The following is a 57,671-nucleotide window of genomic DNA, read 5'->3' as shown; positions in this document are numbered from 1 at the left end:
TCCGAAGCTGCGCCGCTTTCTCGAATCGGTGACACCCGAACTGGTACCCCTCTTCACCACCGACTTCACGCGCAACTTCTGGGTCGTGGTTCCGCAGGCGGGAACGCGCATCGAGGTCGCACTCGACCGTGGCAAGATCGTCGCGGGTGAGCGCCAGGAGCCGATCTGCGAGGTCGAACTCGAATTGCTCGAGGGAAAGGTCGCCGCATTGTTTACTGCCGCATTGTCCCTGCAGAGCGATCTGCCGCTGCATCCTGAAGGCGCCAGCAAGGCCGAGCGCGGCTACCGTCTGGCCAGCGCCGAGGCCCTGGTACCGAACAAGGCCACCGACGTGCGTTTGGAAATGGGCATGACCAGCATCGCGGTGTTCCGCAGCACCGCCTTCTCGTGCCTGTCGCAACTGCAGGGTAACGAGCGCGGTCTGCGCGAGAGCAACGCCCCGGAATTCATCCACCAGGCGCGCGTCGCCATGCGCCGGCTGCGCTCGGCGATCCGTCTCTGGAGGCCGCTTTTGCCCGAGGAATACGTCAACAACTTCGACCCCCGCTGGCGAACGCTGGCCAATCAACTTGGCGACACGCGCAACTGGGACGTCTTCATTACCGAGATCCTGCCTCCGATCAGCAAGGCGTTCCCGGATCACAGCGACCTGCAGCGCCTGGTCGGTCAGGCCATGAGCCACCTGGCGGGGTGCCGCAAGGCAGCGCAAGAGGTTATGACCTCGCCCACCTACTCGCAATTGTTGCTCGAGTTCACCGCCGCCACGGTCGCTCTGGAGGAAAGCAAGAAGCCACCGCTGACTGTATTCGCACCGCGTTCCCTGAACAAGCGCGCCAAGCGCGTCGCCGCGTTGGCGTTGGAGACCAGGGATTCCGACCCGGAAGCCCGACACGCGCTGCGCGTGGCCCTGAAGCGGCTGCGCTACGCACTCGAGTTCTTCGCACCGCTCTTCCCGGCACGCCGCCTGCAGCGCTATCACCAAAGCGCTGCAGGCTTGCTCGATCTGCTCGGCCGGATGAACGACAATGTCGTCGCCGAGCAGCTTGCCGTCGCGGCACAACCCGGCCACCACAGTGATCTGGTACGTGCCTGGCTGGCTGGGCGCAATGACATCATGCTTGGGCAACTCGCCGCGCTGCTGGGCGACTTTCTGAGTCACCAGCCACCTTGGGAGCATGGCTGAAACCCTGTACGTCGGGAACAGCACAACTAAACACCGGCTGCCGTAAGCCAGCCGGTGTCGTCTGGAACGTCGCGCGCCGGCAAACTGATAGACGGCTGCCGGCGCGGCAGCGAACAGGGTTCGCGATCAAGCCATGAATCAAACCACGACCCTTGCCGGAGCCAGGAGCATCCTGTTCCTGGCTCTGCTGGCCCTTCCATTGGACTGCCTGCCCGCCTCCACCGGTTTACCGCCGGCTGTCAGCCAGGCCCTGCAGGAGGCAGGCATCCCGGAGCGCTCGGTAGGCATCGTCGTGCAGGCGGCCGATGGCGGGCAGCCGCTGCTCAGTCATAACGCCCGCCAAGCCATGAACCCGGCATCGGCAATGAAACTGCTGACCACTTACGCCGGCCTGGAGATGCTCGGACCAGCGTACACCTGGCGCACCGAGGCACTTGTCGAGAGCATTCCGGGAAATGGCCGGCTCGAAGGAAACCTCTATCTGCGCGGCAGTGGCGATCCCAAGCTCGGTCTTGAACAGTTCTGGCTGCTGCTGCGCCAGTTGCGCGCGCGCGGCGTGAAGGACATCGGCGGCGACCTGGTGCTTGATCGCGGCGCTTTCTCAGTGCCGGTACACGATCCGGGAGAGTTTGACCACGAGCCGCTGCGACCCTACAACGCGGGACCAGACGCCCTGCTGCTGAACCTCAACAGCGTTCGCCTGACCTTGCAGCCAGACCCGCTACGCAAGGTCGTGAACGTCATTGCCGAAACCCCGAGTGACGGTCTGCGAATCAGCAATCACTTGAACCTGGGGCACGACGCCTGCGGCGACTGGCGAGAACGGATCAAGCCCTCCGTGTTCGGCCAGACCATCGAACTTGGCGGCAGCTTTCCGGCGGCTTGCGGCGAAAAAGCGCTGCACTTGGCACCCTGGACCCCTGATGTCCAGGTCGAAGGACTGTTTCGTGCACTGTGGGGTGAACTCGGCGGCAGCTTCGGCGGCCGCGTGCGCGCCGGGCGCGCACCGGCAAACGCGCAGACGCTGGTTGTCCACGAATCACCGACGTTGGGTGAAATCGTGCGCGACATCAACAAGTTCAGCAATAACGTCATGGCCCGGCAACTCTTCCTGACCCTGGACAGCGAGCGGCCGGCGACCGCCGCGGGCGCGCGCCGGCAGATCGGCGCCTGGCTACAGACCAAGGGGCTGAAGCTGGCCGCTCTGGCGCTGGACAACGGTTCGGGACTATCACGCAGCGAACGTATCTCGGCTGAGGATCTCGCGCAGTTGCTGCGTGCCGCCTGGCAAAGCGCGGTGATGCCCGAACTCGTCGCGTCGCTGCCCATCGCCGGTGTCGATGGCACCTTGCGCAAGCGGCTCAACGCCGGATCAGTGACCGGGCGGGCACACCTGAAAAGCGGTTACCTCGATGGGGTGCGGGCGATCGCTGGCTATCTGCTGGATCAGAATGGCAAGCGCTGGATCGTCGTCTGCCTGATCAACGACCCGAAAGCGCGAGCCGGCAAACCGGCCATCGACGCGCTTCTGCTCTGGGCGGCGACGCGCTGACCCCGCCCGGCCTGCAGCGCTCCGACCCACCGGCCTTTGCGAGTCACCTCAGAGCAGCAGGCTGCTGGCACGCGCAAAGGCCTCGAACTGCGCAGCCGGCAAGGGTTTGCTGAACAGATAGCCCTGTGCCTCATCACAACCCTTGCCGCGCAGGAAGGTCAACTGTGCCTCGCTTTCCACACCCTCGGCAACGGTCTGCAGGCCGAGGGCGTGCGCCAGGCTGATGGTCGCCGTTACGATCGCCTCGTCATCCGGGTCGGCAGCGAGGTCGGCGACAAACGAGCGATCGATTTTCAGCTTGTGCACCCGGAAGCGCTTGAGGTAGCTCATCGACGAATAGCCGGTACCGAAATCGTCGATCGACATGCGCACACCGCGCGTGCGCAGCTTGTCCATGGTCTCGATCGCAGCCAGTGGGTTGTCCATCGCCACGCTCTCGGTCAGCTCGAGTTCAAGAAACTGCGCCGGCATGCCCTCCTCGTCAAGGATCCGCGACACCACCTGGGTCAGGTTCGACTGCCTGAACTGCACCGCCGACAGGTTGACGGCCATGCTCTGCAGAGACAGACCAGCGTCCTGCCAGGCGCGCATCTGGCGAACGGCCAGTCGCAGAGCCCATTCGCCGATTGGCAGAATCAGCCCGGACTCTTCGGCGATCGGGATGAACTCGTTCGGCGACACCATCCCGAGTTCAGGATGTTGCCAACGCAACAGCGCCTCTGCCCCGATCAGGCGACGGTCATCAATGGCGAACTGCGGTTGAAAATGCAGACACAACTCGCCGTGTTCGAGTGCGCGCCGCAGGTCGTTCTCGAGTTGCAGCGTGCGCGCCGACCGTTCCTGCATCTCGGCAGTAAAGAAGCAATAGGTGTTGCGACCGCTTTGTTTCGCGCGATACATGGCCGTATCGGCACACATCGACAACGCCTCGAAGCTCTCGCCGTCGACCGGGTACATGGCAATACCCACCGATGCCGTACAACTCAACTCATGTTGCCCGATCCTGTACGGCGGCGCGGCGACTTCCAGCAATTTTGTTGCCACATGCGCCGCGCCAGCGGCATCGGCACTCGGCAGAAGAAGGATGAACTCGTCCCCCCCGAGACGCGACACCGTATCCTCTTCGCGAACCGCACCGGTCAGCCGTTCGGCAACCTGCACCAGCAATTCGTCGCCAATCCGGTGGCCCAGGGAATCATTGACGTTCTTGAAGCGATCGAGGTCCAGGAAGATCAACGCCAGCGGCTCACGCGCGCGGTGCGCGCGGCTCAGATCGTGTTTGACTCGCTCGTTGAGCAGGCTGCGGTTGGGCAAGCCGGTCAGCGGATCGAAATGCGCCAGCCGCTGGATGCTGGCTTCGGCCTCCTTGAGCTGCGAAATGTCGATGAAGGTTCCGATATAGTGCGTCGGTAATCCATTGCGCTCGACCCGGCTGATCGACAGCCATTCCGGGTAGATGCTTCCGTCCTTGCGGCGGTTCCAGATTTCGCCCTGCCAGTGGCCCAGCGATGCGATGGCCTCCCACATGCCGCGGTAGAAAGCCGCACCATGGCGCCCCGAAGCGAGCAGGCGCGGGTCCTGCCCGAGCGCTTCGGTTTCGCTGTAACCGGTGATCCGGGTAAACGCCTGGTTGACCATCACCATCTTGCCGCTGGCGTCGGTAATGGCAATGCCCTCGCCACCCTGCTCGAAGACCTTGGCGGCCAGATCAAGCTGCGCCGCTGCCTGCTTTTGTGCAGTGATGTCAACCAAAGTGCCAAGATAGCCGGTCAGCACACCCTGTGCGTCGCGCATGACGGTCACCGACAGGCGCACCGTGATATGACGCCCATCCTTGCGCACGCAGGCGCGTTCCCGCTCATCGGTAATGCCGCTGCAGCGCGCCCGCGCGACCAAGGCGTCGAAACCCGCTTCCACTCGGAAACCGAGCGCCTCGCTGAGGTTTCTGGCCACCGCTGCGACCTCGTCACCATCGTGAAACACGGTCGGTGTCACCTTGCCGACGACTTCCTCGGCGAGGTAGCCGAAGATCGCCTCCGCGCCAGGGTTGAACACCGTGATCAGGCCCTTGGGGTCGGTGGCGACGATACCGCAGGCTGCACTCGCGAGAACCGAGCCTTTCAGCGCCTCGCTCTCACGCAGCGCCTGCTCGACCTGCTTGCGCTCGCTGATGTTCATCGCCGTGCCGACGGCCAGCAACGCACGCCCGGCGGGGTCACGCTGCGCCACCCTGCCGTGCGTCTGTAGCCAGATACATTGACCTGCCTTGTTGATGATCGAATGCTCGAAACCAAACACCGGATCGCCCGGACGCATGGCCTCCTGAAAGCGCAGCAGCAACTCGGCACGATGATCTGGATGTACCAATTCCATCAGTGCGTCCGAAGTCGCCGGATCCTCACCCTGATCGAGCCCGAGCAACTGCAGCATGCTCGCATCGTAGCGAATGCTGCCGTTGCGGAGATCCAGTTCCCAGAACACAAGTTGGGTGGCTTCGATCGCCATGCGCAAGCGCATTTCTGCGCGCTTGCGCGCGCTGATGTCGCGCGAGAGGACGACAAAGCGCGGCTCTTCGCCAATCCCCGTCACTTTGCGGGCCACCGACAGTTCGAACCACGCGCTGCCCTGCGGTAGCAGCAGCTCGAACTGCTGGCCGAGGGAGTAGCCGGTTTCATGAGCCTCGCGCAAGGCCGACAGGCAACTGGCGGCCGCTGCCGCAGGCAATACATCGGATACCAGCTTGCCAATCAGAAGTTCTGGTTGAGCCACCAACAGTTCGGTACGCGGTGAATGGTAGTCATGGTAGCGACCGTCCAATCCCAACTCGAACAGCAGGTCCGGAATGGCCTGCAGGGTCGCTGCGAGCTTGGCCGTCCGCTGCCTGACGACGCGCCGCAAGGTCATCACCCACAGCAGCAGCAGAACACCGATCAGTGATCCCCCGACAAGCGCGTAGCCGAGATAGCGCGCATAGGGCGACAACGCCAGCGGCACGCCCATCCATTTTTCCCGCAATGCTTTTTCTTCGCCCGCAGTAATGCTCGCAAAGCCCCGCTGCAACAGATCCATCGTCGCGGCGTCGCCTTTGTGTACCGCCCGGTGGAACTCTCCGGTATGGAGCGTGAAGGCCTGATTGAACAGTTGCTCGGCGTTGTTCAGGTAGAGCAGGTAGCGCGCCGGCGGGTCGTCCAGACAGAACACCCGCACCTTTCCCTCAACCGCCGCGTGTACCAGCGCCTCATAACTGGCAAACTGCTGCAGGCTGCGGATCCCGGCGCTGGCGAGGCGGTCGATACAGGCGTCGCCAGCCTTCACGCCCACCAGAAAACCCCGCAAGGTGGTCAGGTCGATGATGCCGCCGATACCGGCATGCGCGTAGATCGAAACCGGGATCGCTTCATAGGCCGGCAGGAACTGCAGGCTGCGCTCGCGTTCCTCGGTTCGGAAGATGGTGTCGATCACTTCGGCCTGGCGTCGGCGCATGCGTTGCTGTGCGGTAGCCCAGTCGCTGCCCTGCAGGTCCACTCGCACACCGGTCTTGGTCTCCCACAATCGCCACATATCGACCAGATAACCAATGAGCGTGCCGTTGCTGTCGCGAAAGACGTAGGGCGGATAGTTGTCGTCGATGACCACATTCAGAGTGGCCAGCGCGCTGTGTTCGGCGGCGCTGCCGCGAGGCTGCACCAGTGTCGCCAGAATCCCGACAAGGAACACCAGACAGAGGCGGCGAAGGAAATCCATGACTACGATTGCACGTGCCGTCCAATCGACTGTAGCAGCCGACTGTCTGAGCGCAGCCTGGAAAGCCAGCCGAAGCTCCCGGCAGATCCTGCGTGCCGCGCAGTGCACCGCAGCTCAGGCGTCCCCGACCGGCCGGCGACCGGCCAGCGCGAGCCAGCCGCGAATGACCCGATAGGCAACCCACAGACCGAGCATCACGATCAGCAACCAGGCAAAGGGAATACCGATGATGGTGACGATCAGCAGGCCGTAGACCAGCAGCCACAGGAAGGTGAACCAGAAGGTGCGGATCTGCCAGCGGTAGTGACTGTCGAGCCAGGTTCCCCGCACCTCGCCGCGCTTGAGGTAATTGAGAACGACGGCCAGCAGCGAGGGCACGCCAAAAACAAAGGCCCCGGCAACCGTGGCGGCACCGGTAACCCCGACGATCACCGCCAGGGCATGCAAGCCGTAAATGACGTGGCACCAGGCGCGCGCGCCATCCAGTTCGACGCCGGAGTCTGACTCGTTGCTCACTTCAACCTCCCTGTTTGCAGACCATGCGAAAAAATATCGCCACGACCGATAGCGGCCATCCAGACACACTGCGGGCAAGGCTCGCCGCTCACCAGTCCAAATCCTTCCACAGATCGTCGACGCGTGCTTTCACCGCGGCGTCCATGACAATCGGCGTGCCCCACTCGCGACTGGTTTCGCCAGGCCACTTGTTGGTGGCGTCGAGACCCATCTTGCTGCCGAGACCGGCGACCGGGCTGGCAAAGTCGAGGTAGTCGATCGGCGTGTTTTCGGCGATCAACACGTCTCTTGCCGCATCGACGCGCGTGCTGATCGCCCAGATCACTTCCTTCCATTCGCGGATGTCGACGTCGTCGTCAACGACGATGATCAACTTGGTGTACATGAACTGGCGCAGGAAACTCCAGATCCCGAACATCACGCGCTTGGCGTGTCCCGGGTACTGCTTTCTGATGCTGACCGTCGCCAGACGGTACGAACAGCCTTCCGGGGGCAGGTAGAAGTCGACGATCTCGGGAAACTGTTTCTGGAGCAGCGGCACGAAGACTTCGTTGAGCGCCACGCCGAGCATCGCCGGCTCGTCCGGCGGCTTGCCGGTGTAGGTGCTGTGGTAGATCGGGTTGCGGCGCATGCTGATACGCTCGATAGTGAACACCGGGAAGCGCGCCTGCTCGTTATAGTAGCCGGTATGGTCGCCGTACGGTCCTTCGAGCGCACTCTCCTGCGGATCGATGAAACCCTCGAGAACGATCTCGGCTGAAGCCGGCACCTGCAGATCAGAGCCCAGACACTTCACGACCTCGGTCTTGCCGCCACGCAGCAACCCGGCAAACTGATATTCAGAAAGGCTGTCGGGCACCGGCGTCACCGCCGCGAGCATCGTCGCCGGGTCGGCCCCCAGCGCCACCGCCACCGGGAAGGCCTGGTCCGGCGTATGCAGACAGTGGTCACGAAAATCGAGTGCGCCACCGCGATGCGCGAGCCAGCGCATGATCACCTTGTTCGGGCCGATGACCTGCTGACGGTAGATACCGAGGTTCTGGCGATTCTTGTGCGGTCCGCGCGTCACCGTCAGTCCCCAGGTAATCAGCGGCGCCACATCGCCCGGCCAGCAAAGCTGGATCGGCAGGCGCGACAGATCGACCGCGTGCCCCTCCCAGACCACCTCCTGACACGGTGCCGACGAGCGCAGGCGGGGCGCCATGTTGAGCACCTGCCTGAGCACCGGCAGCTTGTCCCAGGCGTCCTTGAGTCCCTTCGGCGGCTCCGGCTCCTTGAGGTAGGCGAGCAGCTTGCCGACCTCGCGCAGCGCCACCACCGACTCCTGCCCCATACCCAGCGCCACCCTCCGCGGCGTGCCGAAGAGATTGGCCAGTACCGGCATGGTGTGGCCCTTGGGATTCTCGAACAGCAACGCCGGCCCACCGGCACGCAGCACGCGATCACAGATCTCGGTCATTTCGAGCTGCGGATCGACGCCAATGCCGATGCGCTTGAGTTCGCCGAGGCTTTCCAGTTGTACGATGAAATCGCGCAGATCGTGATATTTCATCGGCTAGCGCACACGATACGAAGGTGGCGTGCCCGTCAACAGCGCCGGCAAAACGAATAAGCACCTCTTCATCCGTTGATTCCTCGGGTGACCAGAAAGTCGGCGGCGATGCCGGCAAAAATGCTGGCCCCCAGCCAGTTGTTGTGCCGAAAAGCCTGGAAGCAGCGCTGCGGATCGCGGTCACGGATCAGCGTGTAATGGTAGCCGGCCATGCCGGCCGCAATCATCAGGCCGCCGTAGAAGCACGCGCCGAGGCCGAGCCCATGGCCAACAAAGCCAATCAGCACGAGGGTCAGCGCGTAGCACAGCATCACCGCCGCGACGTCGGCACTGCCGAAGGTGATCGCCGATGTCCTGATGCCGATCCGCAGGTCATCGCTGCGGTCGACCATTGCGTATTCGGTGTCGTAAGCGATCGCCCAGAAGACATTCGCCAGCAGCAGCCAGCCCGCGTCGGCAGGGACCCTGCCGAGTTGCGCAGCATAGGCCATGGGAATTCCGAAGCCGAAGGCCACGCCCAGATAAGCCTGCGGTATCGCCAGGAAGCGCTTGGTAAACGGATAACTGACAGCGAGAAACAGCGCTGCCGCACAAAGCGCCGCCAGCAACCAGCTACGCAAGGGCAGGACCAACAGAAAGGCGCTGGCCACCAGGACGGCGAAGAGCATCAGAGCCTCTCTTGCCGATACCTTGCCCGCAGCCAGCGGACGGTCACGCGTCCGTGATACGTGCAGATCGAAATCGCGGTCGGCAAGGTCGTTGATCACGCAACCGGCGGAGCGCATCAGCACCGTCCCCAGGACGAAGATCCACACCACCAGCCAGTCCGGCCGGCCCAGCGCCGACAGCCACAAACCCCACAGCGTCGGCCAGAGCAGCAGCAGGATGCCGATCGGCTTGTCGAGACGCATCAGCCTTTCGTACAGGCCAATCCTTTCGCGTAGTAGTTCACGTGTCATCCGCATGGCCGACATTCTAACGCCTCTCCTTCGGCTGGCGTCTGGTCGCTCCCGGGAGAGCCGCTGCGGTCGCTACTTCCACTCGCCCCGGAGACCGGCGACGACCTCCTGCAGATGTTCGGGGGTCGCCGCCGCGGGAACGATCGCCGTGCCGACCACCAGCGCAATCCTCGAGAACATGCCGCGACGCAATGGCTTGCTCATCGCCGGGCCATCCTTGCGACTGAAGAAGCTGCCCCACAGGCCCTGCAGTGCCATCGGAATCACCGGCACCGGTGTGCGCCCGACAATACGTTGCACTCCTGGCCGGAACGGATACAGCTCGCCGGTATCGGTAATCTTGCCTTCCGGAAAAATCGCCACCAGCTCGCCAGCCTCAAGCGCACTCGCCACGGCCTCGAAGGCCGCCTCCATCATCGCCGCGTCGTCCCTGGCCGGGGCGATCGGGATGGCGTGCATGTGCCGGAAGACAAAGTTTATCAGCGGTGTGCGATAGATACGGTAGTCCATCACGAAGCGGATCGGTCTCCGACTTGCGGCGGCGATGACGATCGGGTCGACGAAGCTGACGTGGTTGCAGACCAGCACCGCTGCCCCCTCTTCCGGGATGTTTGTCAGCCCCTTCTGCTGCAGACGATAGACGGAATGCACCAACAGCCAGGCTATGAAGCGCAGCATGAACTCCGGTACCAGGCTGTAGATGTAGATCGCCACCACGGCGTTGCACAGCGCGGCGATGCCGAACAGGACCGGAATTGAAATGCCGTTGCCGAGCATGCCGGCGGCGGCCAGCGAGCCGCAGACCATGAACAGTGCATTGAGAATGTTGTTCGCTGCAATGATGCGTGCCCGCTGCTCGGGCGCGCTGCGCAGCTGAATCAGGGCATACAGCGGAACGATGAAGAAGCCCCCGAACAGCCCGAGTGCAAACAGATCGAAAAGGACACGCCAGGTCGCGTGCAGCGCAAGCAGGCCAGCCAGGGGCAGTGGTGCGCCGGCGGGCAGCAGCGCGGGCGAAGCGAACGCCAGATCGATGCCGAACAGTGTCAAGCCGATCGAACCGAATGGCACCAGACCGATTTCCACGTGCCCGGCCGACAAGCGCTCGCAGAGCAGCGAACCGAGACCGATGCCGATGGTGAACACGGCCAGCAACAGCGTCACCGAGGTCTCGCTGCCACCCAGCACATTCTTCGCATAAGCCGGGAATTGCGCCAGGAACAATGCGCCGTAGAGCCAGAACCAGGAGATCCCGAGAATCGACAGAAACACCGTCCGGTTCTCGCGCGCGAAGCCGATGTTGCGCCACGTCTCGGAGAGTGGGTTGAGGCTGACCACCAGTCCAGGAACCGGTGCCGGTGCTGCCGGGATACCGCGGCTGCACAGATAGCCGAGGGCTGCAATCACCAGCCCGGCATACGCCACCCAGCTCGGATGCCCGGCAGCACCGGCCAGCAGACCGCCTGCCAGTGTACCGATCAGGATCGCGACGAAGGTGCCGGCTTCGACCAGCGCGTTGCCGCCAACCAGTTCGTTTTCGCGTAACTGCTGCGGCAGGATCGCGTACTTGACCGGCCCGAACAGGGTTGAATGCAGACCAAGCAAAAACAGCGCTGCGAGCAGCACCTCGAGACTGTGCATCGAGAAGCCGAGCCAGGCCACGCCCATGATCACGATTTCCAGCAGTTTCACCAGCCGCGCCAGCTTCGCCTTGTCGTACTTGTCGGCCAACTGGCCGGCGGTAGCCGAAAACAGAAAGAAGGGCAGAATGAAGATTCCCGCTGCCAGGTTGGTCAGCACCTCGGGGGTCAGGGTCGTCCAACTGGCGGCCTGAAAGGTCAGCAGCACGATCAGGGCGTTCTTGAACAGGTTGTCGTTGAACGCGCCGAGAAACTGCGTTCCGAAAAAAGGCGCAAAGCGGCGGGTGCTGAGCAGACCAAACTGGGAACTCATGCCGTCTTCCTAAAGTGAGTGACAAGGCAGGCCGCGCATGCTGGATAGCCTGGCGGCACGTAGCGATACGCCAGGATTCCGGCTGCGGGTGCGAATTCTAGCGTCAAAGCGTCAAGGTGGGTGTCCCCAGATTTCAGCGGGCCCATCTCCCGAACAAATATTTGTTGACTATTTTATTCGTGTTTTGCTAGATTGCGGTTGTCCCAAGGGGGAGTAGCTCGCAACCGCGGCGTCGTCAGGACGGAAAGCCTCAATGTACGAGGTTCCCGGCGCCCGGGTGGTTATCGCCAGGTAACCATGAGCAAGACCTTTGCCGCGATGGCAAAAGGTCCCCTGGTCGGAACACCGCAATCAGAATCATGGCCCTCAGTCCTCGCTGGACAAAGGGCCGTTTTTTCTTGTGCCACCAGCACGAGGAGAACGGGAAACTTGATCTGATCGGGAGTATCTGTTCATGGAAACCATTGGTACCACAGGGATGTGGGCGAGTTTCTTCGCCATCGTCCTCGTCATGCTGGCCATCGACCTGCTTTGGGTCGGCGGCGGCAAGGAACATCGCGTCAGCCTCAGGGAAGCGGCCACCTGGTCCGCCATCTGGGTCGGGGTTTCGTTTGCTTTCGCTGGCGGCCTGTGGTGGACTCTCGACGGCGCCTTCGGCCGCGAGGTCGCCAATGCCAGGGCACTCGAGTTCGTCGCCGGCTACCTGATCGAGAAATCGCTGGCCATCGACAATGTCTTCGTCTGGCTGATGTTGTTCAGCTTCTTTGCCGTTCCGCTCGAACTGCAGAAACGCGTGCTGATCTTCGGCGTGCTCGGCGCGATCATCCTGCGCACGATCATGATCTTCGCCGGCGTCTGGCTGATCGCCAGATTCGACTGGATCCTCTACGTGTTTGGCGCCTTCCTGCTGGTCACCGGCATCAAGATGTGGTGGGTCGCCGATGAAAAACCCGATCTGGACAACAACCCGCTGATCAGGTGGCTCCGAAACCACCTGCGATTGAGCAGCGCGCTCGAAGGCGAGCGCTTCTTCGTCATGCGTCAGACCAACGGAAAATGGGTTCGCTACGCCACACCACTGTTCCTGGTCCTGATCCTGGTCGAGATTTCCGACCTGATCTTTGCGGTTGACTCGATTCCGGCGATCTTCGCGATCACCACCGACCCCTTCATCGTACTGACCTCTAACGTCTTCGCGATTCTCGGCCTGCGGGCGATGTACTTCCTGCTCGCCGACATGGCCGACCGCTTCTCGCTGCTCAAATACGGCCTGGCGCTGGTCCTGGTCTTCGTCGGCAGCAAGATGCTGCTGCTCGATGTCATCAAGATCCCGGTCGTGGTCTCGCTGGCGGTCATCGCTCTGATCGTCACCACGGCGGTCGTGCTGTCGCTGCGCAAGAACCGGCGTACGCCCCGCGTCGTGCCGGCAAACGAAAGTCCGTGAGCATCATCCGCCGCAACGGCAGGCAGGGAAAACCAGCGCCGGCACCGGGCGCTGGGGATCCTGTGGCGCGTCGCTTGTGCAGCCATGCCGATAGTGGCATGGCTGCCTGCAGACTCATGCCATCTCCCTTTCGAAAAAAGCGCGCGTTTCGAAGATCGCGGGGGCAAAGTGGAGCCCTCGCGAAGAAAGGTGTCGCTTGAGCACGAAATCAAAGAGCAAGGGATTGTGCTGTCGAATGGTTTCGAGCACCGCCACTGCCGATTGCGGCAGCATGCCGCGGGCGGCAAAGTCCGCGGGCAGAATCAGGGGCACGATGCCCGGCAAGGGATAGTCGGAGCCGTTGAGCAAGCGCGAATGCCATTCGCTGCGTTCAATCAGCAAACGCAACATCTCGACGCTGCGGTTCCGCTGCGTGAGTGCCGAAATGTCGGCGAACAGCAGCTTTTCGTAGCGTGCTTCGCCCATCATGCGGGCGAAGAGATCGAAGCAGGCCACGCGCGGGCCATTCGCCCCGCGATCCAGGTCGACGGCACTGCCCAACGAGGCACAATGGGCAACCACCACCCGCAGCCCGTGTTCGAGGGCCCGCCGCAGCAACAGGGGATTGCCGAGATCCTCCTGATCACCACCATGCACCGCTTTTTCCTCGCCGGCGTGGCTGATCAGCGGTAGCCCGTGCCTGGCCAGGGCCGCGTAGAAGCGATCGCAGCGTGCTGAAGAGGGATCGATACCCATCGCCGGCGGCAGCCACTTTACCGCCCGCGCACCACCCTCAACGGCCAGGGCCAGGGCTTCGACGCAATCCTCGCGATAGGGATGGATCGACGCCGCCCACCAGAAATAGCGGGGATGGCGTCGAGCCACGGCCTGGGCATAGGCGTTCGGCGTGTAGAAGGAACTGCGTTCGGGGTCTGGTCGACCGGCGGCGGTGTGGAATCGGTCGAAGGCGAAGAGCAGCAACCGGGCGCCCGGTTCCAAGCCGTCGACGAGGTTCTGCAGGCGCTCGACGTAGCTGTCGTCGATCCGCCCCGGTGCATCATGAACACAGCCGGCGTTCAGATAGAACAGACGCTGCGCATACTGCATCGGATGGAAAAGGCTCTCCATGTCGGGATTCACCTCAATGCCGCTGCCCGAATCACCCGTGCCCACCAAATGCACGTGACAATCCAGGAACTGCGAGGAGTCGACCCCAGCCCAGGCCGAACGGATCAGGTGATCGACCGCCGGATCTGACGGCAGTTGCGCCTGACAATTGTTGAACAGCGCCCGCGAGCGCTGCGCCGCCAATCCCGCCAATCCCGCCAGGGCCGCGCCGCCGATGCCGCAGGCCGCCCACAGGAAACAACGGCGCTGGTTCATCCCGTCTCTCGCTTCATGAATTGCTCTCGTCCATCCGGCGATATGCCCGCAAAGCCCTGGCGGCGAGTGTAGTGGTATCGACGTCCGCGTCAAGCAAAACCCGATTCGCCGTAATAGGCATCACTGCACAATCCCTTTATAGTTCGCAGGTCGGGACCAGGTCGTTGACACCTGCTGCGCCGGCAAGGGAGCGAACAATGAATGACGCGGAAATCGCCGCCGGCAACCAGCCTGACTATCGAACAGAAGCAACCAGAGCCATGCTCGAAGCCGGCGAACGGCTGACGCGGACCGGCAGTTGGCAATGGGACGTCGAAAGCGATGCTTTCTGCTGTTCGCCGGGCTGGCTTCACATCCACGGATGCCATGTGCCACCCCGCTCGATGAGCGAATTCGAGCAGGTCATGCATCCCGACGACGTCGCTGCCGTTCGCGAAACCTTGCAGGCCGTGCTGGCCGGCAAATCGCCGTCGCCATTCGAGCACCGCATCATTCGCCGTGGCGAGGTACGGGTCGTGCGTGCCCACGCCCAGCTCCTGCCGCGTGCCGACTGCGCAGCGAGGCAGGTGATCGGTGCGATACAGGACATCACCGGAGGTGCTGAGGCCGCCCACCCTCATCGGGTGGCGACGGTCGGGTCGGCGGACCAGGCGATTGCCAGCCCAGCCGCCGATCGCATCGCCGAGATTTCCGCGAGCAGGCTTCAGGAACGCATCCTGTCGGCTCGTCTGGGCCTGATGCAACGCGCGACGACCTGCTCGCTGGAGGAATTGCTGGTCGCCACGCTCGACGAAGTGTGCGCGCTGACCGGCAGCAGCCTCGGCTTCTACCACTTTCTGGGAGCTGATCAGCAGACGCTGACGCTGCAGGCGTGGTCCACGCAGACGTCCCGAGATTATTGCCGGGCCGAGGGTCAGGGCCGGCATTACGATGTCGGCGAGGCCGGCGTGTGGGTGGAATGCATCCGCCTGCGCTGCCCGGTAATGCACAACGACTATGCCGCGCTGCCCCACAGGCGCGGTTTGCCGCAGGGGCACGCCACGCTGCTGCGCGAACTGGTGGTCCCGATCTTCCGCAACGGACTGATCGTCGCCATCCTGGGTGTCGGCAACAAGGCCGAACCCTACGGCGACGAGGACCTGACGACCGTCAGCCAGCTTGCCGATCTCGCCTGGGACATCGCCGCCGCCAAGCAAGCCGACTGCCAGATCCGGGAAAGCCAGGAGCGCCTGAGCGGCATCGTCGACGCCGCCCTCGATGCGATTGTGACGGTAGACGAAGCGTACCGGATCGTGTTGTTCAACGCCGCCGCCGAAAAGATGTTCCAGTGTGCGGCCGCGGAAACTCTCGGAAAATCTCTGGACCGATTCATTCCGGAGCGCTTCCGCACAATACATCGGCGACAGGTTGTGGACTTCGCATCGACACCTGTTGTATCACGCCCGATGGGGAAGACCCGCCAGGTTTGCGGGGTGCGAGCCGGGGGAGAGGAGTTCCCGATCGAAGCGTCGATTTCCCAGGTGCAAGTGCGCGGGCAGCGGCTATTCACGGTCGCGCTGCGCGACATCACCGAGCGTCAGCAAGCCCAGGAGGCCTTGCAGAAAGGCCAGGCATTCAATGTCGCGGTGATCGATTCGCTAAGCGCACACGTTGCGGTTCTCGACCGTGAGGGGAAAATCACCGCGGTCAACCGGGCGTGGAGGCAGTTCGCGGCAGACAACGGCGGCACCACCTTGGCCGCGCACCCAACCGGTATCGATTACCGCCAAGCCTGTCTGTCCGCCACCGGGCCAAGCGCGGTGGAAGCACTGGCGGCGTGGCAGGGCATCGAAGCGGTGCTCGCGGGACACTTGCCGCTTTTCGAGATGGAGTACACCTGCCATTCGCCCGACGAGGAGATCTGGTTCCGGATGAAAGTCCAGCCTCTGCAGGGAGATTGCGGTGGCGTCGTGGTCACCCATGAAGACGTCACCCGCAGCCGGCGCCTGGCCAACTCGCTGCGTTCGGAGAGCCAGCGCCTCGCCAACATCATCGAAGGCACCAACGTTGGCACCTGGGAATGGAACGTGCAAACCGGTGAAGCCACCGTCAACGAACGTTGGGCGGGAATCATCGGCTATACGCTGGCCGAAATCTCGCCGGTCAGCATTGCCACTTGGAGACGCTTCGCCCATCCGGACGATCTGGAAAGATCCAACGACCTCGCCGAACGGCATTTTGCCGGCGCACTGACTCACTACGACAGCGAATGCCGAATGCGTCACAAACACGGCCACTGGGTGTGGGTCCGCGATCGCGGCAAGGTCATGGACTGGACCGCCGAAGGAAAGCCGCTGCACATGTTCGGTACCCACCTCGATGTTACCAGCGAGAAGCTTGCCGAGCAGGCCTTGCTCGAAGCGATCGAGTTCAACAAGCAGATCATTGCCGGGGCTCAGGAAGGCATCGTGGTGTATGACCACGGCCTGCGCTGCCAGGTCTGGAATCCCTATCTGGAAAACCTCACGGGCTTACCGGCGCAACAGGTGATTGGTTCGCATCCCCTCGAACTCTTCCCGTTCCTGCGCGAAACCGGCTCGATCGCTCGCCTCGAAAAAGCGCTCACGGGCAAACTGCCGGGTAGCACCGAGTTCCCGTTTGCGGTCAGCCAGACAGGTCGCACGGGCTGGGTGTCCGGGTGCGCAGCACCGCTGCACGACACCCATGGGCAGATCATTGGCGTCATTGCCACCGTACGCGACATTACCGAAACCAAACGTGCTGCAGAAGCGCTACGGGAGATGAACGAAACCCTGGAGGCACGTGTCGACGAACGTACACGGCAATTGGCCATCGCCACGCAGATCGCCGAATCGGCCAACCGGGCGAAGAGTTTCTTCCTGGCCAACATGAGTCACGAGATCCGTACGCCGATGACCGCCATCCTTGGCCTCGCCGAACTGCTGAACCTGGACGGCGTCACGACCAGGCAGGCCGAGCGCCTGAAGAAAATGAACCACGCCGCCAGGCATCTGCTGGGCATCATCGACGACGTGCTTGACCTGTCCAAAATCGAAGCCGGCAAGCTGGTTCTCGAAGAAGCGGCTTGCGATGTGGCGAGCATCGTAGACAGCGTCGTCGAAATCACGACTGATCGCGCCCGCCAGAAGCAGATCGCCCTGCTCACCGACTGCGAGAGCATCCCGGGCCAGCTACGCGGCGACCCGATACGCATCCGGCAGGCCTTGCTCAACTACGTCAGCAACGCCATCCGGTTCACCGAGCGAGGCAGCGTCACCGTCCGCGTCCGCTGCCAGGAATCCAGCGGCGACCACCTCCTGCTGCGCTTCGAGGTTCAGGACACAGGCATTGGCATCGCCGCCGACACCATTGGGCGGCTTTTCCAGAGCTTCGAACAGGCCGACAACTCGATGACCAGAGAATACGGCGGCACCGGCCTGGGGCTGGCCATCGTCAAGCAGATCGCGCAGATGATGGACGGCCGCGCCGGTGTCGAGAGCTGCGAAGGTACTGGCAGTACCTTCTGGTTTACGGCACGGCTGCGCCGGCTGATCGAAACCAGTGCCGATCTGGCCGGGAACAGCGATACAGTGCCAGCCGTGACGGTAGAGGCAGTGGAGGAGCGCATGCGCCAAGAGAAACGCATCCTGCTCGTCGACGACGAGCGTATCAACCGGGAAGTCATTCTGGCGATCCTCGAAACCATCGGTATGAAGGCCGACTGCGCGGCCAATGGTGAGGAAGCGGTCGAACTGGCGGGCAGCTTGTCTTACGACCTGATCCTGATGGATCTGCAGATGCCCAGAATGGACGGGCTGGAAGCGACACGCAGGATTCGCCGTTTGCCGATCAACGCGCAGGTGCCGGTCCTGGCACTGACCGGCAACGTAAGCACCGACGTCAAGGGTCTCTGCCTGGCCGCCGGCATGAACGACTTCATTGCCAAGCCGTTTACGGTCGATGTGCTGCTTGCAGTAGTTGACCACTGGCTGCTCCCAGGGACGGACTGATCTGGACAGTGGTCAATGTTTCGCCTTTCCGGAGCGATGGCAAACCCGCAACTCGGCGTCCGCTCGAACGCCCGCGGCGACGCCAAACGGTTACGGGATCTCGAAATCGTCGGCATCGGTTACCAATCCGGCCGCCGCAAAGAAGTCGGGGCCAAGGGAGGAGGCGGCGGGATTCCTGCAGGACAGGTTGGCGATGGTCTTGCCGGCGTGTATCACGGCAACACCGGACCTCTCGCCGCTGCCCTTGATCAAGGCATCGTACACCACGTAGGCGTACTGGCTACGCCGGAACCGAACATACGCCCCGCCCCCACCGGCAAACGTCAGCGTCCGCACCCGGACATCCGTTTCAGGGCGGGCGGTGATCTCCGGAAACATCAGGCTGGGTTGGCCGAGCGGCCCAAAGCGATATTGCAGGTAGCCGCTACGGGCCGACAGGTCTTGCGAAGCGCAGACCGAAACCACGCCTTTCCCCGTGTCACAGGAAAAGATCCTGGCCTCGTGCGATGAACAGTGGCTGCCCACCCCCAGCGCGATTGCCGGCCAACACGTCGCGGCGTAGAGAATGGCTCGAGCCATCGTCATGGCACGGACAACGGCGCCCTAGAAAAGTGCATCGCCAATCTTGAACGCAGCGCTGAATTCCGCCAAGCCATGACTCCCGCCATTGACCAGCCTCCGGGCTTGTGCCAGATCGCCTTCATGCAGTGCTGCCCTGATGCGGCTTTCCTTGCTCTTCAGGAAGCTCGCGAGGAGTCTCGCGGCAATCGCCGGGTCATTGGCCAACTCCGGATGGCTGACCAGTTGATCGCCAATTCCTATCGCTGCACCGTGCGTCTGATAGTTTGCCCGCCCGGTCAGCTGGATGAAGCCTCGACCCTTGTAGCTGTCACCGTCCGGTGCACCTCGGTTACCCAGATCCTTGCGGGAATCGTAGAGATTGAAAGGATGCCCGCCTGGCGAGGTGTTGAATTTCGACCTGAATTCGCTGATCGGTTGAAAACTGGCAGTCTCGGCGCGAATGGTCGCCAGCGCCATCAAGACCATGTCCTTGTCGGCCAGTCCGACCTCGTCAAGCGCCTTCAGGACATGCGGCAAATTGACTTTGATATGGTCCAGAGGCGTCAACGGGAACATCTTCGAGACTTTGCCGACCGTGATTTCTGAAAGATCGAAAGGCGCATCGGTTTCACCCGCGGCGACCTCCAGGCCCAAGGCCTGCTGTGTCTTCGGCCCGGCGACGCCATCCGCCCGCAAGCCCTCGCTTTTCTGAAAAGCAAGAATGGCGGCTTCGGTCCCGGGGCCGAATTGCCCATCGACACGCCCTGGATCGAAACCGTGTCGCTTCAGTGCATCCTGAAGGCGCTCCACTTCAGGGCCGGACATCCCTTCCTTCAAAATAGTCATCACACGCTCCCATCATCGCCAAACGGTTTCGAACACCGCCAACAGCTACTGCGACGGCCCTAAACCATGCTACGCCCTAACTTTTCGCAGGACAAGGGGCCATTGCCCGGGCAATCCGGTCGACAAACACAATGATCACCCGGCTTCAGGTGGTGAAGCGTGCGAGTTGCGCCTGCAGCGCCGCCGCCAGACGCTGCAGCCTGCCCGCCCGTTCGCTGTTCTGGGTCGCGCGCCCGCTGCTGCCGTCTGCCATCCGGGCAATGCGCTCGACCAGGCGTGCGATCTCCTGGCTGGTGCCGCTCTGTTGATGGGTACTTGCGGCGATGCTCTGGACGGTCGCTACCGCCTGCCGGGCAGACACGTCGATCCTCGGCCAAGGCTTGGCCTGCCTCGCGTGCGAGTTCTACGCTGCCGGTCATGCGTGTACGCAGCGTCTGTATGCGCGCGACAGCATGCGCCGTCTCATCGACGATCGACTGTACCGTGGTGGCGATTTCGCGGGTCGACAGGGCCGTCCGCTCGGCCAACTTGCGAACCTCATCCGCCACGACCGCGAAACCTCGCCCCTGCTCGCCTGCACGTGCCGCCTCTATCGCCGCGTTGAGCGCCAGCAGGTTGGTCTGCTCGGCAATCTCCCGGATCACGCCAACGACGCTGGAAATCTGCTGCGAGCGCTCACCGAGGGACTGGATCAGAGCCGCCGACTCCTTGATGTCGTCAGCGACCTCTTCCAGGTCTCTGACCGCCGTATCAACGACGCCACGCCCCGATTCGGTCAGCGACTTGGCTTCCTCCGAAATGCGCGTGGCCTGTCTGGCGTTTTCCGCCACTTCGGTGATGCTCACCGACATTTCCTCGACCGAGGCCGCAATCGCCGCCGCCGACTCGGATTGCTGCGCCGCCCCCTGCATCGCCGTACTGGCCGTGCTTGACAACTCGTCGGCCGAGTTGCCCAGTTCCCGCGACGTGCTCGCGACGCCGTCGACCAGAGTGCGCATGCTGTCCACCATGGCGTTGAAAGCGCTACCAATCTGGTGAACCTCGTTCCGGCTATCCGGCGCGGCATGCTGAGCAGCGGCGCGCAGATCGCCCTTGCCGAGGCGATCGACAGCCTCGGCAAGGGTAGCCAGACCGGTCAGTCGCTGACGAACGAGCAGCAGAATCAGTGCGGCCAGCAAGATGGCGGCACCGCTGCCGGCGCCAATCACCACGTTCCGTAAACGTTTGCTGCCTTCCAGGAGGCGATCATTGCCGTTAACTATCTCATCGCCGATCCTGACCACCGGCAGATCGACTTCCCCAGTGCGCATCGTGCCTTGTCCAGGAAGCGGCTCTCCACCCGCGTACTTGACAAAGAAGCTCGACTGGCGCTCGCCACGTGCCTTGACACCCTCGAACAGGGAGTCGAGCATGCCGACCATGATCTTGCTTTCCTGTTCAAGGCTGTGCTCGGTTTCCGCCACCAGAGCCTTGCTCGAAAAATGCTGGACGATCCAGACCAGCACCGCGAAGATCACGACCAGCGCGCCCACCATCAGCAGGGTGAGTTGGCGGCCGATGGGCTGATGCTCGAACTGGGTAGTCATCTGTCTCCCTCGCAAGGTATTTCGGTGGTCAATCCAGGCCTCACGAACAGCACACGAGTCATAGTTCGAGCTCGGCAATCAGCGGAGCGTGGTCCGAACAGCGAGCCCAGGCAAGGCCTTTCGGAACGTGCATGTCGAGCACCCGAAAACCGCGCACATAGATGCGGTCGAGCGTCAGCCACGGGGCAAAACTCGGGAAGGTACGCGCCACTCCGGCCTGCGTATCGCTGACGGTGCGCCACGGCAGCAGCCAGTCGAGGACCCCGCGGTCGGGCGTCGCCGACGTGGCGGCCACGGCGACTTCATCGACGCCGAGCCGGTCGCGCAGCAGACCGTCGACTCGTTGCTGCCAGTCGTTGAAGTCGCCGGCAATGATCAGAGGAGACTTGGCCGGCACTTCGCGCTGTACGAAGTCGGCAAGAAAAATGGCCTGACGAAGGCGACTGCGCTTGATCAGGCCGAGATGCACGCAAATCAGGTGCACGTCCCGGCCCTTGCCACGGCCGAAGCGCGTCACCGCGTGCAGCAGACCCCGCTTTTCCAGCAGATGGTCGGAGATGTCGTGATTCGTGAAGTCCACAATGCGGTGGCGCGAGAGAATCGCGTTGCCATGGTGTCCATGCGGATAGACGGCGTTCATGCCGTAGGCGCGGTGCGCGTAGGCACCCGTGGCAAGGAAGTCCAGTTGCGTACCGGATATCGGGTAGCCGGGCTGCGATGCCAGCCGCTCGTTGCGGTCCTGCACTTCCTGCAGGAAGACGATGTCGGCGTCGATCGCATCCAGCGCCAGGCGGACATCGTGAATACGCGGCCGTCCCCGGATACCGGTGACGCCCTTGTGAATGTTATAAGTCGCGACCCTGAGCCTCATCGCCGCACCCGACACGCACCGGCCTGATCGCGGCTCACGGCAAACGCTCGAAATAGCGATCCAGCAAGGCTGGATCGTCAAAATGGCGCCGCCCGACAAAAGCCGTCGCCTGTCGCCCCCATTGCCGCATCTGGCCCGCGCTGCGTATCCCCATTGGCCAGAAGAAAAACCGCTCCAGCCGCTCGCTGCCGGCGACCAGACCGTCAGGCATGAACGCGCTGCGTGTTCCGCCGCCCGGCAGCGGCAGCGCACGTAGCTGGTGCTCATCGCGCAGTGCCAGGACGACCCCGTCATCGCGACGCGCAGACTCGATCCCGGCCCGCTGCAGATAGTGCGTAAACGCCGCCAGTTTGAGCACCACACGCTGGTGTGGTGCCGGCGCACGCAAGGCTTGTGGAATGAAGAGCCCTTCCTCGATGGTCTCGGGTTGCGGCCGCGCGTGCACGTGCTCGGTGGGAATGAACAGGTGGTAGCAACCGCAGGGATGGATGGTGTCGTAGATCAGGGGACTTCCGTTCTCGGCCAGGGTGACCCGCCAAACGACGCCGTCGAGACGGCCGGCGAGCACATCGTAGGCTCCGAGCGCTGGGCGCGCCGGTAGCCAGACAGTGTATATCAGTTGCAGCAGCCAGTGGCCGTCCAGTTGCGCATGGCTGCTGCGGACGTACAGCACGGGTTGCTCGCGGGCAATGCCGATCTGTAGATGTCCTGTCTGGTCGCTCTGCCAGGTGACGGCCCCAGGGCGATCGTCGTCGCTGGCGGTTTCAATCTCGAATCGGGGCGCATGGCGTACAATCAGGCGCGCCAATTCGGAAGGCGACATCAGGGGCAGCCCCGGTGCTGCGGGTTCATTGAGCATCGGCACGCCGTCCGGCGATTCTGCCGGGATGTAGCGGAGACGACGATGCGCGACCGGGTCGGTGACGGCGTGCGTGGCGAAATCCGCCAGCGTGTCGCGCTGCCAGTTCCGTATTCCGGCAGCGAAGGCATGCCGCGTCAGCGGATACAGGCCGAGCGCACGCATGCTGTTCGAGTAGTCGTCGGGCACCCTGGCAGCGTCGATCAGCATGGGTAGATCGTGGCGATCGGCTAACGCCAGTTGCTGCCGACAGGTGGTCAGTGCAGTTGCCAGCGCACCGTCGACACCCGCGTTACCCAGTTCAAAACGACGCGCGGCATCATCCAGCGCCGCCAGCGCTTCCCTCCACGCCAACGTCTGCTCGACTTCGCCAGCTGCGGTTGGAGCCAGCCTCGCCAGAACGCGATCAACCCGCAAGTAGGGAAAACCCGGCACACGTGGCTCCTGCGCATCACGCGTGCCGATCGTATCGATCAATGCGTCACTGGCCTGAAACCGCCGAGCACATTCACCCAGCGCGTCTTCACGCTGCAGCGTCTGGGTGACCGGAGCGTGCGCATAGGGGTCGACGCTGGCGCAACCGGGCAACACGCAGCATGCCACCACCAGGCCCAGTGAAAGTCTCATCCGGCATCCTCCCCAACCGCGAGCCACGCCTGACGTCGTGCGATCTCGCGCAGCATCGCCTCGAACTGCTCGCGCATCGTGCGCCGGATCGCGCTGACGCCAAAAAGTCGCCTCCCCACTGGCGGCAGTGGCGCTGCCAGTTCGAACTGTGCATCGTAGTCGAGGCGCACGCTCGAACGCTTTGGCGAAGGTAAGGGCGTCAGCGTGTTGCGGCCGCTGAAGCTGCGCAGCGTTGACTCACCGGCGGCAACACTTCCGGACTCCAGTCGTGACCAGAGTTACGCAGCCTTCAGTTTTTGCAGTGCGCGGTTAACGGCGCGATCGAACATCGGTTCCGGCGGCATGAGGATCGCTTCACCGCGCTCGATCTGGAGCGCCAGGGCATTCGGGGTCACCGATATCGCACGCGGCGACTGCGAGGTAGTGAATAGCAGAATGCCTCGCTGCGGGCTAATCCACGATAGGCGATAACGCAAGGGTCCGGATTCCGGATTCGCAAATTCGACCCAATCGCCACGCTGCAGGCTTCCCACCAGCGACAGTACGTCTGCCCTGTCTCGCGAAGGGGGTAGTTCATTGGCCCCGGCCAGTGAAATTCGTTCGATCTGCGTTTCGCCGCGCACGACCTGCTCGCGGGCAAGGCTGACCGGCACGGGCTCTGCCACCGGCAACACCGGCCGTGGAGTGACGATTGGCGGTGCCGTACCCCGCAGGACCGCGGCATGCACACTGAAGAGCGCATCGATCAGGGCCAGGCGGCGATCATCTGCCATCTCCAGGCGGCCAAGCCCGTTGCAGATGCGGCGAACCAGGGTCGGCAAGCGGGCCGCCAGCCGCTTCCGGCTTGGCACATCCGACGGGATGTCGACGCTCGCCACCAGTTCACTGACCGTGTCCATGGCTGCCTCCCAGGCGGCATTGTCACCGTCCATAGAGTGCCGAACGAGGAGTTTGCGCCATTCGTTGTCCAGCAGATCAGTCACCGCCGATGGCAGTGGCATCGCCAGCCAGCCGACGAGGGCGTGATCGGCTGCCGCAGCCGCGAGTTCGTAGCGCTCCTGTTCGGCAACCAGTGGCGCCGCGTTGACGGCGTGGGCATCGGCTGCAGCCTCCTGGCTTTCAAGGAATGCCTCCAGTTCGATGCACAGCGTATCGAACAATTCGGTATCCTGACTGAACTCGTTCTGCAGCCGTTCGACGATTTCCGCGACCCGCGCGTACAAGGGATTATCGTGACCCGCTTGCGGGCCGCAACGCACCGCCGCTCGCGAAATCCCGTCCAGCAGGCGCCGCGCCGGATGCGACTTGCTCGAAAAGAAAGTCTTGTCCAACATGGCGACCTTCAGCACCGGAATCTGCATGCGCGCAACCAGGGCCTTGATCGGGTCGGCGACAGAAGCGTCGTCGAAGATGAAGTCAAAGAGGGTGGCAACGATATCCACGGTGACGGAATGCAGATAGTCGAGGTTCTGGCCTGCGTCACTGCTATGGAACTGCCGCAAGACGTTGTCCATCAATGCCGCGGCCGTTTGCACCGGCACCGCCCTCTGCAGGGTATCCAGAGAGGCCATGACCTGCTCCATGGCAACGGCCATGCCGGCGGGCGACGCACCGCCCATGGACACGCCGGTGGAAGGGCCACAGCCAGCGCCAGCGCCGCCCGTCCCTGCGGACACTTGCTGCGGGCGCACGAGTTCCTGCAGCAAAGCAAAGAGGTCGGCAGATTCGGCAGGCTTGCCGGGGTCAGTCGCGTTGCGCGGTTGGTTTGGTGACGGGGAGCAGGTTCGGGAAAGCTGTGGCAGCACACCACGGCCAATCAAGAAAGCATTCAAATCGTCAATGGTCGGGCCAAAGACATCGACGGCGTGGCGCTCCATGAGTTGCAGGATTTCCAGCTTCGCCTTGCCGACCAACCCGGCATCCTCGAATGCACCGCCCAGCGATTCGGCGATGAGATGTTCTATGGGCAGGCTGCCTTCCGGTTCTCCAGACAAGAACGCCAGCCGGCGCCCAATGGCAAACAGCCCCTCGTCACACTGACTACGAAGGCTGCCAGCGATGGCCTTGACGACCAGTTCCTCGTCCATGGCGCCAAAGTCAACCAATTGCAGTTCTTGTGGAGGGCTGCTGGCAGCACCACGTCTGCCCTTGTTCGAAGCACGGCATGCCTGCGTGAAGAGTGCTGACCACTTGGCGAGCAAAGCGCCTTCGAGCTGCGGCGCTTTGGCGTGAATCGCTTCTCCCGTGTGGTAGAACAGGACCCTTTGCGCGCGTCCGCAAGCGACGTCACCTTTGCTGAGCAGTTCCTCCTCGACTCGGGGCAGCACCGACCTGAAGGCGTCACGGAGCTTGCACCCCATGAGATCCCGTGCCTCTGTGAGGACACCGGGATGATCGACATCAACGAGCGCGCCACGAACCCCTTCAGGGAACCTGATCACGTTATTTGCTGGAACTGGGACTGCCATCACCGATTCTCCTTGCCGCTGGCGCTGAAAAAACACGCACTGCCAAACCGCTAAATGTGGCGGGTTGGCGCAAGGTCACTGTCTCGGAGCGGCAGTTTGGCCCCTCAGGGCACCGACGGGCTTCTGGTCAAGGATGCAGCGCTGTTCATGGTCCTGATGCTGCATCTGTTCGCCTGGCGGTCCCGCCGTCCTAGAAAGCGGCGACAACTCCGTTTTCTGTAGACCGGTGACTTTGCGTCCCCGCCTTTCGACGGGTTTGCCTTTTTCAGTAAGACTAGCTGTTTAGAATCTACACCAATAGTCTCAATAGTGCAAGGCGCTTATCAGCGACTCCATCTCCTCGCCAGATTTTTCGAGTATCTCGGCCAGAAGGGGTGCCGCCTGGACGTCTCCCGCCACGTCCTCAGCGTCCGGACTGTGCAGCGGCGAAGGGATCGGCGTCAGGCGGTGCGCCAATGAAAGGACATCACTCAGGTCAACGGGTGGAAAACTGCCTGACCTCGGCTCCCAGAGCATTTCCACCGCTTCGACAACTTCTTGCGGTACAGCCAGCGCTTTCAGCACAGCCTGGCCGATCAACCTGTCGACTTCCGGCGACAGTATGCTGCCAGCCACGAATAGGTCGGGATGCAGTTCGGTGCGTGAGATCAGAAAAAAGCCCCCCACCTCGTGGACCATCCCGGCAAACAGCGCCACATCAGCCAAAGGGCGCAGAAAGCGCCGCGCCAGCACATGGGCCAGCGCGGCCACATGTGCGGTGTGCTCCCAGAGCCGCTCCGAAAGTGCGCGGCAGTCCGGCGAGCGCAAGCCGCTGGTCATCTGACGCATCACAACCGCCGTGGCCAGGGTGCGCACGAAGCGGGTTCCCAGCCGGGTTACGGCACTTTGCACGTCGGCTACATGCTGCCCCCAGCGGTTGAACGCCACCGAATTAGCTAACGCCACCACCCGTGCGGCCAACAGAGGTTCCGCCAGGACAAGCTGCGCGACCTGGCCCAGATGCAAATCCGGATCATCAAGGGCAAGACGCACCCGGAAGGCGACATCGGCGTGGGTGGGGAAAGCGACCTCACCGCGCCCGACTTCCGCGATGACCTGGTCCAGAGCGCTCATGGTGGGGAAACCTCTCGGTCGGAACCAAAAGCGCACATTACATCAGCTGACTGTTCCTTGTCATCCCGCAGGCAATGGGTACCATAGCCTTGTTAACATTTGCCGGCAACTCGGCAACATGCCAAGTTGCCGGCAAACCATCGGCAGCCAGCGCTTGCAGTCGAGACCGCGTTGTCCTACGGGTTCACGGCTTTCTTGACGGCGTCCCGAGCGTCACTGGCGTTCTCTTTCAGGTCGCCGAGATGTTGTTGCAGCTTGCCTTCAACCTGATTTTTGACACCCTTTGCCTGCTGCTCCGTGCTACCGGTCAACTTGCCGACCTGTTCCTGAATCGTCCCACCGAGGTCTTTTGCTGCGCCCTTGACTTGATCCTTGTTCATGATGAACTCCTAGCTTGGTTGGTACCGCTGATACACAAGCCGGACTCGGCTCGTGCTCTGAAGCCCACGAATCATTTCGTCGTGGCCAAGTACCAAGGCTAATGAAAAGCGCTGGCAGGCTCTGTGCGCTGACCAACATACGGGTTTGCACCAGTGGCAGGCGATCGGCCCCGGCCTGTATCAAAGAACAGTTGTCGGTCACCGGCGGATGCCTTTAAGCCCTTGAAAGGACAAACATTGCGGCTCACAGACGCGGTCTGCACGCCGCTGCTTCAGTCACCGCCACCGCCGCCGCACCCTCCCCCGCCACAACCGTCGCCGCCTGACCCGCCGCCGTCGCTGTCTCCGCCACAGCCGCTGCTCCCGCCACAGCCACCCCCGCAACTGATGTGGCCGGCGCAATAACCCGTGCCGTCGCGGGTTGCGGCCAGGCAGTCGAGCTGATAGACAAAACCCCCGGTGATCCCGAGCAGGCCATCAAGCGCAAAAAGCATCGGCAGCGACTGCGGCGCTTTCGGATCGATCCCATCGCGTCTGCACGCAAGCCGCCAAGCGCGCTTGATTCCATCCTGCGCGTCGGTCGGCGCACGCATCGCTTCAGCCGGCGTGTGGTGCAGAAAGCGCCCCAGCCCACGCTCGCAGAATTGCTGATACTGGCGGGTAAACAGAATGAACTCGTGCCAGGCGTCATCGACCACCTGTGATGGCATAGCCACCAGCCGATTCCTGGCCTCCCGGCACAGCTGGAAGTATTCGCGCAAGCCGTCAAAGACCAACACCCGCTGCGCTTCGTCCAGTTCGGGCCGCCGTGCCGCCAGACGTCGATCGAGAAACTTCGCGTAGGGATAAGCGTCAATGAACGTGGAGCGCTGCCTGAGCAACGAGCGCCACCAGTAGATCGCTGCGGCGATCAGGGCGACGAACAACAACACGACCATCAGCTTCATCTAGAGTGCCCGCGCCATCAAAGTGTACTGAAACACAGGTACTTGATTTCCAGATACTCGTCCAGCCCATGCCTGGAGCCCTCGCGGCCGATTCCCGACTGCTTGACACCCCCGAAGGGGGCCACTTCATTCGAGATCAGGCCGGTGTTAACGCCGATCATGCCGTACTCGAGTGCTTCACCAACGCGCAGGCAGCGCGCGATATCGCGGCTGTAGAAGTATGCTGCCAGACCGAACTCGGTGTCGTTGGCCATCCCGACGGCCTCTGCCTCGCTCGAAAACCGGAAGACCGGCGCCACTGGCCCGAAAGTCTCTTCGCGCGCCAGCAGCATCTCCGGCTTGACGTCAGCGAGAACCGTTGGCGTGAAGAACGTGCCGCCGCGCTCGTGCCGGTGGCCACCGGTGACCACGCGCGCGCCCCCGGCAACGGCGTCGGCGATATGCGCTTCGACCTTGGCCAGCGCCGCCGCGTCGATCAGCGGCCCCTGAGCGACGCCTTCGTCGTTCCCTGGCCCCACCTTCAGCGACTCTACGCGCCTGGCCAATTGCTCGACGAAGCGATCGTAGACTCGGTCCTGAACCAGCAGCCGGTTGGCACAGACGCAGGTCTGTCCGGTGTTGCGATACTTGGCGATGATGGCGCCTTCGACTGCGGCCGCAATATCCGCATCGTCGAAGACGATGAACGGCGCGTTCCCGCCAAGCTCAAGCGAAAGCTTCTTGATCGTCGGTGCGCACTGCGCCATGAGCAGACGACCAATCTCGGTGGACCCGGTGAACGACAGTTTGCGAACCACCGGGCTGGCGGTCAGCGCGCCTCCGATAGCTACCGGATCGCCGGTCAGCACGTTGAGAACCCCCGCCGCCAGACCGGCATCGTGCGCCAGGCGCGCCAGTGCCAGAGCCGTCAATGGCGTCTGCTCGGCCGGCTTGACCACCACCGTACAGCCAGCCGCAAGCGCCGGTGCCACCTTGCGGGTGATCATCGCCAGCGGGAAATTCCACGGCGTGATCGCCGCACACACCCCCACCGGCTGTCGGATGGTCAGCAGACGCCGATCGGCGGTCGGGCTCGGAATGCTTTCGCCGTAGGCGCGCTTGCCCTCCTCGGCAAACCACTCGACGAATGATGCGCCGTAGGCTACCTCGCCGCGTGCTTCGCCGATCGGTTTGCCACATTCAGCCGTAATCAGCCGCGCCAGATCCTCGCCATTGGCAAGAATCAACCCATGCCACTGTCGCAGGACGGCAGCGCGTTCCTTGGCCGTCTTCGCCTGCCAGGCCGATAGCGCCCCCGCCGCAGCGGCGATCGCACGCCGAGTCTCGACCGCCGCCATCATTGGGACCTCGCCGATAATCTCGCCGTCGGCCGGGTTGCTGACCAGCAGGGTGCGGCCGTCATCGGCAGCCTCCCAACGTCCGTCTAGGTAACAGTTCGAGCGCAGCAGGCGCGGGTCGGTGAGGTGCATGGCAATTCCCCGAAATCTGAAAATCTGCAGTTTATACTGTGCACCATGCGTGTCCATATCCTCTTCGCGGGAGCCGTTTCCCTGCTGCTGGTCGCCTGTGCCGGCAAGACACCGCTGCCGGAAAAACTGCCCGAGCCGCCGACCCGGCATCCGACGAGCAGCTACAAGGGCCACGACGTGGTGATGTTTGCTCTCAGTCTGATCGATACGGGTTACCGCTTCGGCGGCAAGAACCCTGAAGCGGGCCTCGACTGCAGTGGCATGGTTTCCTATATCTACAACCGCGCGGTGGGCCTCCGGGTAAGCGGCAGCGCGGCCGACATTGCCCGGCGTGGCCGCCCGGTCGAACGTACGGGGCTGCGTCCCGGCGACCTGGTGTTCTTCAATACCCGCAACGCGGCTTATTCGCACGTCGGCGTCTACATAGGTGACGATCGATTCGTTCACGCCCCGTCGAGCAGCGGCCGGGTGCGCATTGATCAACTCGATGCCCGCTACTTCGCGCAGCGCTTCGATGCGGCACGGACCTACTTCGACTAACCGGCAAGCCCTCCGTGGAGGGGAAAATCTTGCAGCGGGTTGGTCAGTTCGTTGAAGTGCCGGATGAGGTTCTCGAAGATCAGCCCCATCTGCTCGTTCGGCACCGTGTTCGGGTGCAGGTCCACGTCGCAGAACTTGGCGACGACGAGATAGAGAATGTTCGCCTCGCGCAGCCGACCGATCTCGTCATCGAATTGGAACCAGCCAAGACGCCCCATCAGTTTCACGAAGTCGTCTAGAGGGATCATGGCCGCCTGGAAGTCCGGCGGTGTCATGTCTTCGACCAGCTTGGCTACCTGCGCGCTCCAGAGCGCTGGCCAGACCTGAAGTCGTTCGCGAGGGTGACGATCGAGCGGACGATCAAGGGACAAACCGCTGTTGATCGCCGCTTCTACGTAAGCAGCCTGGTCCCCGACGCCCCGCGTATGAATGAGGACCAGATTCGCAAGTGGGAGCTACTGCGAATAGCGGTTATGCAAACTACAGCCAGGGCCTGAGCCACCCAAGTCCTTCGGAGGTGCCGGCACGCGGACGATATTCACAGCCTATCCAGCCCTGATACCCCAGGCTGTCAATCACGTCGAACAGATAGGGATAGTTGACCTCACCGACATCCGGCTCATTCCGGTCGGGTACGCCGGCAATCTGGATATGGCCAATACCGGCGTGCGGCCGCACCATGTCGCGCTTCAGCCTGGTGGCCAGATCTCCTTCGACGATCTGGCAGTGATAGAGATCGAACTGCACCTGCAGGTTATCGGTGGCCACCTCGGCGCAGATCGCCTGCGCTTCATCCTGTCGGTTGAGGAAGAAACCGGGGATGTCGCGGGTGTTGATCGGTTCGATGACGATGGTGATGCCGTCGGCGGCAGCGAGACGCGCGGCGTAGGCCAGGTTGTCCAGGTACACCGCGCGATGGCGGGCACGCCCCTGATCCGGCCGGATCAGGCCGGCCATGACGTGCAGTTTCCGGTTGCCCAACAGACGGGCGTACTCCAGGGCGGTGTCGATCGAGTGCTTGAACTCGTCTTGGCGCCCCGGCAAGGAAGCAAGACCGCGCTCGCCGGCAGCCCAGTCCCCTGGCGGAGCGTTGAACAGCGCCTGGGTCAGCGCGTTATCGGCAAGCAATGACTGCAGGAGTGAACCTTCATACTCGTACGGAAACAGGTATTCCACGGCTTTGAAGCCATCCTTCGCCGCCGCTGCAAAGCGATCGGTGAAGGCATGCTCGGGATACATCATGGAGAGATTGGCAGCGAAACGACACATGGCGAAACCCATATCCTTACACACAAGTCATGTTGCATAAATTGAACGCATATGTTCCACTCCTCGGACGAAGTCTCGGAGCCTCGCGAAGCCCAGCCAGAGGGTCTTGACGCCGGGTTCGCCATCGCACTTCCGGCCGAGGAAGCCGCCGAGCATGGCGATGTGTCGGATCATCTCGCGGAGGTTGGGCGGTGTGGCGGGCGGCGTTTTCTCAGCCAGGATGTATGCGCCCTTCCATTCCGCCTCACTGAACAACTCGCAGGCGGACAAGTCCGGATGGGTGCGCCCAAGTCGAACGAGGTGCGCCAAGCGCCACGCCACGACCAGGTAAACCGCCAAGGCCAGCTCGATCTTGTCGATATGTCCCAGTTGCAGGGCTTCCACCCGACAACCATTCTTCAGGACATGGAAGAAAATCTCGATTTCCCACCGCGCGCGATACCAGTCGATCAACGTCACAACAGCTTCGAAGCCGTCGGCCTCGCGATTGGTCAGCCAAGCGCCATTCGATGGGCTTGACGCCTTTGGGTGCCCCGATTTCCTGAGCAATCACGCAGGTCACGGTGAGCAGTCCGCCTTGGCCGTTGGGCAACTCGGCGCGACAGGCAAAGAGCCTCTGGCGCACGAGACGGGCGGCTTGCCCGCCACGCGCGGGCAGGAGGAATTCGATCTCGCCCAGCGCTTCGCCCGCGCGGACTTTTGCCCACAGTTTGCCGCCCGCAGGAAGACAGCGATTGTGTTGGGAACGGACCAGCCAGTCGGCCGGCGTTTCCAGAGCCTGCGCCCGTTGCATCAGCCCAAGACATATCGGCTTCCCGGTCGGCCACGTAGACAAGACGGGTGCCGGGCATCGTGACGGCGGCTTCGGTCACCCGTTCGTAGCCTTCTATCCAGCGGGTGCTCTCGAGAATTCCCGGACGGTTTCCGTCGGCATCCTTGAATTCCCGTGCCCAGAGCCAGGCGTCAATGACCCCCAGCGGTTCCCGGTCCGGGGTCACGACATAGGTGGGATGCAGATACAAGCCGCGCTGAGCCTCGTAACTGAGTGGCCCCAGTCCCTCGATGGACTGGCCATTGAAGTCAAGTTCGGTGGTGTCCTGCAGACACAGGACCACGGGATGCTGGCGCATTCGGTCGATGGTGCGCGTCCATGTGCGGTGTCAGGATGTCTTCCCACCCGAGGATCCTGCTTCTTCTCGCTGGCCTGATCGAAAAAGCGGTAGACCGCCTGCGTTTCGGCCCAGCCCGAACAGGCGCCCGGGATACTCGCCGTGGGTTTGTCGGCAAAATCGCTCGCGATCTTGATCAGTCGATTGGTCAGACGACCGTCTCCAAGTTCTGCTCCGCCAAATTCTTCTGCAGCCCACTTGTCCATGCACATCGCCCCACTCAAAGGGCGCACACCATACAGCATCCCGCACAGATGGCTGCGCGCAAGATCGAAAACGCTTGCGCAATCATCGCTCCACTACAGTCACGAAATCGGCGAAACATGCTCAATGAGTTGTGTGTAAAGGTATGGGCGAAACCTCGCGAAAGAAATGAGCAAATGGTTGGCGATACTTGCAGGTGATGATTACCGGTTGACCATTCGGGCCGAGGTGCGCAGGACCGCTATTGCGCCGACTACCAGCGTTCCAGCGAGCATGAACATGCCGGACTGGTTGTTGTGGGTGTAGTCCTTCAATATCCCAATCAAGTATGGACTGAGGAAGCCGGCGAGGTTGCCGACGGAATTGATTACCGCGATGCCGGCAGCGGCACCGGTACCGGACAGAAAAGCGGTCGGGAGCGACCAGAACAGTGGTGCGCAGGTCAGCACGCCGCAGGCGGCGATCGACAGGAAAATGATGGCAATAACGGTGTTGTCCGCAGCCAGCGATGAAACCACGAAACCGACCGCACAGGCCAGAGCAGGAATCACCAGATGCCAGCGGCGTTCGCGACGCGCATCTGCACTGCGACCGCAAAGGTTCATGGCAATTACCGCCGACAGGAACGGGATCGCGCTGATTAACCCGATATTGAGGTTGCCGGACACGCCGGAAGCCTTGACAAGCGTTGGCATCCAGAAAGTCAGCCCGTACTGACCCATGACAAAGCAGAAATAGATCAGGCACATGTGCCAGATGCGCTTGTCGGCGAAAACAGCCGCGACACTGTGTGGACTTTCCTTTTCGTGATGGCCTGCGGTGATCTCGCTTTCGAGGTATGCTTTCTCGGCGTCGGTGAGCCATTTTGCCTTCGCAATCCGGTCATCCAGCACATACAGCACGGCAATACCAACGATGATTGCAGGTACCGCTTCAATCACGAACATCCATTGCCAGCCATGCCACCCAGCCACGTCGTGAAAGGCATCCATGATCCAGCCGGAGAGTGGGTTTCCGAAAATGCCGGAAATCGGGATCGCCGACATGAACAGGGCGATGATCTTGGCCCGCCAGTGCGAAGGGTACCACTGGGTCAGGTACAGGATGATGCCGGGGTAGAAACCGGCTTCCATCATCCCCAGCAGAAAGCGCAGGAAATAAAGCATGTTGGGCGTCGTTACCCAGATGAACGAGGCGGACATCAGCCTCCAGGTAATCATGATGCGCGCAATCCAGACCTTGGCGCCGATTCGGTACATGATCAGATTGCTGGGTAACTCGAACAGGAGAAACTTCCGTCAACGGGTGATCGATACCGGCTGATCCGCAAGCGTGCTTGCGAACCGGAACCCGATCAGGTCAGAACGTCAGGCATGAAGTGGAGAGCCAGCCTGCAAACACGATTTCCACCCGACGTCGCCCCCATCGCCAGCCTCCCAATGTCGGTGCGTTTGGGTCGCAACACAGCCCCCATCCATGCCAAGAGATCATGGTCGCTCGCGCGAAACGCTTGCCGCCCAGCGCCGTGAGCCGAAGTTTTCCACTTTGCAAAGGAAAATCCTTGTCTATCGAATCATCGGCTCGTGTGCAGGATGAGCGCCGGAAAATTTTCAAAGGCTTTGCCGCGGCAGCAATGGTGGTGCTGTGCTGGTCCGGCTTCAATATCGTCTCTCGCCTCGGGGGGCGAAGTCATCTTACGCCATACGATATCGCGGCTTTACGCTTCGGGGTGTCGGGAATTTTGCTTTGTCCATTTTTTGTATTTGGACGGCATTCAGTCACCTGGCTGCAGTTGCTTGTCCTGGCTTGCCTGGGAGGACTTGGCTACGGATTGTTCGTCTACTCCGGGTTTGCGCTGGCTCCCGCAGCCCACGCTGCAGTCCTGGTCAATGGCGGTATTCCCTTCGCTACGGTTTTGGTGTCCAGCCTCGCCTTCGGCTATCGACCGGGGCGCCGAGCGATCGCGTCGCTGGCACTGGCCTCGATCGGAATCCTGCTTATCGGCATACAAAGCTTCAGTGAGGAGAACGGTTCCACGGGCAGCCAATGGCTTGGAGATCTGTTCTTCCTATGCGCGGCAAGCTGCTTCGCAAGCTTTGGCCTCCTGTTGAAAAAGTGGCGAGTTCATCCATGGGAAACCACGGTAGGAATCGCAACGGTTTCAATGCTGGTCTATCTCCCAGTTTACGCCCTGTTCCTTCCCAAAGGCCTGGCCTTGGTTCCCACTTCGCTGATTCTCCTGCAGTGCCTCTACCAGGGGGTCATAGCCGCCTCGCTAGCCGGTCTGCTCTATGCGTACGCCAATCAGACAATCGGACCAATGAAAGCCTCACTGATGCTGGCCCTGGTGCCCGGAATCTCCGCCCTGGCGGCAATCCCACTGCTTGGTGAAAACCTTAGCCTCACGACCCTTCTAGGCGTAATTCTCGTGACTTGCGGGGCTGTTCTCGGCACGACCAATCAAGCGCACAAATGAGGCATCAACTTTCCCCGGAAATCGACTTGCTGGCGATCTGGGCCAAGATCCACCCCGGGTGCGGAGCCGCTTCTTCCGCAGGGGCAATGCCAACGCATGGTTCTGGAGTAAGCATCCTGCCGCGCCACCTGTAAATCAACCAGGGGATCGGTTGGGGTGCGCGATCCGAATCGGGAAAGGTGGGAGGCACACCCTGGCGCACAAGGTCGCTCCCGGACGCCCCCGGCATCGGCCTGGCCCACGACGCCAGGCCCTGTCGCTCAGCCCGCGACGCTGCCCCAGTCGAGCCCGAAGCGCGCGAGGTACTTGCGCAGGCGGTCGGCGTCGTTGGCCTGGCTTTTCTGCAGGCGCGAGACGGCGAAGAGCAGGCGCCCGGCGGCGGAAAGGCTGCCGGCACGCCGGCAGACGTCGATCACCAGGTTCAACTGGCCTCGCTCGAACAGATCAAGGGCCTCCGCGCCGTCTCCGAGCAGGCGCCGCGCGGCATCGCCGCCGCTGCCTGCAAACCAGTTCCGGCGCAGGCGTGCCATTTCCTCGCCGACGTTCTCTTCGTTGATCCGTCCACCGTCGCTCAGCGTCGCCAGGCGCGTCACCGAAGCCGACAGTTCGCGGAAATTGCCGCTCCAGCGCGCTTCCGGCGAACAGGCGAAGCTCAGATAGCGCTGCCGCGCCTCGACGTTGAAGCGGACCTGCTGCCCCTGCTCGCGCGCATGGCGTTCGAGTTCGAAGTCGAGGTTGGGCTCGATGTCTTCGCTGCGTTCGCTGAGGCCGGGCAACTCGAAGGTCCAGAGATTGATGCGCGCCAGCAGGTCTTCGCGGAACTGTCCATCGGCAACCCGCCGGTGCAGGTCGCGGTTGGTGCCGGCGATGAGCTGGAAGTCGCTGCTGACTTCTCGGTCGCTGCCGAGCGGGAAAAAGCGTTTCTCCTCGACCGCCTTGAGCAGCATCGCCTGTTCGTCGAGACCGAGTTCGCCGATTTCGTCGAGGAACAACAGACCTCCGTCGGCCGCACGCAGCAGGCCGATGCGTTCGCTCAGCGCACCGGTGAACGCCCCCCGGAGGTGACCGAACAGCGTGGACATCGCGGCGTCGGCGCGCACGGTCGCGCAGTTGACCTCGACGAAGCGGCCGGCAAGGCGTTGACGTTGCCGCTTGAGTTCGTACACCCGGCGCGCAAGGAAGGACTTGCCGGCACCGGTGGGGCCGACCAGCAGCAAGGGTGCGCGCGAGCGGCCGGCGACCTTTTCGATGCGCTCGATCATCGCGTTGAAGGCGATGTTGCGCGTCGCGATGCCGGACTTGAGGAACGCCACCGTGTCCTCTCGCTCGCGCCGGAAGCGTTGCGCGATCCGGTCGTAGCGCGAGAGGTCGAGGTCGATGATCGCGTAACTCCCGATGCTGTTGGCGACGTCCTTGCCCCGTGGCGGCGATGTCTGCAGCAGGCGCGCCGGCAGGTAGCGTGCCTCGGCGAGCAGAAACCAGCAGATCTGCGCGACATGGCTGCCGGTGGTGATGTGGATCAGGTAGTCCTCGTTCTCGGTATCGAAAGGGTAGGCACGCGCGAAATCGTGCAGCGTCGTATACACCTCCTCGAAGTCCCAGGGGTCGCGCAGCGCCATCTCGACGTGGCGCACCTCGGTTTCCGGCGACACCGTCGCGATGTCGAAACGGGTTCGCTCCGCGAGGCCGCGGCTGCGTTCGTCATGCAGCACTTCGAGTCGATGCACCAGCAGGTCTTCCTGTTGGCAAAGCCCGACCGTCGGACGCCACTTCTGCCAACGCGCGCTACCGCGGCCACCGTTGTCGAGTTGCGTGCCGAGGAAGCCGATGACGACGGTTCGTTTCATGCTTTATCTCCTGCAATAAATTACTCGCTGTTATTCTAGTTTTCTGGCCGGTGGTCGACCAGCGAATTCGCCACCGGCTACACAATCCCCATTGACTACAGGGGCTTGCAGGAAATGAGTGGTTATCGCCCGATCTGGCACGCGATTCGCTGATACAGAGCCGACCGCAGCCTCCCTGCAATGGCCCACGGGTCGTGGCTCGAGCCACGCCGGTGCGCGGTGACCGGATCACGGTCCGTTGTCACCGCGTATGCCGCCGCAGCGGATGTGGTCGAGTCGCGGGCTCTGGCGAGTGAATCCGGGTTCGATTCCCGACCTGCGAGCCACTGGATAGCTCAGTCGGGTAGAGCAGCCGCTTCGGCGGTCGGCCGCAGGTTCGACTCCTGCTCCAAATCCTGTCTTCCAAGACAGCCATGTCAATGCAGTACCCGTCGGTCGCGGTGTGCGCGAGCACCCGCCGGCGGGCCGCATCGGCTCCTGCCCTGCATTCGCGGCAGAGCGTGCCGGAGGGCGGTCGAGCGAAACCTGTCCGTGCCTGCATGGCCGGGAGGAACGCCGGCCACCCCCTGTTGCCCGCTCGCCCGCGGATCCCGGAACGGTAGCCCGGCGGCCCGCTGCGGACCGGCAAGTCACACCAATGAAAGGAAAGACGATGTTGCGAAGATTCGTGGTGAAGAAGAACGAGTGTGGCGTGCTGCTCAGGGACGGCGACTTCGAGTGCATCCTCGACAGCGGCCGTCACTACTTCGTCGATCCCCTGCGCCGCCTGGCTCTGCAGGTGTGGCGGCTCGACGCGCCGATGAGCGATCTGAATACCGTCGATTACCTGCTGCGCCATCAGCCGCAAACGGCAGCCGAACACTTCGAGTGCATGGTCCTCGGCGAAGACGAAGCCGGACTGCGCTACGAAATGGACATCCTGGTGGAAATCCTGCCGCCAGGTTCGCGGTGCTTTTTCTGGAAAGGGCTGCTGGTGCATCGTCTGGAGCGCATCGACCTCACTGCTCAGGCGGCGTTGCCGGCGGCGTTGGCCACGCGCCTGGCACAACCGAACCTGCGGGGTCGCCCGGTGACAGGGTTGAGCGGCTTGCTGCTGACGCAGGTGCCGGCCTATCACCTCGGGGTACTCAAAGTCGACAGCCAGGTGACGCAATTGCTGCAACCCGGGATGGCGGCATTCTGGCGCTATCACCGTGACATGCAGGTCGAACTGGTGGACACCCGTCTGCAGGTCATGGAAGTCAGCGGCCAGGAAATCCTGTCGCGCGACAAGGTCGGTCTGCGCCTGAATCTTGCCGCGACCTGGCGCTACACCGACGTGCTGCGTGCCTTCGAGCACCTCTGCAAGCCGGCAGAGCACCTGTACCGCGAGTTGCAACTCGGTCTGCGAGCGGCTGTCGGAACCCGCTCGCTCGACGAACTCCTGGAGAACAAGCAGGTGATCGACGAGGTGGTCAGTGCGCATGTCGCGCGCAAGCTGCCGGGCCTCGGGATCGAGGTCAGCGGTGTCGGCGTCAAGGACATCATTCTGCCGGGCGAGATGAAGACCATCCTGGGCCAGGTGGTCGAGGCGCAGAAAGCCGCCGAAGCCAACGTCATCCGTCGACGCGAGGAAACAGCGGCCACGCGTTCGCTGCTGAATACCGCAAGGGTGATGGAAGACAACCCCACCGCCCTGCGTCTCAAGGAGCTTGAGACCCTGGAGCGGGTGGCCGAGCGGATCGACCGGATCTCGGTGTTCGGTGGCCTGGACCAGGTATTGAACGGTCTGGTCAGGATCGGGCAAGCGCGGTGAGGTTACCGAAGAACGGACAGGAAAGGGCCGAGAGCATGGGAGCAATGATGATGGGTAGCGGAAAAAGGCGCCGTACGGCGATGCTGGCCGCAAGGCGCCTGCGCAGGAGCCGGAAGCTGGCCGCGGCGCAGCGGCAGCAGTTCGAACTGCTCCTGGCCGGAACGGCGCCGGTCGATACCGGCCGCTTGCGAGCCTACCACAGCGGCCCCCACCCGGAATTCGTACGCTGCGGTTTCTACCAGGATCTGCACTTCCGTTGCATCGACTGCGGAGCGGAAGGAATCTGGACGGCGGCGCGCCAGAAGTGGTGGTACGAGGTCGCCGGCGGCGAACTGTCGAGCAGGGCACGTCGCTGCGCCGCCTGCCGCGCATACGAACGACTGCGCAAGGCAGAGGCGCGAAGCCGCATGCTGGCGGGTCTGGAGCAGAAAGCGGCTCTGACGAAGGCAGGTGAGCTGCCTTACCATCGCGGCTGGTCTGAACAGCGCTCGCGCCAGGCAGGTGGATAGTGATCGGGAATAGAACAACGGAACAATAACCAGCTGAAGTTTAGACACTCGCGATCGGCGGCGGATGCCAAAGACATTCCGGCGCCGTAAAAAATTTTGGAAAAAATGCAAAAAAAACTTGACATGACATAGGAATCGTGAGGTCGCCGCGCGCTGCTTGCGCAGGGTTCTCGCGCAAGCAGCGCGCGGCGACCAATGAGGGATCGTTTTCGATCCCGGACTTTCCCTCATGTCTCTCGCTGCCAACGTTTGCTTGTTGCTCTCGGAATGGATTTCCTTTCTTCTGGTGGCCGTGCCACCGCGTTCCCGCCGGACCTTCGTCGAACTCCTGATCGGCTGCCTGCTCAACCCGGAAGGCTGGGTCACGCGCGCCATCGGGGCGATTCGCCGAGAGGCGCACTGGACCACCTATTACAAGCTCATCGAGCGGGCGCAGGTGCCGGTCACCGAACTGTCGCTGCGTCTGTTGCAGCTGGTGCTGAGGGTGTGCCCGACCGAACTGGTCACCCTGATCCTCGACGATACGCTGGTTCCGCGCTGCGCGAAGTTCGGGCCGGGGATCAGCATCAAACACGATCACAGCCACAAGGCCAATCGGCCGACGTTTTTGAACAGCCAGTGCTGGGTCACGCTGGCCTTGGTCGTGCGCGTCCGGCTGGGTTCGGCGCTGACGGTACCGATTCGCTCCTGGCTGCTCGAAGAATCGGGGCAGCGCGGCAAGCTCTGGGTGGCACGGCAATTGATGGATTCGATCCGGGGGCACGTGAAGGGGGTGCGCTTGCTGATCGATGCCTGGTTCATGCGCCGCGGCCTGATTCTGCCCTTGCTCGAACAGCAGGTCCGGATCATCGGGCAGGTGCGGCGAGATACCGCCTTGTTTCTTCCGCCCGAACCGGAGCCGAAACGCCGAGGACCGAAGCGCAAGTACGGTCAGCGGGTCGATGCGGCGATGCTCGAAACCTTGCCGATACAAGAGATGGAACTGATGCTGTACGGCAAGGTGCAGCCGGTTCGGGTGCGCTCGGTCTTCGCCGTGGCGCGATTCCTGAAGGGGCTCCCGGTGCGAGCGGTGTGGTGCGAGATGTTCCTGCCCGACCACACGTGGTCGCGCCCACGCCTGATTCTGGCCACCGAGACCGACCTGTCGGCCCAACAGGTCGTCGAGATCTACGCCGAGCGCTGGGGGATCGAGCCCTTGTTTCACAATCTCAAGCGCTGGTGGGGCGTGGCCAATCTGTGGCAGCAGTCGAAGGCCGCGCTGGAACTGTGGATGCAGATTCGCTCTACGGCCTATGCCTTGACGCAATTGCTGGCCTTGCAGTTGTGGCAGTCCTTTCCGCTGATGGCGATTGCACCCTGGCGCAAGGGCGCCATGATTACCGCAGGGCTTTTCGCCCAGTGGCTGCGGATGCAATTTATCGGACTTCCCGTGCGCGGCGCCTACGACCCGAAGTCCGGTCAATTCGTGATGCCCGTCCCCGGGCACGACCAGCGTTTGCAGTGTTGAGACGTCTGGCCCAGCGCCAATCAGCGCTGGGGGATGCCATCGGCGTTATGGTCATCGCTCGCCACCGCGGAAATCCCGGCCGGCAGGAGCCGCGAGTGTCTAAACTTCAGATAACCAGGAATCCGCATGGACAACATCGACAACGAAGCAATCGAAGTGATCAGGGTACCCGACGGGCGCCCAATCAAGATGTGGACCGAAGGCGTCCCGGTCGAGGAAGACGCACGCCGGCAGTTGGTCAACACCGCCCGCATGCCGTTCATCTTCCACCACCTGGCGGTCATGCCCGACGTACACCTCGGCAAGGGCTCGACGATCGGCAGTGTGATCCCGACGCGCGGTGCGATCATCCCGGCAGCCGTCGGCGTGGACATCGGCTGCGGCATGATCGCCACGCGCACCACGCTGAACGCCTCCGACCTGCCGGACAACCTGCACCCGCTGCGCGTCGCGATCGAGCAGGCGGTACCGCATGGCCGCACGCTCAGCCACGGCAGGCGCGACGAGGGAAGCTGGGAAAATCCGCCGGAACTGGTCAATACCCTGTGGTCAGAACTCCTGCCGCGCTTCAAGCGCATCGTCGAGAAGTATCCGCGCCTCAAGGCAAGCAACAACCACAAGCACCTGGGTACGCTGGGGACCGGCAACCACTTCATCGAGGTCTGTCTCGACGAGGCACAGCGCGTCTGGTTGATGCTGCACTCGGGCTCGCGCGGTGTCGGCAATGCCATCGGCAACACCTTCATCACGCTGGCGCAGGCCGACATGCGCCAGCACCTGGCCAACCTGCCCGACCGTGATCTGGCCTATATCGAGGAAGGCAGCGAGCATTTCGACGACTACCTCGAAGCGGTCGGCTGGGCGCAGGATTACGCACGCGGCAACCGTACGGCGATGATGGCCAACCTCATCACGGCGACGCGCAAGGTGATCGCCAAGCCGTTCGGCGTGGACGTCGAGGCGGTCAACTGCCACCACAACTACGTCCAGAAGGAAACCCATTTCGGTGCGGAAGTCTACGTCACCCGCAAGGGCGCCGTCTCCGCTCGCCAGGGTGAACTCGGCATCATCCCCGGCTCGATGGGCGCCAGAAGCTACATCGTGCGCGGCCTCGGCAATGTGGAAGCGTTCTGCTCGTGCAGCCACGGCGCCGGGCGGACGATGAGCCGCAACGAAGCGCGGCGCCGCTTCAGCGTCGCCGACCAGGAACGCGCCACCGCGCACGTCGAGTGCCGCAAGGACAAGAGCGTCATCGACGAGATCCCGATGGCGTACAAGGACATCGACGCCGTGATGCACGCCCAGCGTTCACTGGTCGAAATCGTGCATACCTTGCGGCAAGTGGTCTGTGTCAAAGGTTGAAACGCCAGCGGAGATTCCGGAGGAAACAACATGCCAACCATCTTCCTTGACGGCGCCCAGGGCGAAGGCGGCGGGCAGATTCTGCGCAGCGCACTGACGCTGTCGATGATCACCGGCCAGCCGTTTCGTCTGGAAAACCTGCGCGCCGGGCGGGCGAAGCCCGGCCTCCTGCGCCAGCACCTGACCGCGGTCCTGGCCGCCGCCGAAATCTGCGGCGCGCGTGTAGAAGGCGCAGCACCCGGCTCGCGGACACTGGTTTTCGTACCGTCGGCAATCCGCGGTGGCGACTACCGTTTCGCTATCGGCACGGCCGGCAGTTGCACGCTGGTCCTGCAGACGGTACTGCCGGCCTTGTGGTACGCCGACGGAGCGTCGACGCTCCGCATCAGCGGCGGCACCCACAATCCGGCAGCGCCGCCGGCCGATTTTTTGCTGCGTGCCTGGCTGCCCCTGGTGCGGCGGATGGGGGTGCAGAGTGAAATCGTGCTACTACGCCATGGTTTCTACCCGGCGGGTGGCGGCGAGATACATGCCCGTGCCGCACCCGGCCGGCCCGTCGCCATCGATCTGCTTGGCCGAGGCGACTGGCGGGCGGCGCGTGCCACCGCCATCGTCGCCGGCATACCCGAGGCGGTCGCGCAGCGCGAGCTGGCGCAGCTCGCGCGCACGCTGCCGCAAGTCAGTGGCGAAATTCGCGTCCTGCCCGAGCGGGAGGGACCCGGCAACGCGCTGTTGGTCGAAGTCGAGCACGCCTTCCTGAGCGATGTGTTCACCGCCTTCGGCGCGCGCGGACTGGCTGCCGAGAAAGTGGCCGACCTAGTTGCGGCCAAGGTCCGCGCCTACCTCGACAGCCCAGCCGCCGTCGGCGAACACCTCGCCGACCAGCTCGCCCTGCCGATGGCGCTGGCCGGCGGCGGCAGCTTCACGACCTGTCAACCGTCTAGCCACCTGACGACCAATCTCGCGGTGATCGAGCACTTCCTGCCGCTGCGAAGCCAGATCGAATACGCCGAAGGTCGCTGGCTGGTCGGAATCGGCTAAAATCCGCCGTCAGCCGCAGCCACTTTTCACCCTGCCGACGAGCTGGGGTCGGCCTTGGCGGCTGCTGCCACCAGCCCTTCGAAGGAACCTCAAACCAATGCCAGCCATCCCCCTGGAACTTGCCCGTGTCCTGCAGACCGTCCGCCGCCCGGGTGATTTTTTTGCCACCGGCAGGATCGAGATCTTCGCACCCAAGATCGAAGTCGAGGGCGTCGGAGCCATCTCACTGCCGCTATTGGAGGCGCAGGCGGGGCAACTGATTGCGATAGCCGAGCAGGCTCCCTACGGGCGCGGCGAGGAGACCCTGGTCGATACCGCTGTCCGACGCACCTGGCAGATTGCTGCCGAACGCATTCGGCTGGGCGGACGCCATTGGGACGCCAACCTGGCGGAGATCGTCGCCCGCGCCGCCGCCGGTCTGGGGGTGATGGAGGGGGTCGCGGCGGATCTGTACAAGCTGCTGGTTTACGATACGGGCAGCTTCTTCGTCGGGCATCGCGACACGGAAAAAGCGCCGGGGATGTTCGCCACCCTGGTCGTCGTCCTGCCTTCGCTCTACAGTGGTGGAGAACTGCTGATCCGCCACCGGGAGCGCGAGGTCTGCCTCGACCTCTCCTGCCAGGAAGCCTCGGAAGTTGCCTTCGCTGCGTTCTATGCCGACTGCTGGCACGCAGTCCGTCCGATAAGTTCCGGCTGCCGCCTGGTGCTGATCTACAACCTGATCCGGCAGGCGCCGGGGCAACTCCCGTTGCCGCCGGCTCACGACGCCGAAGAGCAGCGGTTGACCGACCTCCTGCGTCGCTGGGCCGCCGACCTGGCGGCGGCAGAACAGGACTGCCCCGAGAAGCTGATCTATCCGCTGGAACATGTCTACACCCCGGCGGAAATCGGCTTCGCGGCACTGAAGAACGCCGATGCCGCTGCCGCTGCGGTGCTCGTCGCCGCGGCACGGCGGGCGAATTGCGACCTGCACCTGGCTATTGTCGCCATTGAGGAAAGCGGCAGCGCCGAGTATGCCGGCTCGTGGTCGCGGCGAGGACGTTACGCGGACGAGGACGACGACAATTTCGAGGTCGGCGAGGTGTTCGAGCGCTCGCTGACGCTCTCCGACTGGCGAACGCCCGACGGCAGTCGGCCAGCACTCGCCAGACTCCCCTTCGAAGACGAAGAACTCTGCCCGCCGGGTGCTCTCGAAGACGACGAACCCGATGAACAGCTTTTCTTCGAAGCCACTGGCAACGCCGGGGCGACTTTTGAGCGCAGCTATCGCCGTGCGGCGTTCGTGCTCTGGCCGCAGGCCAGGAAACTGCACGTGATTGCCCGGAGCGGCCGGGAAGTCTCCCTGCCCTACCTGTCCGCACTTTCCGAGAGCTGGGTCGCCAGCGGCGACAACGTCGGCTCGGCCTTGTGGAACCAGGGACACCAACTCGCACGCCTGCTGATCGACCAGCACGACGATTGGCAGGTACCGGCCTGGCTACCGCCCTCCGGCGAAGGTAAGGCCGCGGCAATGCTCGACAGCCTGAACCGGCTCCAGGATCGCGAAAACCTGGCGGCCTTTCTGGCCGAGATTTCCGCCGGTGGTTACTACGACAGCGGCGACAACGAGGCCTTGAGCGAGGCGCTCACGCTGCTGCCGCCAGAGCATGCGGCGGCCCTGCTCGAAGCGATCGTCGCCGCCAACGCGCCACGACAGGCCACCGCTTGCGCCGAACTGGTGCAACGCGTCGCCAGCCATTTCGCCGCCAATGGTTCCGGCTCGCTGCTGCAACCTGCGCTGGCGGCGCTGGTCAACGTGCTGCCGGGCAAGCCGGTACTGGCACCCAGGCCTGACGGCTGGCGCGTCCAGCCACCGACACCGGCGCTGGTCGTCGACCTGCTGACCGCGCTGCGGCATACGGACACTCCGGCGATCGGCGAGAGCGTCGTGGACCACCTGCTGGCGTACCCGGACACCTTCGCAGCCGATGCGATACTGGTTCCAGCCGCCTTGCGGCTTGTTGAACCGGGCGCGTCTCCCGGCGACTGGGCACCGACGCGCCGTCTCGTCGCCGCCGGTCTGGCGCATCTGGAGCAACGCATCGCCGAACCACTCGCAGCACCGCCGGACTTCGCCCGGCCAAGCGACATCGCCTGCCCATGCAGTCATTGCCGCGACCTCGCCAGTTTCCTCGCCGACCGGAATCGCGACGTGTGGGTCTTCAAGGCTGCCGAGACACATCGCCGACACGTCGAGCAGTCGATTCGGCGCCACGCCTGCGACGTCGATCAGGAAACCGATCGCCGCAGCCGCCCCTATGCCCTGGTCTGCACCAAGAACCGGGCGAGCTACGAGCGACGCGTCGCGCAGCGCCGCAAGGATCTTGAGGACCGGGCGCGCCTGAGCTCGCCGACGGCAGTCTGATCGGCTGCACCAAGGGCTCAGCCGCAGGCGAGCGCAGGCCGTGCCTTGAGTATTTCGCGGGTCACCGCCTCGGCCACCTTGATGCCATCGACACCGGCCGAAAGAATCCCACCAGCATAACCCGCGCCTTCGCCGGCGGGATACAGCCCCCTGACGTTCAGGCTCTGACAGTCGTCGCCACGCGTGATGCGCAGCGGCGAGGAGGTGCGCGTCTCGACGCCGGTGAGCACCGCGTCGGGCATTGCAAAACCCTTGATCTGGTGCTCGAAGGCCGGCAGCGCTTCGCGGATCGCGGCGATGGCGTAGCCCGGCAAGGCGGTCGCCAGGTCGGTCAGATGGACGCCGGGTTGATACGAGGGAATCACCGATCCGAGCGAGGTCGATGCGCGGCCGGCAAGGAAGTCGCCAACCAGTTGCGCGGGTGCCGCGTAGCCGCCACCGCCGAGTTGAAAAGCGCGTGCTTCGAGTTCGCGTTGCAGTTCGATGCCGGCCAGGGGTCCGCCCGGATAGTCGAGCGGGGTGATACCGACGACGATTCCGGCGTTGGCGTTGCGTTCGTTTCGTGAGTACTGGCTCATGCCGTTGGTCACCACCCGGTTTGCCTCCGAAGTGGCGGCGACGACCGTACCGCCGGGGCACATGCAGAAGCTATAAACCGAGCGACCGTTGCGGCAATGGTGCACCAGCTTGTAGTCGGCGGCGCCGAGCAGAGGGTTGCCGGCCAGGGTTCCGAAACGCGCCTTGTCGATCAGCGCTTGCGGGTGTTCGATTCGAAAACCGATCGAGAAGGGTTTGGCCTCCATGAACACGCCAGCACGGTGCAGCATCTCGAAAGTGTCACGGGCGCTGTGGCCGAGCGCCAGGACCACATGTTCGCCCGGCAAGGCTTCACCCGAGGCAAGCGTCACGCCAAGCACGTGCCCCTGCTCGACCTGCAGACCGGTGACGCGTTGCCGGAAACGGACCTCGCCGCCGAGTTGCTCGATCTCGCGGCGCATCTGCTCGACCATGCCGACCAGCCGGAAGGTGCCGATGTGCGGTTTGCTGACGTAGAGAATCTCCTCGGGAGCACCGGCCCTGACGAATTCGCTGAGCACCTTGCATCCGTAGTGGCGGGGATCCTTGATCTGGCTGTAGAGCTTGCCGTCGGAGAAAGTGCCGGCACCGCCCTCGCCGAACTGGACGTTCGACTCCGGATCGAGGATCCTTTTCCGCCACAAGCCCCAGGTATCCTGCGTGCGCTCGCGCACCGCCTTGCCGCGTTCGACGACGATCGGCCGAAAACCGCTCTGCGCCAGGACCAGTGCCGCAAAGATGCCGGCCGGGCCGAAGCCGACGACAATCGGCCGCGTCGTGAGTGGCAACGGCGCCCGTCCGACGAAGTGGTAGTGCATGTCCGGCGTCGGCTGCACGTGCCGGTCGCCGGCGTGTCGTTCGAGCACCGTGGCCTCGTCGAGCAGCGCAACGTCGACGCTGTAGATGAAGGTCGGCGCAGCGGCCTTGCGCGCGTCGCAACTGCGGCGAAATACGCGCAGTTCAGTGATCTCCGGCAGCGCCACACCGAGGCGATTGGCCACCTCCTCGGACAGCGCTGCCGGCGGGTGTTCGAGCGGGAGGCGAATTTCACTGATGCGCAACATGACCGATTCCGTTTCGTCAGAAAGCGCGTCGCCGACGCTCAGGGCTGCTGCCCATAGGCGGCGAAGCGTGCGAGTACGATGGACATCTCGGCGGCATCGAGGAGCACCGGCTGGCCGAGTTGGCACGCACGCCAGTACTGCTCGCACAGGACTTCGAATTCGACGCCGAGATCGAACGCCTGCTGCAGGTCGTCACCGACAACCAGCATGCCGTGGTTGGCCAGCAGGCAGGCACGTCGATCCGTGATGGCCAGCAGCACGGCGTCTGACAGGGCCTGTGTGCCGAAAGTCGCGTAGGCGGCGCAGCGCACGCTGTCGCCACCAAAGCGCGCGATCATGTAGTGGAAAGGCGGGATGTCGTGGCGCAGGCAGGCGAGACTGGTGGCAAACGGCGAATGCGCATGCAATATCGCACCGGCATCCGGGCGCCCGGCGTAGAGGTCACGATGAAAGCGCCACTCCGAGGACGGCTGTCGGCGGCCTTGGCAACTGCCGTCCATGCGCACGTGGACGATATCCTCGCCTACGAGGGCATCGTAGGGCATGCCCGTGGGAGTGATCAGGAAACCCGCGCCGGCGCTGTCACCGGCGCGCAGGCTGAGGTTGCCGGCGGTGCCGCGATTGAGGCCGGCCGCCTGCATGCGGCGCGCAGCGTCGAGCAACGCCTGCCGCGGATCAGACATGCCGAGCCTCCGGGTACAGGGCCAGCAGCGCGTCGCTGCTGGCGGCACAAACGCCGCGTTCGCTGATCAGCGCGCTGACCAGGCTGGCCGGCGTGACGTCGAAGGCCGGGTTGGCCACCGCCACGTCACTCGTGACTTGCCGCAGGCAGCCGCTGCGGCCGGCGGTGTCACAACCCCACACAATGCGCAATTCGTCGGCGTCGCGCTCCTCGATCGGGATGGCCGCGCCGTTCGGACAGGCGAAGTCGATCGTCGAATGTGGCGCGGCGACATAAAACGGCACCGCGGCCGCGCGTGCGGCCAGCGCCTTGAGATAGGTCCCGATCTTGTTGGCGACGTCGCCGTTGGCGGCAACGCGATCGGCGCCGACCATCACCGCGTCGATGTGGCCGCTCTGCAACAGCAGACCAGCCGCGTTGTCGGCGATCAGCGTGCGGGGTACGCCGTGCCGCCCGAGTTCCCAGGCGGTCAACAGGCCCTGGTTGCGCGGGCGGGTCTCGGAAACCCAGACATGCACGTCAATTCCCGCGTCGAAAGCGGCATAGACCGGCGCCAGCGCCGTGCCGTAGTCGACCGTCGCCAGCCAACCGGCGTTGCAATGGGTCATGATTTCGAGCCTTCCCTTCTGCTCACCGCCGGCACGCAGCAACTGCAGGCCATGCGCAGCGATGCGTCGGCATTGCTGCACGTCTTCTTCGGCAAGGGTGCCGGCTTCCCGCCACGCCGCATCGGCACGCGCCGACGGTGGCAGCGTCTGCAGCACGGCCTGCAGGCGCGCCAGCGCCCAGCGCAGGTTGACCGCCGTCGGTCGTGTCGCGGCGAGTGTTTCGATGGCGGCGGCGAGTGTGGCATCGTCCGCCCGCTGCGTCAGCGCCAGGGCGACGCCATAAGCGGCCGCCACCCCGATCAACGGCGCGCCGCGCACCTGCATGTTGCGGATCGCGTGCGCCACCTCGGCAAGCGTACGCAGCCGCAGGATGCGGTACACGTGCGGCAGCGCCGTCTGGTCGATGATGTCGACGGCACGGGCGTCGGCCACTGGCTGGATCGTTCGCGTCGGCGTGCCATTGATTAACATGCCCGCCATTCTAGCAGCCGGCTGCCCGGCACCGAACTTCCATCACACTCCCGCGGGTGCAGATCCGAAGCCCTGCAGGGCTCCCTCCGCACGTCAACGCCGTTCGGGTTTAATATGCCATGGTCGCTTGTCCGCGTGTTTTCCCCACTGAGGAACGCCCATGAAACTGCCATCCCGGGTCAAGGCCCTTCGCACCCCTACCCTGCTGTTCTGCGCTCTCGCCGCCGGTCACCTGGCAGGAAGCCTGCAGGCCGCCGAGATGCCCAAACGCAAGGCCGGCCTGTGGGAGATCAACACGCGCATGGACGGCATGCCGGCAATGGGCGCGATCCAGCAATGCGTCGACCAGAAGTCCGACGACCTGATGCAACAGCAGGCCCGGAAGGAGCAACCCAACTGCAGCGTCATCGACGTCAATAACCAGGGCAACAAGGTGAGCGTGCACTCGGTCTGCAAGGTGCAGGGCAGTACCGCCACCACCGACGGCGTATTCGTGGGCTCGTTCGACGCCGCCTACAAGGGAGACATGTTGACCCGCTTCAATCCACCGCTGCATGGCACCAAGGAGTCGAAGGTCTCGCTGGAAGCGCGCTGGGTCGGACCGTGCAAGGCTGGTCAGAAACCCGGCGATGTGATCATGCCGAACATGGCAGGGAGCAACCTCAAGGAAATGATGAAGGATCCGACGGTCCAGGAGATGATGAAGCGGCAGAAATAGAGCTGCGGCTTGGGGCTCCAGCAGGCATACGCGGTCGCCCCGCCTCGCCGCAAGTCCCTTACAATAATGGCCTGCATGCTGGGCGGGGGTTGGTCGACGACGCGGCAAAATGGGCACGGCAAGGTACTCCTGCGGTGACATGAGCGTCGACGCGCATGATCAGAACCTGCGCTCAAATGGGGAGAGAGGACGCCGATTGCCGCGCAAGCCGCCTTGTCGCGCCACATTCGGGTTAATCGGCGGTCCAGCGGTTTCATCAACAAGAAAGGAGCAAACATGTCTTATTCGGCCTTCGTGCAGGCACGCGATTTCCTTCTGGCTCACCGCACCGACTACGAAACCGCCTATCGCGATTTCCAGTGGCCGCAACTGGGCGAATTCAACTGGGCCCTCGATTATTTCGATGTAATGGCAGCGGGCAACGATCGCCCGGCGCTGTGGGTGGTCAATGAAGACGGCTCGGAACAGAAGATGTCGTTTTCCGAGATGTCCCGGCGTTCGAACCAGGTCGCGAACTGGCTGCGCGCGCAAGGCGTCAAGCGCGGCGATCGCATCCTGATGATGCTCGGCAACGAGGTGCCGCTGTGGGATACGATGCTGGCATCGATCAAACTCGGCGCCGTGTTGTCACCAGCCACCACGCTGCTGGCTCCCGACGACTTGCGTGACCGCCTCGACCGCGGCCAGGTACGACACGTGATCATCGGCCACACGCACGCCGAAAAGTTCAGCGACCTGCCTGGCGACTACACACGCGTCACCGTCGGCGGCGCGGTGGCCGGCTGGCAGCAGCTTGAACAGGCCTACGAGGGATCCAGCGACTTCCAGCCCGACGGGCCGACACAGGCGACCGACCCGCAGCTTCTGTACTTTACGTCCGGCACCACCTCGAAACCCAAGCTGGTACTGCACAGCCAGCAAAGCTATCCGGTCGGGCACCTGTCGACGATGTACTGGCTCGGGCTGCAACCCGGCGACGTGCACTGGAACATCAGTTCCGCCGGCTGGGCCAAGCATGCCTGGAGCTGCTTCTTTGCGCCCTGGAATGCCGGCGCCACGGTGTTCATCTACAACTATGCCCGCTTCGCGGCGGCATCGATTCTGGAGACTCTGGTCAGATGTTCGGTGACCACCCTGTGTGCGCCACCGACGGTCTGGCGGATGCTGATCCAGGAGGACCTGAGCAAGTATCCGGTCAAGGTTCGCGAGCTGATCGGCGCCGGCGAGCCGCTGAACCCCGAAGTCATCGATCAGGTCAAGGAGGCGTGGGGCATTACCCTGCGCGACGGCTTCGGCCAGACCGAAACGACCGCACAGGTCGGCAACTCGCCCGGACAGGCGGTCAAGCTCGGCTCGATGGGACGGCCGATGCCCGGCTATCAGGTGCGCCTGGTCGATATGGACGGCCATGTGAGTGACGAAGGTGAAATCTGTCTGACCTTGTCGCCGCGTCCGCTCGGACTGATGATCTCCTACGACGACGACCCCGAGAAAACGGCCGAGGTGATGCGCGACGGTTTCTATCACACCGGCGACACGGCGGCGATCGATGCCGACGGTTACATCACCTACGTCGGCCGTGCCGACGACGTGTTCAAGGCGTCTGACTACCGCATCAGCCCGTTCGAACTGGAAAGCGTCCTGATCGAGCACGAAGCGGTCGCCGAAGCGGCCGTGGTGCCGAGTCCCGATGCCTTGCGTCTGGCGGTACCGAAGGCCTTCCTGACCTTGCACGCAGGCTATGAACCGAGTCGGGAACTGGCGCGCGAGATCTTCGTCTTTCTGCGCAGCCGTCTGTCACCTTACAAGCGCGTGCGTCGGCTCGAATTCGGCGAACTGCCGAAGACCATTTCCGGCAAGATCCGCCGCGTCGAGTTGCGCAAGGGCGAGCAGGACAAGGCCGCCGGACCACGTGGTGCCATGGAGTTCTACGAGGAGGATTTCCAGTTCTGAGAATCGCCGTGTAATCTGCTCGCCGTTCTCACATACCCCATGCCGACGCCCGTGGCATGGGGTTTTTCATTTCCGGGGCACATTGCCACCCGCCGGGTACCCCTGCCTCACCGCTGCCTACGGCGCGACCTGCAGGACCGTCGGGGCGAAGTTCACCCTTCGCGTCTCGACGATCCGCGTCTCGTCGACCTTTCCCTCGACGATCTCGTAACCCATCAGCGCGAAGACCCTGCCGCGGACGAAGAGCGGCCGCGAGTTGCCGTACCAATCGACGCACGAAGCACGACACGCATCGTTGCGGTCGCTGGCGGACGGGCGAGCCTTGAGCGTTCCCAGTTCACTCAGCAACAAACCGCGATTGCGCAGAAAAAGCAGGGCCGCCGACTCGGTGCCGAGTTGGCGGACGCCGGACTCGCTGCTTCCGACGATCGGCAGGCCGAGCAGACCGTCCAGTTCGCTTTCCGCCTTGTAGAAAAAGCCGTGGCTGCGCGTTTCACCCTGCGCGGCGTCCCGGCGCGTGTACTGGCCGACGGTCATCGGTAGCGACCCGAGGCGCACGCTGGTGAGATGCAGATCCTTGCCGTCACTGCCGACAACCAGCGCATTGCCGCCGAGCGCCTCCAGACGGTCAACGGCGTGCGGTAAAGGCAACTCGTAAACCTCACCCTGCGCATAGCGTACCGCGTAGACCTGCGAACGGTTCGTCGCCTGCGGCGCGTGCCGGCCGGTCCCGCCACCGTAGAGCAGAAACGGGCCCACGTAGCGACTCTGGATGGCGTAACCCGCCGCTTTCGGCAAGCGGCGATACGCCGCCATCGGAGCGCTCTCACGGCCATCGGAGAAGCTCGCCAGCGGTACCCGCAGCAGCGCCAGGTCGCCGGCGTTGACCTCGGCGGCCCACATGCCGTCGCCGCGGCCATTGGAACGCAGCAGCACGTTCAGCATGCCGTCGCCTTCCAGGAACGAGAACTGGTCGATCGGACTGCCCATGGTCTTCAGCGCACTCGGTGCGGAACCGTCGAGCGGGATACGGAACACCGCCGATGTCGCGACGGCGGCCTGCGGCGCGCCTCGCCACGCCGTTGTCCAGACGAACACCGCGGTCGGCGAGACGTAGAAGACGCGTCCCGGCGGCCCCAGCACGGCCGTGCTCTGGCAGTCCATGTCGGGCTTGGCGAGATCGCAGACCGTGACGCTGTGCAGCGCGGCACCGGCAAAGGGGTCGAGCGCCTCGTCGCTGCGGTAAATCCGGGTCGCCGGGGCAATTCGCCTGAAGTCGCTCGCCTGCGCGCCCTCCCGCCAGCGGCGCATGGCCGGGAATGCCGCGTACGGATCCCCCCATGGACTGAGGATATGTGGCGAATAAACGATCAGCTTGCTGCCGATCAGTCGGCTCGCGTAGTTGCGCGACGAATAGTAGTCGTTGGAACGTAGGTGATAGGTCGCCCGATAGGCCAGTTGCCCCGCGCGCGAAATGTCGAACACGCCGACTTCGGTACCACCACGCGCGTAGCTGTAACCGATGACGACGATGGTGTTGTCGGAAATCAGCATCTCGTCGTACCACGCACCGCCGGGGTCCACGTCGCGCCCGTAGGCGTCAAGCGCCGCAACCACTCGCAGTTGGTTGTCACCGATGCGGACGGTGAACAAACGTCCGCGACGCAGGATCACCAGATGCTCTCCGTGCACCTTGACGATGCCGCCTTCGTCGACGCCGGCGTGTTGCACGTTGGTCACCGACTCGTTCTTGGCACCCGCCGCTTCCTTGGCCACCGCCGCGGGCGCGGCCGCCGCCGCCGGCGCGGGAAGCGCCTGGCCAACCGCGAATTCCGAAGACTTGTCACGGCGAGCGCGTTGCTCGTCGCGGCGACGCTGTGCCTCGTCAGTCCAGCGCTTGAACAGGCCCGCGAGTTCCTGTTCGCTGGCAAAAGCGCTCAGTGTCTTGCGAGGCGCGGCAGGGTCTTCGGGCATTGCGGCCGCTGCCGGTGAGGAAACAAACGCGCTCAGCGCGGCGACAACGAGGCAATTGACGAGCATGCGGGTCATGGCAGTCCTTTCAGCGAGGGTTCGAAGCGGTAAACGCAGGCCAATGCGCAACGGGGTCAAGTCTCGACGAAGAAATGTCGGCCTCACCGGCAGCGCGTTCGGGCGACTCGCCGGAGGCTGCCGGGCCGGAGCGTTGCCGTCGTTGCGTTACGCCCTCGGCATTCAGCGGTTGTCCAGGCGGTTGTAGTCGAGCAGACCCGCTGTGATCGGTGCCCGGCTCCGGTGCGTCTGCTGCAGGTGGTCACTGTACTCCCAGAAGCGTGGGTTGCTGCGGCGAACGACATAGCGGTCCGCCAAGGCATGGTAGTCGCTTTCCGACGACAGATCCTTGATCGCCTGGGCCAGCGCCCGAATCTCCGATCGCTGCACGCGATAAATGGCGTTCGGATAGGCGCCGATGAAACCTGCCGCGATGGTCAGGGTATTCTCTTCGGGTCGCAACTCCTGCCCTTCGCGCAGCAGGCTTGATACATTGCTGTGACCGGTGTTGCGCAACAAGGTGACATAGCGCGGCGCGCGCTCTCCCTCATCGATGCGCAGGTAGACCAGTTCCGGCAACCAGGACAGCGCCGGCCCGCGCAGTTCCGCCAGCGCCGCGAGATCGTTCTGCAGGCCGGCATCGCCCAGAGTCGGGAGATCGTACCGGTGATCCAGCACGGGCCCCAGGCGTTTTCTGAGCAGCGTGTAGAACTCCTGCTGTGGATCGTCGCCCTGGAAACGGATGCCGGTCTCGCTGCCCAGGTTCGCCAGACGCCCATAGACGTGCTCCTTGACCTCCTCGCTGGCACCTTGATACCAGTAATCACGCACGGCCATGCGCCGGTCGCGAGGCAGAAAGGCGATGAAGTTGAACTCGCCCTCCATGCGCATGAAGTCCATATACAGCCGCGTCAGCAACTGATGACCAACGTTTCCGTAAACATCGAAGCCGGCCACCAGGAGATAGTGGATGCGCTCCAGCAAGCCGTAGCCGATCACCCAGGCGGTTTTCGGCGGCTGACCCACCAGTCCCTTGACCACCGACGCACTGTCGAAGTGACGGAACACCGTCAACGCCGCGTTCGGGTTGCGACCATTGCCATCCCAAATCCAGTTCAGGTCCGGCCGGCGATTGGTCGCGGTAAAACGCGTCAGAAAATCAGACTTCTTCTGCAGGTAGCTGGCCTCCCGTCGCGCATATTCGCGCCATGGCCTGATGATCCCCGCGTCACTTCCCAGTTCCGCCGGGAGTTTCAGCAGGCTGGCCTCGCGCGCCAGGAAATCGCCCAACTGCTGCTGCGCATCGTCGGCATTGGCTTCGAAAAAGACCCAGAACTGGTCCTCGATCACGTTCAGCGCGACCTGACCACGACAGACCGGGCCCTTGATGAAACCCATGATCGTGAATTGTGCTTCATCAAGCATGAACTGATATCGCGCCGTGGTCGGCAATGCCCGGAACGCAATAAAGGGATTGGCGGCCACGTCGAGCGCGTAGGACGGCAGTTCGTCCACCCGGTAATCCGGCGCCAGGAAGAGTTCGTGCCAACGCGCCATGCGTGCCTGCCCAAGCGCATAGGGCATGTGTGTCTTGTCGACGATGGTTTCCTTCTCACGTTCCAGTCGATAGTAGACGCGCTCTACGCCGGGGTCGTCAAACGGCCGTCGGCTGGCAACCAGATCGATCGGCTGGCCCGGCGGGGTGCGCGACCTGAGCAGGCGGAAGTAGTGATGTTCGGGGTCGCTATCGAAATACAGGTGCGCCAGAAACAGGTGCTCAAAGAGGTAACGACTGACCAGTCGCTCCTTCAACGAGTCACCGTTCAGAAAAGTTTCCCAGTCGCGGATCTGCCTTTCAACGTGCGCGGGAAGTGGCGGCAGGCCCTCGAAAGGCGCGCCCTGTTCCAGCCAGCGGCGCAGCGTGCTCCACTCGCCGCTGCTCAGGCCAGGCAGGCCAAAGGGCATTCCCCACAAGGGATTCCGGCGCTCGAAATCGTCATACTCCTCGATCCGCGGACAGCTCTGCTCGCGGTCCAGGGAAAAATCGAAGGTGGCTGGCAGCACGCTGGTCTCCGGCAGGGGATGGCTCTGTTTCAGCTGCAGCGCGCGAAACATGACGCTCGCTGCCAGGTTCGCCGCCGGCGTCTGCGCGCGCTCGTTGAGCACCGGCGAGAACCCCCGCTCGCGCCATTGCGACGCCAGCTGCGCATCCGTAAACAGGCGTGATGGCGGGGCCTCGACAAGGCGTCCGCCGTCGTAGACCAGATCCTTGCTGGTGCCGCGGGCCACACCCTCCCAGGCGCCGAGTTTGAGCTGACAGGGCGCGTCGTAGCAGGCATGGCAGACGACGCATCGATGTTCCAGGATCGGCTGCACATCGGCGCGGTAGGAAAGCCCTGGAGACGGCGGACGCGGCGTGTCAAAACGCGCCGGATCGGGTCGGCCGAACTGTTCGTTGAGCGTATGCCGGGCAAGCGCGGCGCAGCCGCTCAATACCACGATCAACAGCAGGAGCGCCGCCTTGTTGATGGTCATTGGAGTTTCCTTTGGGGGAATATTGGGATGGCGCCTGGCGGGCAGCTCAAGGGATCGGAAAAAGTCCAAGGATACCGGCTACCCAGGACTTTGCGCCAGTCCCCGTCGGTATGGGGACTGGCGCAGGTCCAGCGCGGCCACGCGCCCTGCTTTCGCCGATGCTGTCTGGCGTTGTATGATGGCCGCCCAGTCGGCCTTGACCGATGGCGGCAACCGGAGCACACCTGTTGGACAATCTGTTCGCCAACCTGCCACCGCCGGACGCTCCTGAAGAGCAGTGCTCGCCATTGCTGGCCCGACCAGGCCTGCGGATCGAACGTATCGTCTCGCACGGCCACGCCAGTCCGCCGGGATTCTGGTACGACCAGCCGCAGGGTGAATGGGTCCTTCTGGTCCAGGGAGAAGCGTCCTTGCGTTTCGACGACGAGCCACTCGCGCGCAGACTCAAGGCTGGTGACTACGTCTTCATCGCGCCGCATCGGCGACACCGGGTCGATTGGACCCGGCCCGACGAGGATACCATCTGGCTTGCCGTTCATTGCGGTTCACCACTGCCGGCGGATTGACCGACCGGGTACGATCGGCACAGCCAGTGCGGTACGACCAGGCGTGCGGAGTACAACGGCGTTTGCAGTGCATAATGGGCGGCGGTGCCGGATCAGTTCCGTTTCCGCTTTTCCCGCATCCCAACAAGGAGCACAATCCGGTTTTGCCGAACTCCGAAGACAACGATTCGTTGACCCCAAAGCCAAGCGAGAAAAATGGACCCTGATCTGCTTGACCCCGATCTGATCTTCGCCAAGACCACTTCCGGCGAGGAAGCGATGCTGCAACGAACACGGGTCGTGCAGAGAAACACCCGCATGGTCCTGATTCTGGTCGACGGCAACGCCACCGTCGCCGAGTTGTGC

At 63.4% G+C, this 57,671-nt stretch carries 42 protein-coding genes, 1 tRNA gene, 2 pseudogenes and 1 riboswitch (2 of these 46 only partly in view); of the genes and pseudogenes, 18 read left to right on the top strand and 27 right to left on the bottom strand.

Translation table 11 applies throughout. From position 1 onward, the window contains the following. Nucleotides 1-1,183, top strand: the 3' portion of a protein-coding gene (locus AC15MQ_RS15005) for a CYTH and CHAD domain-containing protein (RefSeq protein WP_483080511.1). 296 nt of this gene lie to the left of the window's left edge; the window shows 1,183 of its 1,479 coding nt (coding positions 297-1,479); the start codon falls outside the window, past its left edge; it ends in the stop codon at nucleotides 1,181-1,183. A 133-nt stretch (nucleotides 1,184-1,316) separates the two neighbouring features. Beyond that, nucleotides 1,317-2,735 carry a D-alanyl-D-alanine carboxypeptidase/D-alanyl-D-alanine endopeptidase gene (dacB, locus tag AC15MQ_RS15000; protein WP_483080510.1) on the top strand — a complete coding sequence of 473 codons (1,419 nt, stop codon included), beginning with the start codon at nucleotides 1,317-1,319 and terminating at the stop codon, nucleotides 2,733-2,735. Between the two features lie 48 nt (nucleotides 2,736-2,783). On the opposite strand, the gene AC15MQ_RS14995 is transcribed toward dacB, so the two are convergent. The 5 genes from AC15MQ_RS14995 to AC15MQ_RS14975 form a co-directional block, all read right to left on the bottom strand. Beyond that, nucleotides 2,784-6,479, bottom strand: coding sequence for an EAL domain-containing protein (locus AC15MQ_RS14995; RefSeq protein ID WP_287669634.1), 3,696 nt, complete (start codon nucleotides 6,477-6,479; stop codon nucleotides 2,784-2,786). A gap of 114 nt (nucleotides 6,480-6,593) precedes the next feature. After that, the gene (locus AC15MQ_RS14990) at nucleotides 6,594-6,995 is read right to left on the bottom strand and encodes a DUF4870 family protein (RefSeq protein WP_287651854.1); all 402 of its coding nucleotides are present in this window, start codon (nucleotides 6,993-6,995) and stop codon (nucleotides 6,594-6,596) included. Between the two features lie 88 nt (nucleotides 6,996-7,083). Further along, the gene (ubiD, locus tag AC15MQ_RS14985; RefSeq protein WP_350495518.1) at nucleotides 7,084-8,547 is read right to left on the bottom strand and encodes a 4-hydroxy-3-polyprenylbenzoate decarboxylase; all 1,464 of its coding nucleotides are present in this window, start codon (nucleotides 8,545-8,547) and stop codon (nucleotides 7,084-7,086) included. A 68-nt stretch (nucleotides 8,548-8,615) separates the two neighbouring features. Then, nucleotides 8,616-9,521 carry a 4-hydroxybenzoate octaprenyltransferase gene (gene ubiA / locus AC15MQ_RS14980; protein WP_287669637.1) on the bottom strand — a complete coding sequence of 302 codons (906 nt, stop codon included), beginning with the start codon at nucleotides 9,519-9,521 and terminating at the stop codon, nucleotides 8,616-8,618. A 57-nt stretch (nucleotides 9,522-9,578) separates the two neighbouring features. Continuing rightward, complete coding sequence (locus AC15MQ_RS14975; RefSeq protein ID WP_483080509.1) at nucleotides 9,579-11,459, bottom strand: MFS transporter; 1,881 nt, start codon at nucleotides 11,457-11,459, stop codon at nucleotides 9,579-9,581. A 454-nt stretch (nucleotides 11,460-11,913) separates the two neighbouring features. Between AC15MQ_RS14975 and AC15MQ_RS14970 the strand changes: the two genes are divergently transcribed. Beyond that, on the top strand, nucleotides 11,914-12,903 hold the full coding sequence (locus tag AC15MQ_RS14970; RefSeq protein ID WP_287669639.1) for a TerC family protein: 990 nt from the start codon (nucleotides 11,914-11,916) through the stop codon (nucleotides 12,901-12,903). A 114-nt stretch (nucleotides 12,904-13,017) separates the two neighbouring features. Here AC15MQ_RS14970 and AC15MQ_RS14965 read toward each other — a convergent pair whose 3' ends face one another. After that, nucleotides 13,018-14,265, bottom strand: a complete 1,248-nt coding sequence (locus AC15MQ_RS14965) for an amidohydrolase family protein (RefSeq protein WP_483080508.1) — start codon at nucleotides 14,263-14,265, stop codon at nucleotides 13,018-13,020. A 197-nt stretch (nucleotides 14,266-14,462) separates the two neighbouring features. Here AC15MQ_RS14965 and AC15MQ_RS14960 point away from each other — a divergent pair, with 197 nt between their 5' ends. Then, nucleotides 14,463-18,275, top strand: coding sequence for a PAS domain S-box protein (locus AC15MQ_RS14960; protein ID WP_483080507.1), 3,813 nt, complete (start codon nucleotides 14,463-14,465; stop codon nucleotides 18,273-18,275). Nucleotides 18,276-18,365: 90 nt separating this feature from the next. Here AC15MQ_RS14960 and AC15MQ_RS14955 read toward each other — a convergent pair whose 3' ends face one another. The 7 genes from AC15MQ_RS14955 to AC15MQ_RS14925 form a co-directional block, all read right to left on the bottom strand. After that, nucleotides 18,366-18,854, bottom strand: coding sequence for a hypothetical protein (locus tag AC15MQ_RS14955; RefSeq protein ID WP_332336493.1), 489 nt, complete (start codon nucleotides 18,852-18,854; stop codon nucleotides 18,366-18,368). 24 nt (nucleotides 18,855-18,878) lie between these two features. Then, entirely contained in the window at nucleotides 18,879-19,682 is an 804-nt protein-coding gene (locus AC15MQ_RS14950) for a peptidoglycan-binding protein (protein ID WP_287651862.1), read from the bottom strand. 59 nt (nucleotides 19,683-19,741) lie between these two features. Further along, complete coding sequence (locus AC15MQ_RS14945; RefSeq protein WP_483080506.1) at nucleotides 19,742-21,268, bottom strand: methyl-accepting chemotaxis protein; 1,527 nt, start codon at nucleotides 21,266-21,268, stop codon at nucleotides 19,742-19,744. A gap of 58 nt (nucleotides 21,269-21,326) precedes the next feature. Further along, the gene (locus AC15MQ_RS14940; RefSeq protein WP_287651864.1) at nucleotides 21,327-22,139 is read right to left on the bottom strand and encodes an endonuclease/exonuclease/phosphatase family protein; all 813 of its coding nucleotides are present in this window, start codon (nucleotides 22,137-22,139) and stop codon (nucleotides 21,327-21,329) included. Between the two features lie 34 nt (nucleotides 22,140-22,173). Next, nucleotides 22,174-23,625, bottom strand: a complete 1,452-nt coding sequence (locus AC15MQ_RS14935; RefSeq protein WP_483080505.1) for a hypothetical protein — start codon at nucleotides 23,623-23,625, stop codon at nucleotides 22,174-22,176. Further along, a complete protein-coding gene (locus AC15MQ_RS14930) occupies nucleotides 23,622-23,795 on the bottom strand; it encodes a hypothetical protein (RefSeq protein WP_332336496.1) in 174 nt (57 codons plus the stop codon). The genes AC15MQ_RS14935 and AC15MQ_RS14930 overlap by 4 nt, the downstream gene beginning before the upstream one ends. Before the next feature lie 108 nt (nucleotides 23,796-23,903). Further along, a complete protein-coding gene (locus tag AC15MQ_RS14925) occupies nucleotides 23,904-25,985 on the bottom strand; it encodes a DUF1631 family protein (RefSeq protein WP_332336497.1) in 2,082 nt (693 codons plus the stop codon). Between the two features lie 30 nt (nucleotides 25,986-26,015). Here AC15MQ_RS14925 and AC15MQ_RS14920 point away from each other — a divergent pair, with 30 nt between their 5' ends. After that, a complete protein-coding gene (locus AC15MQ_RS14920) occupies nucleotides 26,016-26,147 on the top strand; it encodes a hypothetical protein (RefSeq protein WP_332336498.1) in 132 nt (43 codons plus the stop codon). Nucleotides 26,148-26,265: 118 nt separating this feature from the next. Further along, a riboswitch (cyclic di-GMP riboswitch) is annotated at nucleotides 26,266-26,364 on the bottom strand. A gap of 32 nt (nucleotides 26,365-26,396) precedes the next feature. On the opposite strand, the gene AC15MQ_RS14915 is transcribed toward AC15MQ_RS14920, so the two are convergent. The 4 genes from AC15MQ_RS14915 to AC15MQ_RS14900 form a co-directional block, all read right to left on the bottom strand. Further along, complete coding sequence (locus AC15MQ_RS14915; RefSeq protein WP_332336499.1) at nucleotides 26,397-27,206, bottom strand: HDOD domain-containing protein; 810 nt, start codon at nucleotides 27,204-27,206, stop codon at nucleotides 26,397-26,399. 176 nt (nucleotides 27,207-27,382) lie between these two features. After that, the gene (locus AC15MQ_RS14910) at nucleotides 27,383-27,586 is read right to left on the bottom strand and encodes a CsbD family protein (RefSeq protein ID WP_287651869.1); all 204 of its coding nucleotides are present in this window, start codon (nucleotides 27,584-27,586) and stop codon (nucleotides 27,383-27,385) included. A 272-nt stretch (nucleotides 27,587-27,858) separates the two neighbouring features. Next, entirely contained in the window at nucleotides 27,859-28,533 is a 675-nt protein-coding gene (locus AC15MQ_RS14905; protein ID WP_332336500.1) for a glycine-rich domain-containing protein, read from the bottom strand. A gap of 17 nt (nucleotides 28,534-28,550) precedes the next feature. Continuing rightward, nucleotides 28,551-30,002, bottom strand: a complete 1,452-nt coding sequence (locus AC15MQ_RS14900; protein ID WP_332336501.1) for an NAD-dependent succinate-semialdehyde dehydrogenase — start codon at nucleotides 30,000-30,002, stop codon at nucleotides 28,551-28,553. Nucleotides 30,003-30,047: 45 nt separating this feature from the next. On the opposite strand from AC15MQ_RS14900, the gene AC15MQ_RS14895 reads away from it, so the two are divergent. Then, a complete protein-coding gene (locus AC15MQ_RS14895) occupies nucleotides 30,048-30,542 on the top strand; it encodes a C40 family peptidase (protein WP_287651872.1) in 495 nt (164 codons plus the stop codon). Here the strand turns inward: AC15MQ_RS14895 and AC15MQ_RS14890 are convergent. The 4 genes and pseudogenes from AC15MQ_RS14890 to AC15MQ_RS14875 all read right to left on the bottom strand — a co-directional run. After that, nucleotides 30,539-30,913, bottom strand: a complete 375-nt coding sequence (locus AC15MQ_RS14890; protein ID WP_332362345.1) for a hypothetical protein — start codon at nucleotides 30,911-30,913, stop codon at nucleotides 30,539-30,541. The two genes, AC15MQ_RS14895 and AC15MQ_RS14890, sit on opposite strands and share 4 nt — an antisense overlap. Nucleotides 30,914-31,022: 109 nt before the next feature. Next, nucleotides 31,023-31,811 carry a 2-oxo-tetronate isomerase gene (otnI, locus tag AC15MQ_RS14885; RefSeq protein WP_332336503.1) on the bottom strand — a complete coding sequence of 263 codons (789 nt, stop codon included), beginning with the start codon at nucleotides 31,809-31,811 and terminating at the stop codon, nucleotides 31,023-31,025. A gap of 27 nt (nucleotides 31,812-31,838) precedes the next feature. Then, a pseudogene (locus tag AC15MQ_RS14880) lies at nucleotides 31,839-33,204 on the bottom strand (IS4 family transposase). 183 nt (nucleotides 33,205-33,387) lie between these two features. After that, nucleotides 33,388-34,476 (bottom strand): annotated as a pseudogene (locus AC15MQ_RS14875) (MFS transporter); the annotation flags it as partial. Between the two features lie 269 nt (nucleotides 34,477-34,745). On the opposite strand from AC15MQ_RS14875, the gene AC15MQ_RS14870 reads away from it, so the two are divergent. Next, complete coding sequence (locus AC15MQ_RS14870; protein WP_332336504.1) at nucleotides 34,746-35,660, top strand: DMT family transporter; 915 nt, start codon at nucleotides 34,746-34,748, stop codon at nucleotides 35,658-35,660. A 260-nt stretch (nucleotides 35,661-35,920) separates the two neighbouring features. Here AC15MQ_RS14870 and rtcR read toward each other — a convergent pair whose 3' ends face one another. Beyond that, nucleotides 35,921-37,507 (bottom strand): RNA repair transcriptional activator RtcR, encoded by a 1,587-nt coding sequence (gene rtcR, locus AC15MQ_RS14865; protein WP_332336505.1) that lies wholly within the window; start codon nucleotides 37,505-37,507, stop codon nucleotides 35,921-35,923. Between the two features lie 328 nt (nucleotides 37,508-37,835). Between rtcR and AC15MQ_RS14860 the strand changes: the two genes are divergently transcribed. From AC15MQ_RS14860 to AC15MQ_RS14830, 7 genes are all read left to right on the top strand, one after another. Continuing rightward, a tRNA-OTHER gene (locus tag AC15MQ_RS14860) sits at nucleotides 37,836-37,898 on the top strand. Between the two features lie 261 nt (nucleotides 37,899-38,159). Further along, nucleotides 38,160-39,302: a slipin family protein gene (locus tag AC15MQ_RS14855; protein WP_332336506.1), complete on the top strand. Its 1,143-nt coding sequence runs from the start codon at nucleotides 38,160-38,162 to the stop codon at nucleotides 39,300-39,302. Nucleotides 39,303-39,337: 35 nt separating this feature from the next. After that, nucleotides 39,338-39,811 (top strand): zinc-ribbon domain containing protein, encoded by a 474-nt coding sequence (locus AC15MQ_RS14850; RefSeq protein WP_332336507.1) that lies wholly within the window; start codon nucleotides 39,338-39,340, stop codon nucleotides 39,809-39,811. A 229-nt stretch (nucleotides 39,812-40,040) separates the two neighbouring features. After that, complete coding sequence (locus AC15MQ_RS14845; protein WP_332336508.1) at nucleotides 40,041-41,318, top strand: IS701 family transposase; 1,278 nt, start codon at nucleotides 40,041-40,043, stop codon at nucleotides 41,316-41,318. 126 nt (nucleotides 41,319-41,444) lie between these two features. Beyond that, entirely contained in the window at nucleotides 41,445-42,680 is a 1,236-nt protein-coding gene (locus tag AC15MQ_RS14840; protein WP_332336509.1) for an RtcB family protein, read from the top strand. 30 nt (nucleotides 42,681-42,710) lie between these two features. Then, nucleotides 42,711-43,721 carry an RNA 3'-terminal phosphate cyclase gene (rtcA, locus tag AC15MQ_RS14835; protein WP_332336510.1) on the top strand — a complete coding sequence of 337 codons (1,011 nt, stop codon included), beginning with the start codon at nucleotides 42,711-42,713 and terminating at the stop codon, nucleotides 43,719-43,721. Between the two features lie 97 nt (nucleotides 43,722-43,818). Further along, nucleotides 43,819-46,125 (top strand): 2OG-Fe(II) oxygenase, encoded by a 2,307-nt coding sequence (locus AC15MQ_RS14830; protein ID WP_332336511.1) that lies wholly within the window; start codon nucleotides 43,819-43,821, stop codon nucleotides 46,123-46,125. Nucleotides 46,126-46,142: 17 nt separating this feature from the next. On the opposite strand, the gene AC15MQ_RS14825 is transcribed toward AC15MQ_RS14830, so the two are convergent. The 3 genes from AC15MQ_RS14825 to mtnA are packed head-to-tail and all read right to left on the bottom strand — an operon-like array spanning nucleotide 46,143 to nucleotide 49,526. Next, complete coding sequence (locus tag AC15MQ_RS14825) at nucleotides 46,143-47,765, bottom strand: NAD(P)/FAD-dependent oxidoreductase (RefSeq protein ID WP_332336512.1); 1,623 nt, start codon at nucleotides 47,763-47,765, stop codon at nucleotides 46,143-46,145. 38 nt (nucleotides 47,766-47,803) lie between these two features. Then, entirely contained in the window at nucleotides 47,804-48,448 is a 645-nt protein-coding gene (locus tag AC15MQ_RS14820) for a class II aldolase/adducin family protein (protein WP_287651882.1), read from the bottom strand. Further along, entirely contained in the window at nucleotides 48,441-49,526 is a 1,086-nt protein-coding gene (mtnA, locus tag AC15MQ_RS14815) for an S-methyl-5-thioribose-1-phosphate isomerase (protein ID WP_332336513.1), read from the bottom strand. Before mtnA ends, AC15MQ_RS14820 begins: the two co-directional genes overlap by 8 nt. Before the next feature lie 160 nt (nucleotides 49,527-49,686). On the opposite strand from mtnA, the gene AC15MQ_RS14810 reads away from it, so the two are divergent. Further along, nucleotides 49,687-50,244 carry a DUF3617 domain-containing protein gene (locus AC15MQ_RS14810; protein WP_332336514.1) on the top strand — a complete coding sequence of 186 codons (558 nt, stop codon included), beginning with the start codon at nucleotides 49,687-49,689 and terminating at the stop codon, nucleotides 50,242-50,244. 276 nt (nucleotides 50,245-50,520) lie between these two features. Beyond that, the gene (locus tag AC15MQ_RS14805; protein ID WP_332336515.1) at nucleotides 50,521-52,197 is read left to right on the top strand and encodes an AMP-binding protein; all 1,677 of its coding nucleotides are present in this window, start codon (nucleotides 50,521-50,523) and stop codon (nucleotides 52,195-52,197) included. A 117-nt stretch (nucleotides 52,198-52,314) separates the two neighbouring features. Here AC15MQ_RS14805 and AC15MQ_RS14800 read toward each other — a convergent pair whose 3' ends face one another. Beyond that, nucleotides 52,315-54,246 carry a beta-propeller domain-containing protein gene (locus AC15MQ_RS14800; RefSeq protein ID WP_483080504.1) on the bottom strand — a complete coding sequence of 644 codons (1,932 nt, stop codon included), beginning with the start codon at nucleotides 54,244-54,246 and terminating at the stop codon, nucleotides 52,315-52,317. Between the two features lie 162 nt (nucleotides 54,247-54,408). Next, a complete protein-coding gene (locus AC15MQ_RS14795; protein ID WP_483080503.1) occupies nucleotides 54,409-56,760 on the bottom strand; it encodes a fatty acid cis/trans isomerase in 2,352 nt (783 codons plus the stop codon). 203 nt (nucleotides 56,761-56,963) lie between these two features. Here AC15MQ_RS14795 and AC15MQ_RS14790 point away from each other — a divergent pair, with 203 nt between their 5' ends. Beyond that, a complete protein-coding gene (locus tag AC15MQ_RS14790; RefSeq protein WP_434735576.1) occupies nucleotides 56,964-57,326 on the top strand; it encodes a cupin domain-containing protein in 363 nt (120 codons plus the stop codon). Nucleotides 57,327-57,521: 195 nt separating this feature from the next. After that, on the top strand, nucleotides 57,522-57,671 hold the start of the coding sequence (locus AC15MQ_RS14785) for an AsmA family protein (RefSeq protein ID WP_287651888.1). The gene runs 1,737 nt beyond the window's last position; the window shows 150 of its 1,887 coding nt (coding positions 1-150); its start codon is at nucleotides 57,522-57,524; the stop codon falls past the right edge of the window.

Source organism: Candidatus Accumulibacter propinquus (assembly GCF_056856495.1).
Note: the sequence above shows the minus strand (reverse complement) of the source record. Positions and strands in the feature narration are given on the sequence as shown.

Excerpts from the sequence above, each read along its gene's own strand:
- dacB (WP_483080510.1), top strand. The coding sequence starts at position 1,317 with ATGAATCAAACCACGACCCTTGCCGGAGCCAGGAGCATCCTGTTCCTG.
- AC15MQ_RS14995 (WP_287669634.1), bottom strand. The coding sequence starts at position 6,479 with ATGGATTTCCTTCGCCGCCTCTGTCTGGTGTTCCTTGTCGGGATTCTG.
- ubiD (WP_350495518.1), bottom strand. The coding sequence starts at position 8,547 with ATGAAATATCACGATCTGCGCGATTTCATCGTACAACTGGAAAGCCTC.
- ubiA (WP_287669637.1), bottom strand. The coding sequence starts at position 9,521 with ATGTCGGCCATGCGGATGACACGTGAACTACTACGCGAAAGGATTGGC.
- AC15MQ_RS14975 (WP_483080509.1), bottom strand. The coding sequence starts at position 11,459 with ATGAGTTCCCAGTTTGGTCTGCTCAGCACCCGCCGCTTTGCGCCTTTT.
- AC15MQ_RS14970 (WP_287669639.1), top strand. The coding sequence starts at position 11,914 with ATGGAAACCATTGGTACCACAGGGATGTGGGCGAGTTTCTTCGCCATC.
- AC15MQ_RS14965 (WP_483080508.1), bottom strand. The coding sequence starts at position 14,265 with ATGAACCAGCGCCGTTGTTTCCTGTGGGCGGCCTGCGGCATCGGCGGC.
- AC15MQ_RS14960 (WP_483080507.1), top strand. The coding sequence starts at position 14,463 with ATGAATGACGCGGAAATCGCCGCCGGCAACCAGCCTGACTATCGAACA.
- AC15MQ_RS14955 (WP_332336493.1), bottom strand. The coding sequence starts at position 18,854 with ATGGCTCGAGCCATTCTCTACGCCGCGACGTGTTGGCCGGCAATCGCG.
- AC15MQ_RS14950 (WP_287651862.1), bottom strand. The coding sequence starts at position 19,682 with ATGACTATTTTGAAGGAAGGGATGTCCGGCCCTGAAGTGGAGCGCCTT.
- AC15MQ_RS14945 (WP_483080506.1), bottom strand. The coding sequence starts at position 21,268 with ATGACTACCCAGTTCGAGCATCAGCCCATCGGCCGCCAACTCACCCTG.
- AC15MQ_RS14940 (WP_287651864.1), bottom strand. The coding sequence starts at position 22,139 with ATGAGGCTCAGGGTCGCGACTTATAACATTCACAAGGGCGTCACCGGT.
- AC15MQ_RS14935 (WP_483080505.1), bottom strand. The coding sequence starts at position 23,625 with ATGAGACTTTCACTGGGCCTGGTGGTGGCATGCTGCGTGTTGCCCGGT.
- AC15MQ_RS14925 (WP_332336497.1), bottom strand. The coding sequence starts at position 25,985 with ATGGGGTGCAAGCTCCGTGACGCCTTCAGGTCGGTGCTGCCCCGAGTC.
- AC15MQ_RS14920 (WP_332336498.1), top strand. The coding sequence starts at position 26,016 with ATGATCGACATCAACGAGCGCGCCACGAACCCCTTCAGGGAACCTGAT.
- AC15MQ_RS14915 (WP_332336499.1), bottom strand. The coding sequence starts at position 27,206 with ATGAGCGCTCTGGACCAGGTCATCGCGGAAGTCGGGCGCGGTGAGGTC.
- AC15MQ_RS14910 (WP_287651869.1), bottom strand. The coding sequence starts at position 27,586 with ATGAACAAGGATCAAGTCAAGGGCGCAGCAAAAGACCTCGGTGGGACG.
- AC15MQ_RS14905 (WP_332336500.1), bottom strand. The coding sequence starts at position 28,533 with ATGAAGCTGATGGTCGTGTTGTTGTTCGTCGCCCTGATCGCCGCAGCG.
- AC15MQ_RS14900 (WP_332336501.1), bottom strand. The coding sequence starts at position 30,002 with ATGCACCTCACCGACCCGCGCCTGCTGCGCTCGAACTGTTACCTAGAC.
- AC15MQ_RS14895 (WP_287651872.1), top strand. The coding sequence starts at position 30,048 with ATGCGTGTCCATATCCTCTTCGCGGGAGCCGTTTCCCTGCTGCTGGTC.
- otnI (WP_332336503.1), bottom strand. The coding sequence starts at position 31,811 with ATGTGTCGTTTCGCTGCCAATCTCTCCATGATGTATCCCGAGCATGCC.
- rtcR (WP_332336505.1), bottom strand. The coding sequence starts at position 37,507 with ATGAAACGAACCGTCGTCATCGGCTTCCTCGGCACGCAACTCGACAAC.
- AC15MQ_RS14855 (WP_332336506.1), top strand. The coding sequence starts at position 38,160 with ATGTTGCGAAGATTCGTGGTGAAGAAGAACGAGTGTGGCGTGCTGCTC.
- AC15MQ_RS14850 (WP_332336507.1), top strand. The coding sequence starts at position 39,338 with ATGGGAGCAATGATGATGGGTAGCGGAAAAAGGCGCCGTACGGCGATG.
- AC15MQ_RS14845 (WP_332336508.1), top strand. The coding sequence starts at position 40,041 with ATGTCTCTCGCTGCCAACGTTTGCTTGTTGCTCTCGGAATGGATTTCC.
- AC15MQ_RS14840 (WP_332336509.1), top strand. The coding sequence starts at position 41,445 with ATGGACAACATCGACAACGAAGCAATCGAAGTGATCAGGGTACCCGAC.
- rtcA (WP_332336510.1), top strand. The coding sequence starts at position 42,711 with ATGCCAACCATCTTCCTTGACGGCGCCCAGGGCGAAGGCGGCGGGCAG.
- AC15MQ_RS14830 (WP_332336511.1), top strand. The coding sequence starts at position 43,819 with ATGCCAGCCATCCCCCTGGAACTTGCCCGTGTCCTGCAGACCGTCCGC.
- AC15MQ_RS14825 (WP_332336512.1), bottom strand. The coding sequence starts at position 47,765 with ATGTTGCGCATCAGTGAAATTCGCCTCCCGCTCGAACACCCGCCGGCA.
- AC15MQ_RS14820 (WP_287651882.1), bottom strand. The coding sequence starts at position 48,448 with ATGTCTGATCCGCGGCAGGCGTTGCTCGACGCTGCGCGCCGCATGCAG.
- mtnA (WP_332336513.1), bottom strand. The coding sequence starts at position 49,526 with ATGTTAATCAATGGCACGCCGACGCGAACGATCCAGCCAGTGGCCGAC.
- AC15MQ_RS14810 (WP_332336514.1), top strand. The coding sequence starts at position 49,687 with ATGAAACTGCCATCCCGGGTCAAGGCCCTTCGCACCCCTACCCTGCTG.
- AC15MQ_RS14805 (WP_332336515.1), top strand. The coding sequence starts at position 50,521 with ATGTCTTATTCGGCCTTCGTGCAGGCACGCGATTTCCTTCTGGCTCAC.
- AC15MQ_RS14800 (WP_483080504.1), bottom strand. The coding sequence starts at position 54,246 with ATGACCCGCATGCTCGTCAATTGCCTCGTTGTCGCCGCGCTGAGCGCG.
- AC15MQ_RS14795 (WP_483080503.1), bottom strand. The coding sequence starts at position 56,760 with ATGACCATCAACAAGGCGGCGCTCCTGCTGTTGATCGTGGTATTGAGC.
- AC15MQ_RS14790 (WP_434735576.1), top strand. The coding sequence starts at position 56,964 with ATGGCGGCAACCGGAGCACACCTGTTGGACAATCTGTTCGCCAACCTG.